The following is a 49,045-nucleotide window of genomic DNA, read 5'->3' on the forward strand; positions in this document are numbered from 1 at the left end:
GCTTTTTGGAGCTCGGTCGGGATAGAAATCGACTAGTACATCAAGACTATGCAAATTTCCCGCTAGAAAAGACATCTGGGGAGATTTACCAAAGCTATCAATCGGCGCTTCGTTTCGTGGAGTGGATTCCGGGTGCCTTAACAGAATATGCAGTTCCGGCTGAAACTCAGACTTGAAGCTATCAAACTAGATCTATTAAAAGATAGCGTCACCGCTATATGCTTTCCTGAGGCTGAGGTGTTACGGTTCTGTCATTTCCAATGAGCGAAGGACTGCTTAGGGCTGCGTGAGTCAAGCAGCTTCACGCTTCTACTCACTATGGAAGAACCCCGCCCTTTACCCAGCGCCGCCGTTCCCCACGGGTGATGTAATATAACTGTGTATAAACACAGTTGTAAAATCCCCTGCACACCACCTCCTCAAATCCCCTGGCGCTCCCCGATTACGCCGAGTTGCACTGCCTGTCCAACTTCAGCTTCCTGCGCGGCGCCTCGCACCCGGAGGAACTGGCGGCTCAGGCGGTGACGCAGGGCTACGCGGCGCTGGCGCTGACCGACGAGTGTTCGCTGGCTGGCGTCGTGCGCGTGCATCAGGCGTTTCGTGCACTGGAAAACCCCGCCGATTCTGCGGTCGACCGTGAAAACGGGGCAAAAACGCCGCGCCTGTTGATCGGTAGCGAGATGACTACGGTCGACGGCATGAAACTGGTCTTTTTGGCGCAAAACCGGGAAGGTTACGGGAATCTTTCGGCCTTGATCACGCTGGCTCGGCGGCGGGCGGAGAAGGGCGCTTATACCTTGCAGCGCCACGATTTCAATGCAGTTTCGCCGAGCGGCGCGGTGCCGGATTGTCTGGTGTTGTGGGTGCCGGGCGCGGTGCTGTCGGTTGAGGATGGGCGCTGGCTGGCTGGGTGTTTTCCCGGGCGCTTGTGGATCGCCGTTGAGCTGCACGCCGGGCCGGACGATGCGGCGCGGCTGGCGGAATTGCGGGCGCTCGGCGCCGCTTGCGGGTTGCCGCTGGTGGCGGCGGGCGACGTGCATATGCATGTGCGGGCGCGGCGGCCGGTGCAGGATGTGTTGACCGTGCTGCGCCTGAAAACTTCGGTGTTCGAGGCGGGGCATGCGCTGTTTCCGAATGGCGAGCGGCATTTGCGTTCGCGCTTGCGGCTTTCCCGGCTGTACCCGCCCGAGTTGCTGGCCGAAACCTTGCGCGTCGCGGCGTTGTGCACGTTTTCGCTCGACGAGTTGCGCTACGAGTACCCGGAGGAAATCGCGCCGGCCGGGCATACGCCGACGTCGTGGTTGCGTCACGAGACCGAGGCTGGGTTGCAGCGCCGTTATCCGCAGGGCGAGCCGGCGGCGGTGCGCGAGCGCATCGAGCATGAGTTGCGCCTGATCGCCGAGCTGCAATACGAAGCGTATTTCCTGACGGTCTACGACATCGTCTGTTTCGCCCGCAGCGTCGGCATCCTGTGCCAGGGACGCGGGTCGGCAGCGAATTCGACGGTGTGTTTCGCGCTCGGCGTCACCGAGGTCGATCCGGCGCGTTCGGCGATGCTGTTCGAGCGCTTCGTCTCGAAGGAACGTGGCGAGCCGCCGGACATCGACGTCGATTTCGAGCACGAGCGACGCGCCGAGGTTATCGCCTATATCTATGGAAAATATGGCCGCGAACGCACGGCGCTGGCCGCCGCCGTGATCACCTACCGGACCAAGGGCGCGCTGCGCGATGCGGGCAGGGCGCTCGGTTTCGATATTGCCCGTATCGACGCGTTGACCGCGTCACTGGCCTGGTGGGACAAGCGCGAGCAGATGCCGGAACGCTTTGCCGAGCAGGGGTTGGACCCGGCGTCGCCGCGCGTCGCCAAGTGGCTGTGGCTGGCCGAGCAACTGCGCGGCTTTCCCCGCCACCTGACCCAGCACGTCGGCGGCTTCGTCATGTCGCGCGGGCCGCTGGCCCGGTTGGTGCCGGTCGAGAACACGGCGATGGCTGAGCGCACGGTGATCCAGTGGGACAAGGACGACCTCGACGCGGTCGGCCTGATGAAGGTCGATGTGCTGGCGCTCGGCATGCTGTCGGCGCTGCGCCGGATGCTGGCAATTGTTTCGGATTCATGTGGTCGACCGCTGGATTTGAGCAAAATCCCCGAAGGCGATGCGGCAACTTACGACATGTTGTGCCGGGCCGACAGCATGGGCGTTTTCCAGGTCGAATCGCGGGCGCAGATGAGCATGCTGCCGCGTTTGCGGCCGCGCCAGTATTACGATCTGGTGGTTGAAGTGGCGCTGGTGCGGCCGGGGCCGATCCAGGGCGATATGGTGCATCCTTATCTGAAGCGCCGGCAGGGCCGGGAGCGGATCGAGAAAATCTCGCCGGCGGTTGATGCCGTGCTGGCCCGGACGTATGGCGTGCCGATTTTTCAGGAACAGGTCATGCAACTGGCCATCGTCGCCGCCGACTTCACGCCCGGCGAGGCCGATGAATTGCGGCGGGCGATGGCGGCCTGGCGGCGCAAGGGGAATCTGCAGCGCTACCAGGACAAGCTGCGCGCCGGCATGGCGAAGAATGGTCTGCCGGCGGCCTTTGCCGAGCGCATCGTGGCGCAGATTCAGGGCTTCGGCGAGTACGGTTTTCCCGAATCGCACGCTGCCAGTTTTGCCTTGCTGGTTTATGCCTCGGCCTGGCTGAAGCGGCATTACCCGGCGGCTTTCCTGTGCGGCCTGCTGAACAGCCAGCCGATGGGTTTTTATTCGCCGTCAATGCTGATTCAGGATGCGCGCCGGCACGGTGTTGTCGTGCACCAGCCGGACGTGACGGCCAGCGATTGGGATAGCCGCGTCGATGCCGATGGCTCGGTGCGCCTCGGCTTGCGTGAAATCAAGGGGCTGCGGCGTGAAATTGGGCTGAATATTGCGACCATAAAAACAACGGCTGGCCCCAGGGTCGACCGTAAAAATGGGACATTTTCCAGTGTCGCCGACCTGGCGGCACGCTGTCGCCTGACGCGTCGTGACCTCAATTGTCTGGCCGCTGCCGATGCGCTCGCCAGCCTGGCCGGCGAACGTCGTCAAGCCGCCTGGCAGGCCGCTGGTGCGGCGATCCAGGGCGATCTGTTCGCCGGTACGCCGCCGGCCGAGAGCCAGCCGCTGCTGCCGGCGATGAGCGAAGGCGAAAACCTGATCGCCGATTATCGCCATCTCGGCCACACGCTGCGCCGGCATCCGCTGTTGCTGCTGCGCGACCGGCTGGCGGCGCGGCGCTTCCTCTGTGCCAGAGAACTCGAACGCTGCGGCGACCGGGCGCCGGTCCGCGTTGCCGGCATCGTCACCGGGCGTCAGCGGCCGGGCACGGCGACCGGGGTGGTTTTCGTCACGCTGGAAGATGAAACCGGCTGGATCAACGTCATCGTCCAGCCGGCGCTGGTCGACACGCAGCGGCGCGAACTGCTCGGCGCGTCCTTGCTGGGGGTCTATGGCCAGTTGCAGTGTGCCGATGGTGTCGTGCATCTGCTCGCCCAGCGGCTGGTCGATTTGTCCGCCTGGCTGGGCCGCCTGGAAACCAGCAGTCGGGATTTCCACTGAACCTGACGGACGGTGGCCCGTTATTCAAAAATACATCCTTGTTTCATTAAAATATTTTTTATTTTACATAATACAAATTATGCGAAATATGATTGGCGATAAAAAAGACACCGGTGTGTCACTGATCTCCTGATGGATTTCATTGAGGGCCTCACAAATATCTCTTTTCCCTTTCTTTGAGATACAAAAATGTCCTCCGCGAGGCCCAACGCAAGATATTTTTGCAGCACAGGAACACGATGTCACCATGGATGGTCTGGCAGCCTTGACCCCTAAAATTTTTGCTGCAAAAGCACCTGGCGAAAATAGAAGAATAAGCGCAGCAAGTAACGAGCGCGGCATGTTCAATGCCCCTTTATCATCATTTGGCAAAGCTCAGCCGAAGCTCTTTCAACGAATTTCAATGTGAACCGATTTCCCTGATTTTCCACCGGCAGCACGTAGAAGTTCTCCGATATCGGTATTTTTGAATTTCAGCGCGATATCCAGTGCTGTTTCACCAGAGTCCATCTGCTTGTTGATATCTGCTTTATGGCGCAGCAGCGTACGTACAAGCTCCATGTATCCGCCTCGGGATGCGGCCATCAACGCGGTAGTTCCGTTCTCACTGGCGGCATTCAGATCAGCCCCTTTGCTGATCAGGTAAGCTGAAATATCGCCATGACCATTGAATGCGGCGTAAACCAGCGGTGGCCAACCGGGAACATCCAGTGCTGCGCCAGCCGAGACCAGCAACTCTACGACTCGCAGATGCCCACGCAACGCAGCCAAACCGAGTGCGGTATCGCCAGCGGCATTTCGAGCATTGAGTTTGGCCCGGTTGTTGGCCAGAAACTCAGTCAATTCGGCATGACCATCGCGAGCAGCCAGCATGAGCAGGGTGTTGCCGTCGATATCCGTGGTGTCCAGCGATGCCCCCTTGGCGGCCAAGGTACGGATTTCACGGGTATCGCCCATTTTTGCACCAGTGATCAAGTCATCATAGGTGCCGGCAATGGACTGAAAAGGGAAAGCCAGAGCGAATACGGCGGTCAACAGGGATTTTTTCATGATTCTCGGTTTTTCAGCTTGCTGGCTTTGAACAGCCGGATGAAATTTTCGGTACTCGCTTGAGCTACGGCAGAGAACGGAATCTCTCTCAGGAGCGCAATTTCTTCCGCAACGTAGCGCACGTACGAAGGTTCATTCGGTTTTCCCCTGAATGGCGTGGGTGCTAGATACGGTGCATCGGTTTCAACAAGAAGCCGGTCCAAGGGGCATTTTTTGGCAACATCCTTGACGATTGCGGCATTTTTGAAAGTCACAATGCCGGAAAACGACAGATAAAAACCAAGGTCGAGCGCTTGGCAGGCAATTTCCCAGTTTTCGGTAAAGCAATGCATCACACCGCCCACCTGCTCGGCCCCCTCTTCCCGCAAAACTTGCAGGGTGTCTGCTGCAGATTCCCGTGTATGGACGATTAGCGGCTTGCCACACTGACGAGCGGCACGGATATGCGTGCGAAAGCGCTGCCGTTGCCATTCCGGCTTATCCTTGTGCCAGTAATAATCGAGTCCGGTTTCGCCAATGCCAAGTACCTTGGGGTGATTCGCCAGACTGAGCAAGCGTGCTTCGTCCGGTTCTTCGACGTCCGTGTATTCCGGATGAACGCCCACGGTGGCATAGAGATTGTCTGCCTGTTCGGCGATGGCGAGCACCTGTGGAAAGTCTTCCAGATTGACGCCAATGCACAAGGCTGCGCCCACGTCGCGGGCCTGCATCGCCGCCAGCACATCAGGCAAGCGCTCGGCAAGCGCCGGAAAATCAAGATGGCAATGTGAGTCGACCAGCATGCTGTCGATCAGAGCGTGTGTGTCGGACGGGCGGATTGCAGGACGCCACCGAGCAGACCTTCGATCTTGCGCCGGGCTTCCTGGCCGCTTTCGTCATTATTGAAATGCACACCAATACCTTGTGCCCGTCCGTTCTGGGCGCCCGCAGGGGTAATCCAGATAACCGATGCGGCAATTGGCAACTTGGTGGGGTCGTCCATCAGGGATAGCAGCATGAACACTTCGTCGCCCAGCGAATAGCTGCGCGTTGTCGGTATGAAAATACCGCCGTGGCGCAAATGGGGCATAAAGGCTGCGTACAAGGCAGATTTCGAATTGATGTTCAGCGACAGGACACTGGGGCGCTGGGGGGCGGTTTTAGCTTCGCTCATCCTCAATCAACGACTAAACAGGGCTCGATAATCGAGAAAAACACCTTCCAGAAAGAGTCGCCCATTGAGCGGTTGTTCAGCTTCCTGGCGGCGCTGGTTCATGGTTCGATAGAGTTGAATCACTCGAACGGCTGAAATCATATCAGCCAGCGTCTGCATTTTGTTCTGTTGGGACAGAAAATATCTTATTGGCAAATTGTTCTGTAGCAGCGTCAAGTCGACCAACCATTTTTGCAGCACCTCAATCACCTGTTTGAGTTGCAAGCGCCCTTTGCTGTCCTTGACGATTTTTTCGAGTTCGCCGGCCACCCCAATTGGATCGATGTTCTTTCCGCTGGCCAAGCGGTTGGCCATCAAATCAAGCCAGCTACCCTGCCCGGATGTTGCCATTTCCGCCGCAAATCGTGGCGATCCGCCGCTCAAGGCCAGCCAGCGTTCAGCATCGTCAATGCCGGCTGCACGCAAAACCTGGATTGCAGCAGCTTGTGCGGGCACATCAATGGGCACAGCCTGGCAACGGCTGCGTATCGTTGGTAGTAATCGGGATGGTTCACTTGAAACCAACAAAAACAATATACTTGCGGGCGGTTCTTCAAGTATTTTAAGAATTGAATTTGCCGCATTTCGGTTCATGGCTTCGGCCGGATTGACCAGCACAATACTCAAGCCGCCCCGATGGCTGCCGACGCCAAGGAACTCATCGAGACTACGCACCTGGTCGATGGTGATCTGCTGGCTGGGCTTCTTCTTGCCCTCCTCGGCCTCTGCTTCTTCTCCCAGAGCATCCGGTTGCAGCAAGCGAAAATCCGGATGATTGCCCTGGCTGAACCAGTTGCAGGCCATGCACTGGCCGCAGGCATGGCCGTCGGCTGCGGCATTTTCACAGAGTAGTGAAGCCGCAAACTCGCGAGCCAAGGCATATTTACCCAAGCCTTTCTGGCCAATCAGCAGCAAGGCATGAGGCAACTGCTGACGCCTGGCCTGCAGGTTTTCCCAGTTTGTTTTATGCAATTCTAAAATGTTCATTAACAGATACTTGCAATAACAACTTCAAGTTGTTTGCGAATATTTTCCAAGGTATTGTCGGCGTCGATGATACGCATGCGCGACGGATGTGCATTGACGCGTTCAAGGTATGCCTGGCGTACCCGCTCATGAAAATCGGCACGTTCCTGTTCGAATTTGTCCAGTACTCGGTTGGCCAGCACGATGCGCTCACGCGCCACCTCGAGTGGCAGGTCAAACAGCAGGGTGAGATCGGGTTGCAGGTGTTCATGTACCCAGTGTTCCAAAGCCAGGAACTTGTTCTTGTCCAGCCCTCGCCCGCCACCCTGATACGCCCATGTCGCATCGCTGAAACGATCACAGATCACCCACTCGCCACGGGCCAGCGCCGGCTCGATCAGACGGGCCAGGTGTTCGCGGCGCCCGGCAAACATCAACAGGGTTTCTGTTTCGAGATGCATGGGTTCGTTGAGCAGCAATTCGCGCAATCTTTCGCCCAGTTCGGTACCGCCAGGCTCTCGGGTAACTTGCACGCTCAATCCCTTGCTGCGCAGCAATTCGGCCAGCCATTCGACGTGACTGCTCTTGCCGGCACCGTCGATGCCTTCGAAGGTAATGAACTTTCCCCTCATTTTCCGCCCCTTTGGTATCTGTTGACCGCACGATTATGGTCATCGAGCGTTCGTGAAAACTGACTTGTACCGTCGCCGCGCGCCACAAAATAGAGTGCGTCGCTGACGGCCGGTGCAAATGCGGTGCGCAATGCTGCCAGGCCCGGCATGGCAATTGGTGTTGGCGGCAAGCCCGTCCGCGTATAGGTATTGTACGGGGTGTCGGTCTGCAGATGGATCTTGCGCAGATTGCCATCGAAGCTTTCGCCCAGGCCATAAATCACCGTCGGGTCGGTTTGCAGGCGCATGCCGATGCGCAACCGGTTGATGAAGACTGCGGCGACATGCGTTCGATCTTCTTCCCGGCCGGTTTCCTTCTCGATGATCGACGCCATGACCAGCGCTTCGTCCGGCGAGCGGTAGGGCAAGCCGGGGGAACGCAGTTGCCAGGCTTCGTCGAGTCGGCGCTGCATGGCGTTGACGGCGCGGACCATCAACTCAAGGTCGCTGGATTCCTTGTCGAACAGGTAAGTATCGGGAAACAGTCGGCCTTCCAGACTATTCATGGATAAATTGAGACGACGGATGATTTCCGCCTCACTCAGCCCCCTGCTATCGTGTTTTAGTTCCGGATGCGCATCCAGGCGTGCCCGGAACTGGCGGAATGTCCAGCCCTCAACCAGCGTGATGCTGGCTTGGCTGACTTGCCCGGTGGCCAGTTTTTCCAACAGGCTGAGCGGGGTTTCACCGGCATTGGTGGCATAGGTGCCAGCCTTGATCGCACCGCTGTTACCTTGCCAACGGGCGAGCAATATGAATAACTCGGCCTGCACCGGAATCCCGGCTGCGTTGATCTGGCGAACTGCGGCGCGCAGGCTACTGCCTGGCGGCACGCGGAATTCAACATCCGTTCCCGGCAAAACGATGGCTTGCTGCGACCACCAGAAAAATCCGCCAACCAACAGGGCAACGGTAATCAGCAACAGGGAGAAAAGACGAAATATGAAACGCATGGGAACTCGTGGGCGACGGATGTATCTTGTCCGTCGAAAATCAGCGTTGAAGCAAGCGCGAAAATGTGTCGCAAATTGTGTGGCAAAACGGGCGATATAATAGCCCAAACCTCAAGGAGCCTTCATGAACCCCCATTGGCGCAGCTTTCTCGAATCGACCGAAGCAAGCTTTTCCGGCGATGCTTCAGACATCCTCAATTTTGGCGATGCACAAGGTGAATTGCTGGCAGCCAGCCAGCAAACCGTCCTCGTTCCGCTGGCCCATCTGGCGCTGATCGAAGCCACCGGCGAAGATGCCAAGACCTTCCTGCACAGCCAGTTCACCAATGACATCAATCATCTGGCCCAGGGCCAGGCGGAACATGCCGGCTGGTGCACCGCCAAGGGCCGCATGCAGGCGAGTTTCGTTGCCTGGCACGAGGGCGATGCCTACCGTTTGATGCTGGCTGCAGATTTGCTGGAAGCCACGCAAAAACGCCTGCAGATGTTCGTTTTGCGGGCAAAAGTGAAGTTGACCGCGCAAAACGATCAGATTTTGCTCGGTATCGCCGGCCCGCAAGCTGTCGAAGCGCTGGCCGACGCCGGTTTGACGGCACCGGGCGAGGTCATGCATTGCTCGACTGGCGATGGCGTGACGGTTATTCACCTCGACACGCAACGCTATGTGCTGGCCGCTGCCGAGAGCGCAGCCCCCGGCCTGTGGCAAAAACTCTCCGTCAAGGCGCGTCCGGCCGGTGTGCCGGTATGGCGCTGGCTTGATGTGCAGGCCGGTTTTCCGCTGGTTACGCTGGCGACCAAGGAAGAATTCGTCCCGCAGATGGCCGATTTCGAAAAAATCGGTGGCGTCAGTTTCCACAAGGGCTGCTATCCGGGTCAGGAAATCGTCGCCCGGACGCAATACCTGGGCAAGGTCAAACGCCATCTCTATCGCCTGACTGGCGATGCTGCCTTGCAGGCTGGCGACGAACTTTATTCGCCGGACAACCTGGAACAGGCCAGCGGCAAGGTCATGAGCGCGGCGCCCTCACCCACCGGCGGTTACGTGGCACTGGCAGTCGTGCAGTCCAACTTTGCCGAAAACCTGCGTCTGGCATCTCGTGAAGGGCCGGTGGTTACGGCGGCTGCGGTGAACCCGGCCTAAACGCGCCGCATAAGCACAGCCGAACAGCAAAATGTGCCTGATCGTCGTCGGCTGGCGGGTGCATCCGGATTACCCGCTGGTCGTTGCCGCCAACCGCGACGAATTCCATGCCCGGCCAACGGCGTCGGCCGCCTATTGGCCCGCCGCCGATGCGTTAACGCATTGCCCTGAGCCGCCAGCGCATGGCACTGACCAGGCCGCCATTTTCGGTGGCCGCGATCTGGAAGCCGGCGGCACCTGGCTGGGGGCCACGACGGATGGCCGCTTTGCGGCGGTGACCAACGTCCGCGAACCCGGTGCCATGAAGGGAAAACACTCGCGTGGTGCGTTGACCGCAGGATTTTTGCGGTCAACGCTGTCCGCCAGCGATTTTGCCGATGGCCTCATGGCCGACGACTATTCCGGTTTCAACCTGTTACTGGCCGACCGGGATTCGCTGGTCTATGCCTCCAATCGCGATACGCAGAGACAAGTGTTGGCGCCCGGTATTTACGGGCTGTCCAACCATCGTCTGGATAGCCCCTGGCCCAAGCTGCTCAAGGCGCGCGAGCGCTTTGCCGCAGCGCTGGCGCACTTGCCGGACGAGCAGGCTTTTTTCGACTTGCTGGCCGATCGCGAAATCGTACCCGATGAACGTTTGCCGGATACCGGTGTGCCGTTGCACTGGGAGCGTTTGTTGTCAGCGGTGTTCGTGCAATCGCCGGATTACGGCACGCGTGCCTCGACACTGTTGCTACGCGATCACGCCGGCCGGATCACCCTGCAGGAAAACAGCTTCGATGCCGAAGCCCGTGTCGTTCAATCCTCGCGGATGTCCACGGCCGCATAACAGGGCACGAGGTCGAACAATTCGATGATGTCGGCGTTCTTCATGCGCACGCAGCCATGCGAACCCGGTTTGCCCATTTCCGCCGTATCCGGCGAACCGTGGATATAGACGTAACGGCGCATCGTATCGACACAGCCCAGACGGTTATGCCCGGGCACGCAACCGGACAGCCACAGGATGCGCGTCAGGATCCAGTCGCGGCCGGGAAATTGTTCAGCCAAGGCCGGTGTCCAGATTTCGCCAGTCGGGCGGCGGCGGACAAACACCGTATTGGCTGGCTGTTCGGCACCGATTTTGGCCCGAATGATGTGCGGGCCGCGCGGTGTCTGGTAACTGCCGGAGATTTCGCCGACCCCGGCTTTTGCGGTCGACACCGGATACTGGCGCAAAACGCTGCCGGCTGGGTCAATGAGCTGCAACGTCTGGGCAGCAACCGAGACAATCAACTGCATTGGGTTTTCCGGCGCCGGCCGGCAAAGAAAGCCGACAGCATGCTGCTGCATTCATCGGCGAGGATACCGCCTTCGACCGTCGCATGATGATTCAGGCGCTCGACGCCGAACAAATCGACGACGCTGCCGTGCACGCCGGTTTTCGGATCGCGCGCACCGTAGATCACGCGGCTGATTCGGGCATGCATGATGGCGCCGGCACACATCGCGCAAGGCTCCAGCGTGACGAACAGCTCGCAACCCGGCAGCCGGTAGTTGCCCAGAGCACGGGCGGCATCGCGCAAGGCGGCGATTTCAGCATGCGCCGTCGGGTCGTGTTCGCCGATCGGCGAATTGAATCCGCGGCCGACAATTTCGCCATCGCGCACGACGATAGCGCCAACCGGCACTTCACCCAGACATTCGGCCGCACGGGCCAGTGAAATGGCTTCGCGCATGAAATATTCGTCGCTCAGGCCGGGCGGCAGGATGTCTACAGGTTTTTCCGAAGTCATTATTCGATCAGGGCAAGCTGGGCGGGGACGATAGTATACCGCAGCGTTTTGCTCTCCTTGGCCGATACCTCGGCCCCCGAGGTGCCCCGATCATTTTATGGTGTAAAAAAATCATGCTCGAACATGTTCTGATGTTTACCCTCGGGCTCGTTGCCCTGACCATCGGTGCCGAGTTGATGGTTCGTGGTGCGGCGCGTCTCGCCCTGACCTTTGGCATTTCCCCTCTGGTGGTCGGCCTGACCATCGTTGCCTTCGGCACCAGCGCGCCGGAAATGGCGGTTTCGGCTGGCGCAGCGCTCAGCGGCTCAGGCGATCTGGCGGTCGGCAATGTGGTCGGCAGCAACATTGCGAATGTCCTGCTGATTCTTGGTTTGTCGGCGCTGATTGTGCCGCTGGCGGTCAATGAACAGATCATTCGCCAGGAAATCCCGATCATGATCGGGGCCAGCCTGCTGTTTCTCGTGCTGGCACTGGATGGCAACATCAGTCGTGGCGAAGGCGTCCTGCTGTTTGCACTGGTGATCGTCTACACCGTTTTTCTCGTTACCCAGTCGCGCCGTGCCAGCAAGGCGGTCGAGGCCGAGTTCGCCGATGAAATGCCAGATACCGGCAGCCGCTGGGATGCCCACTGGAGCGTTCAGGGGCTGCTGGTGCTTGGCGGGCTTGCCTTGCTGATACTTGGTGCCGACTGGCTGGTCGATTCTGCTGTCGCCGTCGCCCGCGCTTTTGGCGTCAGCGATCTGGTCATCGGCCTGACGGTGGTTGCCGTCGGTACCTCGATGCCGGAAATTGCCACCTCGCTGGTCGCCGCCTTCCGCGGTCAACGCGATATCGCCGTGGGCAACGTGGTCGGCAGCAATATTTTCAACATCTTTGCCTGCATGGGCTTTGCCGGACTGATTGCCGACGGCGGCATCATGGTTTCCGAGACGGCACGCAATTTCGATCTGTGGGTCATGCTGGCTGTGGCTTTCGCCTGTCTGCCGATTGTCATTACGGGTCGGGAAATTGCCCGCTGGGAAGGTAGCGTCTTCCTCGCCTACTACGCCGCATACACGCTCTATCTGGTCCTGGCGGCAAGCCAGCATGAAAGCCTGCCGGCCTTCTCCACGGCGATGCTGGGTTATGTCCTGCCCTTGACGGTGATTACGCTGATCGTCAGTTTCGTGCGCGGAAACGCTAAGACGCCACCGACAACTCCATGATCCTGGCGGGGCTGCCAGTCAGCCCCGCCCCGAGAAAATCCATCAACACCCGCACCCGGTGCGGGACATGGCGGTTGCCTGGCAACATCGCGTAGATGCCGAGTTCCGGAACGGGAAAATCGCCAAGAATGATCTCAACCCGACCGGCCGCAAGCGCTTCGCTGATGATGAAATCAGGTTGCAGGGTAATTCCCATGCCCTGTATTGCGGCTTCGACCAACACATCACCATTGTTCGCATGCGTCCGGCTGCGCACTGGAAAAGCACGCAATTGCCCGTCGGCCATGAACTGCCACTGCTGCGGGGTATTACCCGCTGTATAGCCGAGGCATTCGTGATGGAGCAATTCTGCCGGATGCTGCGGACGACCGTGACGCGCCAGATATTCCGGTGCGGCAACGACGTGCAGGCGGCTGCTGCCGATGCGCCGTGCCACGTCGCCACCGGCCAGCTTGCGCGTGATGCGCACCGACAAATCAATCCCTTCGTCGATCAATTTCACCTGGCGGTCACTGAAATCCATGTCGAGAGCGACTTCCGGATAGCGCCTGGCGAACTCGAGCAACAAAGGGGCCAGACGTTTCAGACCGAAACTCAGTGGCACGCTGAGGCGAATATTGCCCCGTGGCGTAAGACGCTCTTCGGCGACATCGGTTTCTGCCGCTTCGACCAGATTCAGGATGACCCGGCATTTCTCCAGGTAGGCCGTGCCGGCCGAGGTCAGCGTCAGGCTGCGCGTGCTGCGAGCCATCAATTTGACCCCGAGATGGGCTTCCAGTCCGGCGATCTGCCGCGTTACCACGGAACGGTCGATACCGATTTGCTGCGCAGCGGCGGCAAAGCTGCCCAGTTCGGCCACCCGGACAAACAGGTGCATGGCTTCAAGTCGATCCATTGTTGCAATTCCAGCAATAATGATTTGCGTATTGTCGGCTATTTCGACCACGAGAAGATGATTAAAGTGAGCCCATCGCAGCAGAACTTGCCAACAGACCGGCTTATCGAGACTGACCAAAATGACCTCCAGCTTAACGCCACTATTTGTTCCGCACGGCGCACCGACATTTGCCTTGCAGCCCGGTGCAGCCGGTGCGGCATTACGCCGGATCGCCGCATCCTTGCCCACCCCGCGAGCCATCGTCGTGCTCAGCCCGCACTGGGATACCGCCATCCCGACAGTGGGCAGCGCCGATCGACTCGAAACCATTCACGATTTTTACGGCTTTCCGGCTGAACTTTATGCCTTGCGTTATCCAGCCAGCGGTTGCCGTGAGGCGGCGGCCGAAGTTATCGCAGCGCTGGAAGCCGCCCACCTGCCCGTGGCCGAAGACAGGGTGCGCGGTCTGGATCATGGCGCCTGGGTGCCCTTGCGCATGATGTTTCCGGACGCTGACGTACCGGTCATCCCCGTATCGATTCAGCCGCACGGTGGCGTCGCGCAGGCTTTCCGGCTGGGTCAGGCATTGGCCCCGCTGGTCGAGCGCGGCTTTCTGATCGTCGCCTCCGGCAATGTCACGCACAACCTGCGCGATTTTCAACGGGCCCAGGCCAATGCCGGCCAGACGCCGGCTTACGTCCGCACATTCTCCGACTGGCTGGCGGCGCGACTGGCCGAGCACGATATCACGGCGTTGCTCGACTACCGCCAGCTGGCACCGGGCGCCGTACAAGCCCATCCGAGCGATGAACATTTGCTGCCGCTTTTTGTCGCATTGGGTGCGGCAGGCGATTTTGCCAAGGCGGAACGTTTCCATGTCGGCATCGACCACTACGTCATCGCCATGGATGCCTATTCATTTTTGCCCCAATAAGGAGGTCGACCGTGAAATCCGCTCGAAATACGACTTACACCACAACCGCCAAATCCTTGCATTGGTTGATGGCAGTTTTGCTGATCGGCCTGCTTGCCCTCGGCTTCTACATGCAGGGGCTGCGACTGTCGCCAGAAAAACTGCAGCTTTACGCCTGGCACAAATGGGCCGGCGTCACCGCCTTCCTGCTGCTTCTATTTCGTCTAGCCTGGCGTGTCACGCACATCCCGCCTGCCCTGCCGGCCAGCATGCCGAAGCTGATGCAGTTTGCTGCCCACGCCGGACATCTGGCGCTGTACGGCTTGATGCTAGCCATCCCGCTATCCGGCTGGCTGATGAGTTCGGCCAAGGGCTTCCAGACGGTGTGGTTCGGCGTCTTGCCGATTCCCGACTTGCTGGACAAGAACAAGGAACTCGGCGACTTGCTGCAGACCGTGCATATGAGCCTCAACCTGTTATTCGTTGTCACCATCGCCGGTCACGTCGGCGCCGCCCTGAAGCATCACCTGATCGACAAGGACGACATCCTGACCCGCATGTTGCCCGCCCATACCAAGGAGCACTGAAATGAAACGCATCGCCCTCGCCACCAGCTTTTCCCTGCTCGCCCTGAGCGCCAGCCTTGCCGTCCATGCAGTCGAATACAAACAAGTCCAGACGGCCAAAAGCAGCATCCATTTCACCTATAAACAGATGGGGGTTGCGGTCGACGGAAAATTCAAGCGCTTTTCCAGCCAGCTCAGTTTCGACCCAACCAGGCCAACAGCCGCCAAGGCGAGCTTCGACGTCGAACTGGCCAGCGTCGACACCGGCGCACCGGAAGGCGATGAAGAAGTCGCCGGCAAGCCGTGGTTCAACACCAAGGCATTCCCGACCGCACGTTTCGTTTCCAGCAGCGTCAAAGCGCTGGGCGGCAACCGTTACGAAGTGGCCGGACAGTTGAGCATCAAAGGCAAAACACAGGAAGTGCTTGTTCCCGCCACCTTCACGGCGCAAGGCAACAGCGCCGTATTCGACGGCAGCTTCACCATCCGTCGCGCCGATTTTTCAATTGGCGAAGGCAGTTGGGCCAAGTTCGACATCGTCGCCAACGACGTCCTGATCAAGTTCCGCATTACCGCAGCAAGCCAGTAAATCCCGAATCCATATACCCCAAACCGGAGAATCACCATGCAAAAACTCAACAAACTCGCAACCGCCCTCGTTCTTGCCGCAGCAGTTTCCGCACCGGCGCTGGCCGCACCGGAAACCTACGTCCTGGATAGCACGCACACCTTTCCGCGTTTCTCGTACAGCCATTTCGGTTTCTCCACCCAACTCAGCCGCTTCGACAAAACCAGCGGTACCGTAACTTTCGACAAGGCCACCAAGACTGCTGCGGTCGACATCGTGATCGACACGAAATCCGTCAATACCGGCTACACCACCTTCAATGAACATATTCAGGGCGAGGACTTTCTCGATACCGCCAAGTATCCGACTGCCACCTTCAAATCGACCAAGGTGGTTTTCCAGGGTGACAATCCGGTCAGCATCGACGGCAACCTGACGCTCAAGGGCGTGACCAAGCCTGTCACCCTGACGGTTACTTCGTTCAAGGCCATGCCACATCCGATGCTGAAGAAGGCGGCTATCGGGGCAAACGCCTGGACGGTGATCAAGCGTTCCGAATTCAACGCCGGCAAGTACGCCCCCAATGTCGGCGACGAGGTACGCATCGACATCGCCATCGAAGCGATCAAGGAATAAGCTGCGTACAAAACTGCTACCAGCAGTTGCAAACCGTTACTTGAATTGCGCCGGATACGCCCGTATCTTGGACACATGCGCTGACCGACATCAGCCTGACGGCCAGGTCCCCTCCCCCTGAAGTGGCCGTCCCGAAAGCCTCGCTCCCTCCCCCGGTGCGAGGCTTTCACCATTTCAGCCACGGCAAAATGCATCTTGTGTCTTATCCGGCAGGATAACGGGCCGGACGGTTTGGTACCATCAAAAAACTGCAGTCACCCAGGGAACGTCAGGCGTGTTTGATTTCAATTGGCTTCGTAAATATTTTTCCAGGAAAAACCTGCCCACAGATGTTTTCCTGGCGAGAAAGTTGATTTCAGCGATAGATCGGGGCGGTATTCCACTCAATCCCGCCAAGGTCAATGCCATCGCTCGCGATCTGGGTCTGGAGGTTTCAACGCGTGCCCCGGTAGAAGAAACCATCGCGCGAATTCGGGCATATTTGCAGCGGATGTAAGGTCTCAATGCGCCAAACCCTTTTTGCGCCCGCGCATAGCGAGCTGCTGATCAAGAAAAGCCGTTTCATCGGCTGCGTGCAACCGATGACGGATCGCTCTGACGCCCAGCAAGTCGTTGCAGAATTGCGTGCCCAGCATGCCGGTGCAGCACACATTTGCTGGGCTCTGCTGGCGGGTGGGCAGTCAGCGGCAGTCGATGACGGCGTGCCGAGTGGAACCGCTGGCCGACCGATGTTTGAAGTGCTACGCCAACAAAGTCTCGAAGGCGTGCTGGCCACCGTGGTTCGCTACTATGGTGGCGTCAAGCTGGGAGCCGGTGGTTTGGTCCGTGCCTACACCGATAGCGTCGCACAGGCGTTACTGACGGCGCAAAAGATCGCTATCGTCAAACAATGCCCGCTGCGCTGCCTTGTTCCCTACGATATGGAGGGACGTGTGCGACGTGAGCTTGAAATCGCCGGGGCAAAACTGGATCACGTTTTGCACGATGCATTGGTCGATTTTGTTTTTTCTTTGCCTGATGAAGCAGCCCCTGCGCTGATGGCTCGTCTGAACGATGCGGGATCAGGCCGCATTGCTTGGGTGAAGGACTGAAGCATCGGCAAGTTTATGGGTAAGCCAGACCAGAAAAAACCCCTCCGGCACAATGCCAGGAAGGGCTTCGGAAATCGGTTCGGCTTGATTCTGCGCCTAGAGGAGCAGACGGATCATTCCCACTCGATCGTCGCCGGCGGCTTGCCGCTGACGTCGTACACCACCCGGTTCAACCCACGGACTTCGTTGATGATGCGGTTCGACACCCGGCCAAGCAGTTCGTACGGCAGGTGCGCCCAGTGCGCGGTCATGAAGTCACTGGTGACGACGGCACGCAGCGCGACGACGTTTTCGTAGGTGCGGCCGTCGCCCATGACGCCGACGCTCTTGACCGGCAGGAAGACGGCGAAGGCCTGGCTGGTCAGGTCATACCAGGTCTTGCCGATATCGGCCTCGGTGCATGCACCGGCGGCGACATCGCGCTCGGTTGCTACGGTCGACCGCAATTCATCGATGAAAATGGCGTCGGCGCGTTGCAGCAGGTGTGCCGCCTTCAGCGTCACTTCGCCAAGGATGCGCACGCCCAGGCCCGGTCCGGGGAACGGATGGCGATAGACCATCTCGCGCGGCAGGCCCAGGGCAACGCCGAGTTCGCGGACTTCGTCCTTGAACAGTTCGCGCAGCGGTTCGAGCAGCTTGAGGTGCATGTCTTCCGGCAGACCGCCGACGTTGTGGTGGCTCTTGATGGTATGAGCGCCCTTCTTGCCCTTGCCGGCCGACTCGATCACGTCCGGGTAGATCGTGCCCTGGGCCAGCCATTTGGCCGACACCAGCTTCTTCGATTCGGCCTGGAAGACCTCGACGAATTCCTTGCCGATGATCTTGCGCTTCTGTTCCGGGTCGGAAACCCCGGCCAGCTTGCCCATGAAGTCGTCGACAGCATCGACGCGGATGACCTTGACGCCGAGATTGCGCGCGAACATGTCCATGACCATGTCGCCTTCATTCAGGCGCAGCAGGCCGTGATCGACGAAGACGCAGGTCAGCTGGTCGCCGATGGCGCGATGGATCAGTGCCGCCGCAACGCTCGAATCGACACCGCCGGACAGGCCGAGGATGACGTCATCGCTGCCCACCTGGGCGCGGATCGAGGCCACCGCTTCGGCGATGTAGTCGCCCATGATCCAGTCAGTGCCACAGCCGCAGATGCCGTGCACGAAGCGTTCGAGGATGGCCCGACCCTGCAGCGTATGGGTGACTTCAGGGTGGAACTGGACCGCGTAGAACTTGCGCGCCTCGTCAGCCATCGCCGCGATCGGGCAGGACGGCGTCGACGCCATGGTCTTGAAACCGGGCGGCAGTTCCATCACCGAATCACCGTGACTCATCCACACCTTGAGCATGCCGTGACCTTCGGCCGTGGTGAAATCGGCGATGTCCTTCAACAGCGCCGTATGGCCGTGCGCCCGAACTTCCGAATAACCGAATTCGCGTGCCTTGCCGGCCGCTTCGGCGGTCATTACCTGGCCGCCGAGCTGCTGCGCCATCGTCTGCATGCCGTAGCAGATGCCCAGCACCGGGACGCCCAGTTCAAAGACGACCTTCGGTGCGCGCGGCGTGTCGCCTTCGGTCACCGAGTTCGGACCGCCGGACAGGATGATGCCCTGCGCGCCATAGCTGCGGATGAACTCGTCGGAAACGTCGTACGGATGGATTTCGCAGAATACCTTGGCTTCACGTACGCGACGGGCGATCAGTTGGGTGACCTGGGAACCGAAATCGAGGATGAGGATTTTCTGATGGGACATTTTCAAAACCTTGAATGAAAAAGGCGGCTGAATTAGCCGCCCTTCTGGACACAGGAACGATCAGTCGAGGTGATAGTTCGGCGCTTCCTTGGTGATCTGCACGTCGTGGACGTGGGATTCGCGGATGCCGGCCGAGGTAATTTCGACGAAACATGCATTTGCATGCATGTCGGCGATGCTCGGCGTACCGAGGTAACCCATCGACGAACGCAGGCCACCCATTAACTGATGAATCACGGCGAGCACCGAGCCCTTGTACGGCACACGGCCTTCGATGCCTTCAGGGACAAACTTGTCGACATTGGCGGTGGCTTCCTGGAAGTAGCGGTCAGAAGAACCGGCCTGCATTGCCCCCAGCGAACCCATGCCGCGGTAAGACTTGTAGGAACGGCCCTGGAACAGTTCGACCTCGCCAGGCGCTTCCTCCGTGCCGGCGAACAGGCCGCCCAGCATGACCGTATCAGCCCCGGCAGCAATCGCCTTGGCGATGTCGCCGGAGTAGCGGATACCGCCATCGGCAATCATCGGCACGCCGGTGCCCTTGAGCGCTTCGGAAACATTCTGGATGGCGGTGATCTGTGGCACCCCAACACCGGCAACGATGCGCGTGGTGCAGATCGAGCCAGGACCGATACCGACCTTGACACCGTCGGCCCCCATGTCGAGCAGGGCACGCGCCGCATCGGCCGTAGCGATGTTGCCACCAATGACTTCAATCTGCGGGTAGTTGCGCTTGACCCACTTGACACGATCAAGCACGCCCTGCGAGTGACCGTGTGCCGTGTCGACGACAACCACATCCACACCGGCTTCGGCCAGCAGCTCAACGCGCTCTTCGGTGCCAGCACCGACACCGACCGCCGCACCGGCACGCAAACGCCCGGTGGCATCCTTGTTGGCCAGCGGATGTTCGGTAGACTTCAGAATATCCTTGACGGTGATCAGGCCGCGCAGATGGAATTCAGCATCAACGACCAGCACACGCTCCAGTCGATGAAGGCGGATCAGTTCCTTGGCATCCTCGACGCTGGCTTCTTCGTTGACCGTCACCAGTCGCTTGCGCGGCGTCATGATCGATTTGACTGGCTGGTCGAGATTGGTCTCGAAACGCAGGTCGCGATTGGTCACGATACCGACCACCTTGCCCGACTTGTCGATCACCGGCAGACCGGAAATGCGGTGCTGGCGGGTGATCTCGATGACATCGCGAACGGTCATGTTCGGCGTTACCGTGAACGGATCGCGCAGGATGCCGGACTCGAAACGTTTGACCTTGGCCACTTCGGCGGCCTGGGCACGAGCGGAGAGATTCTTGTGGATGATGCCGATACCCCCCTCTTGCGCCAGCGCGATGGCCAGACGACCTTCCGTCACGGTATCCATGGCGGCAGACAGCAGGGGCAGGTTCAGGGTAATGTTTCTGGTCAGTCGCGTGGCGAGGCTGACGTCGCGGGGAAGAACTTCCGAATGCGCGGGGACGAGCAGTACGTCGTCGAATGTCAGGGCTTTTTGCAAAAGTCGCATTGCCTTTGATCCAAAGTCACAAAATCGTATTATACAGAAATCCTTCGCAAAGCCCGATGACCATGAACAAAGCCCTGATTTTTGCTATTGCAGCCGTGTTGACCGCAACCGTCATGCCGGCCCATGCCCAAACCTATCGCTGGAAGGATGCCAGCGGAAAAATCGTGATTTCCGACAAACCGCCACCGGCAAGCATGAAAGACGCGCGCTCGATTGGGGTGCGCCAACCCAGTGTGGTCGTTGGAAAATCGGACGAAACGACAACGGACAAGGCTGCCGATGCGCCCAAAGCGGCGGATGCACCAAAAACAATGGCTGAAAAAGAAGCCGATTTCAAAAAGCGGCAACAGGAGGCGCGGGACAAGGCCAGCAAGGAAGCTCAAGATGCCTCGTTCGCCAAAGAGCGCAAAGATGCTTGTGAACAGGCCAAGCGCAATCTGAACGCCATTGAATCCAACCAGCCTATTGCCCAGTTCAACGACAAGGGAGAGCGCCAGCTGCTGGACGACAACCAACGGCAACAGGAACGGGAACGCATGCTCCGCATCATGCAGGAAGCCTGCAAATAGGAATCCCCGGATTCAGCCTTCGACGGCGTCGGTATCACCGGCGCCTTTTTTCATGACCTTGCCCTCGGCCGCACGCTGTTTGCGGACCTCCTTCGGATCGGCAATCAGCGGCCGATAAATCTCGACGCGGTCGAAGTCTCGCAGCACGGCATCCGGTTTCGACAACTTGTTCCAGATGCCGAACTTGTTTTTCTTGAGATCGATTTCCGGGTATTTCGTCAGCAAACCTGACGTTTCCAGTGCCTGCTGAAGGGAACTGCCTGCAGGCAACTGGATCCGGATTTGTTCCTGCTTGTCCGGCAAGGGGTAACAGACTTCAACGGCAATCAAATCATCCGCCATGGCTGGCTCCATAAACCTGTGCGGCCCGGCGCACAAAGGCATCGACGAAGGTGTTGGCAATATGGCTGAACACCGGACCGATCACCTTCTCAAACAACTTGCTGGAAAACTCGTAATGCAGGCGAAATTCGATCTTGCAGGCATTTTCTGCCAGCGGGCGAAAGTGCCATGAACCTTCGAGACGACGAAAAGGCCCATCGACCAGGCGAATGTTCATCAGCGTCGGAAACTGTTTGTCGTTTTCCGTCGTGAAGCTGGATTTCACCGCGTGATAATTGATATGCAGCGTGGCGACAGTTTTAGCCGCATCACGAAACTTCAGTTCGGTACGGTTACACCAAGGCAGGAAAGCCGGGTAATCCTCGCAGCGATCCACCAATTCAAACATCTGCGTCGCAGAATGCTCAATCAAGACTGTTTTTTCGACCAGAGCCATGCCGCGGCAGCATTCCTGTAATCCTGTAGAATTGCCAATTTTAATGGATCAAGCGGCAGCATGAGCATTACGGTCAACAAAAAAGCCTTTCATGACTACTTCGTTGAAGAGAAGTTCGAGGCCGGCATTGTCCTTGAAGGTTGGGAGGTCAAGGCGATTCGTGCTGCCCGGATGAACATCAAGGAATCCTACGTCATCATCCGCAGTGGCGAACTGTTCCTGATCGGCATGCACATTTCCCCCCTGCCGATGGCCTCGACCCATAACCACCATGACCCGGTGCGCACCCGCAAACTGTTGTTGAACGCCCGGGAAATCAGCAAGCTGATCGGCAAGGTCGAACGGGCTGGTTACGCGCTCGTGCCAATTGACCTGCACTTCGTACGCGGCCGGATCAAGCTGGAAATTGGCCTCGCCAAGGGGAAGAAACAGCATGACAAGCGCGCCGACCAGCAGGAAAAAGAAGGCAAACGCGAAGCCCAGCGGGCGATGAAGGACCGGTTGCGCTGAATTGAGCATGGACGCCCTGCTCTACTGGGTCGGCATGGCTGCCGTTGCCGTCAGTGCGCTGACCGGTGTTCTCGATTCCGGGCGCAAGCAAATGGATCTGATTGGCGCCTTGCTGGTAGCCGTAGCAACGGCCTTGGGCGGCGGTACGGTGCGCGATCTTTTGCTCGATCGCAACGTTTTCTGGGTGGTCGACCAAACCTACTTGATGGCTGCGCTAGGCACCGGACTGCTGACATTTTTTGTCGTGCGCAGCATTGATCTTCCCCCAAAACTCTTCCTGATCCCGGATGCAGTGGGGCTAGCGCTATTTACCGTCATCGGTACCCAGGTTGCCTTGCAATGGCACACCCCCTGGCTGGCTGCCAGTCTGATGGGGGTTATTACCGGTGTTTTCGGCGGTGTATTGCGTGACATCCTGTGCAATGACGTGCCCAGTGTTTTTCTGAAGGGAGAACTGTATGCCACCGCTGCCTGGCTCGGCGCGCTATCGCTGATCGGTTTGCAGGAACTCGGCACCAGCCCGGTAAATGCAGCCTGGGCGGCGATGGGCATCATTCTCGTGCTGCGCTTGCTGGCCCTGCGTTTTGGCTTGACCCTGCCCACCCTGGGGCAAACCCGTTAAACCAATGATTGGCTGGCCGCACGCAATACCCGGCGGGCAAACAGCAAATCCTCCCAAGCCTTTGCCTTGTCCGGCAGATTACGCAGCAGATACGCCGGGTGGTAGGTCACCACAACCGGGATGCCGGCATATTCGAGACGTTGGCCACGCAAGCTGCCCAGCGCCTTGTCTTCCTTGAGCACGGCATGTACGGCGGCACGCCCCAGCAGAACGATGATTTTCGGTTTGAGCAGCGCAATCTGGCGCTCGAGCCACGGGCGGCAAGCGGCCATTTCCGCAGCCTCCGGGGTACGGTTACCGGGGGGGCGACACTTCACTGCGTTGGCGATGTAAACCTTGTTGCCACGCGCCATATCGAGCGAATCAAGCATGGCATCGAGCAGCTTGCCCGCCTGGCCGACAAACGGTTCGCCGCGCACATCTTCTTCCGCACCCGGCCCTTCACCAATGAACAACCAGTCCGGATTCAGGTCGCCGACACCCGGCACCGCCTGTTTGCGTTGCTCGCAAAGCTGGCAGGCTCTGCACTCAAGAATGGCGCGTTGCAATGCCGGCCAATCAAGCGAGTTGACCGCAGAAATATCCGCTGCGATAGACGACGTAGAGACCGGCGACGTTGAGACCGCAGACAGGTCGAGCCCAGCCGGCTGATGCGCTGCTTCTGCCGGCAAAAGCTTGGCGGGCAGTGGTTCCGATGCCGCCGGGACGTGCCCAGGTGCCTCATGTGCTGTTTCCAGCGGCTCATCACGCAGTACCCAGAGAGGCGTAATGCCCATTTCAACCAGCATTTGCTCGCGGCTCAGACTCATCCGAGTTCCTTCTCGAAGACCAGCGCGTCTTCACGCCCGACAACCGCCGGATAATAAGCTTTGCGCAGACCGATCTGACGAAAGCCGAAATGCTGATACAGCTCGACCGCCCGTGCGTTACCCGGCCTTACCTCAAGAAACATCCGGCAGGCACCGGCCAGGTGCGCGCATTCCATTGCATTACGCAGCAAGCGGGCGCCGTAGCCCTTGCCTTGATATCGCTCAGCCACGCCGATGTTGAGCAGATGCGCTTCATCCAGGACGCGCATCACAACCGAAAAACCGATGAGTTCCCCACCGATACGGACAACCCATACGCTGTAACCCGACAGGAGGGAGTCAGCGAAATTACCGCGCGACCAGGGGAAAGTCTGCAACCCTGCCTCAAGGACAGCGACAGCGTCGAGGTCGCGTTCCCCCATCGGGAAAAACTCCACCGCCAACGGCAGTTGCACGCCTGGGGTACTCATGCCTTGCCACCTTCGCTCAGACGTTCAGCTACCGTCTTGGCCACCTTGTCACGAATGTAAAGCGGGACCGCCTGGGCCGGGTCCATGCCTTCTCCGCGAGCCAGGCGCGGTGCGGCAAGCCGGGCTACCCAACTGGCATCAGGCAAAATATCCGGCAATACGACCAGCCCGGCCAGCGCAGCCCGCTCGGCAAGCACCGGATAAGCCTTGAGTGCATTGCCGCAGGCCAGCCAGTCAGCGGTTTTTGCCGAAAAATCGATGTCGACCGGCGTACCGACGCGAATTTCGCCCTGCACCACCCAGCCGACCTCGCTTGCCACATAGGCGGCCGAATAAACTTCACCCATGCGCGCATCGAGCAATGCCAGAACCTGCTTGCCGCCACTGGCCGCAGCCATGGCCTCCAGGCTGGTAATCGGGATCAAAGGCAAATCGGCGCTAACGGCCAAGCCTTGTGCTGCACCGCAAGCCACACGCAAACCGGTAAATGCACCAGGCCCGACACCAAAGGCAATGGCATCGAGTTGGCTGATCGTCAGCGCCCCCTCAGCGAGCAATTCACGCACCAGCGGCAACAAGGTTTCCGAATGCGACCGGCCAGCAGGACAAGAGCGTTCGATCAATTCGCCGTCGCGCCACAAGGCGCAGGAACCGGCTTCCGTGGAGGTTTCAAGGGCGAGAATCTGCATGGCCGCTATTCTACCGGAGCAGCCTCGCCAGCGCTTCTGCCCATGCTGTCACTCATCGCGCCTGTGTCTTCTGTTGCGCCGCTCATCCTGACCATACGGTTCGCGCCCTTGCTGCTCACGCATTTCTTCGCGCAAACGGCGGCGCTCATCCGGCGACAGATCCCTCCGGTGCGGTGAATTGTCACTATTGTACAAACGCTGCGGGCCGGTGTTTTCCCGTTGCCAATGTTCACGCATTTGCTGGCGCATTTCGCGCCGCTCCTCGGGGGCCAATTCGCGCCAGCGCTCATCCGACCACGCGCTGCCCGCTGACAAAGACAGCATGAGCAAAAGCAGCGAGGACGAAGTTCGGATATTCATGGTGTGAGGTATTTTATCCGGATTGATGGCCTGACCATTCTCCGGTGGCGTCGGCAAGTTGTGGCGCCATAGTTGTAATCGAATGTTTCCTGGAACCGCGCCGAGATCATTTGTTACGATTGGGCGCAATTCTTCTCCTGACAAGCAGCTATCCTTGCCGCATGAACGATACCAACCAGCACATTCTTGTCGTCGATGACGACGCCCGCCTGCGTGACCTGTTGAGCCGCTACCTCGGCGAACAAGGGTTTGCCGTCAAGGCCGTCGGAGATGCCATGCAAATGGACAAAGTACGCAGCCGCGAACACTATCACCTGATCGTGCTCGACCTGATGCTGCCGGGCGAAGACGGTTTGTCGATCTGTCGCCGTCTGCGCGGCCAGGGCGACCGCACACCGGTGATCATGCTGACCGCCAAGGGAGACGAGGTAGATCGCATTGTCGGATTGGAAATGGGCGCTGACGATTACCTCCCGAAGCCGTTCAATCCGCGCGAGTTGCTGGCCCGCATCCACGCCGTGCTGCGCCGCCAGGGCAACACGCCACCGGGCACGCCGGAAGACCTCCCGGAAAACACGCGTTTCGGCAGCATCGAAGTCGATTTTTCGGCCCGAACCCTGAAACGCGGCGACGAAACACTCCCGTTGACCACCGGTGAGTTTGCCGTACTCAAGGTGCTGCTCCAGCACCCGCGCCAGCCCTTGTCGCGCGACAAGCTGATGACCTTGGCCCGTGGCCGCGAACAGGGGCCGTTCGACCGCGCCATCGACGTCCAGGTTTCCCGGCTACGCAAGCTGATCGAAGCCGACCCGTCCCAGCCGCGCTACCTGCAAACGGTCTGGGGCTTTGGCTACGTCTTCATGCCCGATGGTACGCCGCGGGAAAACTGATGCCGCGTTCGCTGCTGGCTCGCACCTTCCTGCTGCTTGCCTTGCTGGTGCTGCTCAGTACGGCAGGCTGGCTCAGCTTGCTGCGCCACATCGATATCGAGCCACGCGCCCGCGAATCGGCCAACATGGCAACTTCTGCGGTCAACCTGATCCGGGCCTCGCTTTTTGCTGCCGCACCGGACAAGCGCCCGGGCTTGTTTGCCGAGTTTTCCTCACGCGAAGGCATACGCCTGCTCCCCGCCGAACCCCAGGACGAGATCCTGGCCATGCCGGACTCCCGCTTTCAAGCCTTGCTGAGCGAGGCTATCGTCGCCCAGTTGGGCCCGGCTACCCGCATCGCCATAGAGGTCAATGGCGAGCCCGGATTCTGGGTCAGTTTCCGCCTCAATGAACGCGACGACGACGAATTCTGGCTTGTTCTGCCGAGAGAAAAGGTCAAGCGCAGTCTGGCTTCGCGCTGGTTAAGCTGGGCTGCATTGGCCGTTGGGCTGGCTTTGCTGGTTGCCTGGTTGATTGCCTCGATGATCAGCCGGCCGCTCAAGGCCATGGCCGGCTCAGCACAGGCGGTCGGCCGCGGGCAGATACCGGAGCCGCTACCCGAGGACGGCGCCGAAGAAATCCGGGCGCTGGCCAGCGCCTTCAACGCCATGGCCAGTGACCTGGCCCGCCACGAGCAGGATCGCTCGGAAGTCCTGGCCGGTATTTCGCACGATTTGCGCACACCACTCACCCGTTTGCGCCTGGAAGCCGAAATGAGCGTTTCCGACGAAGCGGCCCGTCAGAGCATCGTCGCCGACATCGAGCAGATGGAAGCGGTCATTTCCCAATTCATGGATTATGCCCGGACCGAATCCGGAGAAATGCCGGTGCCCACCGATCTGGCGGCCCTGCTGTCCACGATAGGAGAACGCCAACTGGCCATCGGCCGGCCGCTGGAAATTGATCTCGACGGCGTGTCGACCGCAATATTGCGCCCCAAGGCGATCAGCCGCGCCGTCGGCAACCTGCTCGACAACGCCTGGAAATACGGCGGTGGCGCCGTTCTGCTGCGCGCGCTTGCGGTCGACCACGAAATCCACATCGAAATTGTCGATCACGGCCCCGGCATTCCGGCGCATGAAACGGAAAGCATGAAGCGCCCGTTTACCCGTCTGGAATCGGCCCGCACCAACGCCACCGGAACCGGTCTCGGGCTGGCCATCGTTGACCGTATCGCCCGTTTGCACAACGGCCGGCTTGAACTGCTGGTAAACCAGCCCACTGGGTTACTCGCCCGACTGATAATCGAGTCGGGCTGAGCCTTACCGAGGCGGCATGATGCAGCGTCGTCTCAGCCGATAAATTGGCTGATATCGACTTCGTCGATCTGCTCAGGCTTCAGGTAACGCGCGGCATATTCCCGATAAACCCCGGAGGTCAGGAACAGATCGAAAAGAACGGGATCGATGTGCCGATCCTTTTTGAAGAAAGACAAGATCTTGATCGACTCGGACAAGGTCTTCATCGGTTTATATGGCCGGTCGGAAGCGGTCAATGCTTCGAAAATATCGGCAATTGCCATGATCCGTGACGGAATCGACAAATCCTCAGCCCGCAGCTTGCGTGGATAACCAGTCCCGATCATCGTCTCGTGATGCGTACCGGCATATTCCGGGACGCGGCGCAGTTGCTTGGGCAAAGGCAGGCGTTCGAGCATCAGGATGCTCTGGATGATGTGCTCATTGATCTTGAAACGCTCTTCTTCGGTCAACGTTCCCTTGGCAATGATCAGGTTATATACCTCACCAAAGTTGTACAGGTCTTTCGGCACGCTGACTTTCCAGCCGTTTTCGGAGGCGTAGGCCTGACTGCTGCCTTCGCGTGCCACGACATGCCAAGGCTTGTCCGTCAGTAAATTCTCCTGCACCGGCAAGGTTTCTTCCAGCTCACCGGAACGTCGGCGAAGTTCATCCTGCGACAGCCCTAAGCGATCGTCGAAGTGACGCAGCCAGGTTTCTTCAGCAATGCGTCGCACACGGGCGATCCGTTCCGGTGCCATGAATTCGCCACCCATGTTGGATTCAGCAAGAAATGCAAAATCGTCCAGCAGGTGAGCCTTGCGCTCGGCAAACCGGGCATCGGCCGCTGCATGCGCCTCTCCCCGCTCGTGAATAGCGCGCAATCGATCGATTTCGGCATCGCGCAATAAAACCTCGAAACGCATCCGCACTTCGTGGATACGGTTGTAAATGGTTTCCAGTTTGGTTGCCTTGTCTACGACATATTCAGGCGTCGTGACCTTGCCGCAATCATGCAGCCAGGCACCGATACGAAACTCCCGCCATTCATCCTCAGTGGAAAAATTAAAATCCGCGAGCGGGCCATGATCCTGCGCATCCGCTTCGCGGAGCAGCATCATTGCCAATTCAGGCACGCGCTCGCAATGTCCGCCGGTATAGGCACTTTTTGCATCGATGGCACCTGCAACCAGCTTGATCAGCGCATCCATCAGCACCTTTTGCGCCTCAAGCAGGTTCTGGTTCTCCAGTGCAATCGCGGACTGCGCCGCCAAAGCTTCAATGAAACCAAGAATATCCGGGGGAAAAGGAATGATCTCGCCGGTATGCGGATCCTGTGCATTGAGCAACTGGATCAGTCCAATCACCTCCCCCTCACGCGGGCTGAGTGGTACGGTCAACAACGAAATCGTACGAAATCCACTTTCTTCGCTGAAGCGCTTGGTGCCGGAAAGATCAAAGCGGGTTTCGGCGTAGACATCGTCAATGACCACCGTTTCATTCCGCAAGGCGGCGTGGCAAACGACGTATTTGTCGTTTTCGGAACCATCTGCCTGATACAACGGAATTTCAAATGCGGGCAGTTCGTCGTCATGGGTCCGATGAGCAAAAGCCAGCGTATCGCGTTCTGTTTTCAGGAACAGCGTGGCAGCGGCGCAATGGGCAATGTGCTTTGCCCCAACCAGAATATGCTTCAACAAGGCAGTGCGGTCTTGCTCACGCGACAGGGAAATACCGTACTCAACAAGACTGGCCAGTTTTTCCTGCGCAATCGCCAACTCCCCTGTTCGCTGTTCAATGGCTGTCTGCATTACCCCCTGAGCTTCGCCAAGCGCATTGATTTCGTACAAAAACGTTTGCGGCGCCTGCGATTTGACTGAGAAATCCAGATGTTTCAGGCGTTCCGAATCCTTGGCCAGCGATGTCAGCGCCAGTACGACCCGACGTGATCCGATGTAAGCCAAAGGAATCAGGAAGAGCAACAGGATCAAGGTAATCTGGATGACGTTGCTTTTTGCCTCGGCAAATGCCCCCAGAAAATCACTGAGCGGCGCCAGCACCACCACACTGAAGCGCGTTCCCCCGATGGCTTGGGAAACCATGCGGGTCAGGACGACTTTCTCCAGCCCTGTCCCGCTGTTCAACTCAACGATCCGCGACGCCTCATCGGAAATTGTTTGCCGCAAGGGTTGCAAATTCGGATTGTCGATGCGCTCGGCCGGTGTCAGTGGCGCCAGCTTCACCCCTGCATAACGGCCTCCATGGCCGTGAAATGCCAGTATCTGCCCGGCGCTGTCCTGCACCGCAATTGCCCCGTTTTCGGAAATTGGCAAACCTTCAACAAAAGTCTGCAAGGACGCCAGGCTGATGTCGCTTGCCACAACACCGGCGCCGGCTGGCAAGGGGGCCGCCACCGTTATCCCGAGTTCATCATTGGAGGAAAACAGATAAGGCGTGGTAACCATCAGCCCCTGCCGCTCGGTCGCCCCGGCAAACCAGGGACGACTGGTCGGCACAAAGCGCGCAGCCTGCTCGCGCTGCCCCAACACGGCACGCCTGGCATCGAGAAATTGCCATGACTCACGGCGTACACCGTCAGCACCTTGAACGATCCGGCGCACGGCAAATACCGTTTCGGCCGGCGCCTCCAGGGCTGCGATTACCTTGGGATTGGCGCGTACCGCGATGACTTGCAGAAACTCATCGTTCGCCAGGCCGAAGAAATGCGAATAAATTTGTGGGTTGGCTTCCAGCGACCCGACAAAGGTCGACACCATGTCGCGTTGATTGATTCGTCCGGCGACCACAAACTGCTCGGCTTCCGCCCCTGCCTGTGCCATGACGAAACGGCTGCTCTGCTGGATGATTGAATCCAGTTCGGACCGGGCCTGGCTGGCAATCAGCGAAAATCGCCCCGACGCCCCCGTTTCAGCCATGTCGCGAAAAGTCTGGAAAACCGTCAGCAAGACTGCCGCCGAAAGCAGCGAGACTAGCAAAAAGGTTGAACCCAGAGCCCAATGCTGAAAACGGATATTCAATTTGACTGGCATGACACGCCCTCCTGCAGGAGGTTTCAGGCGGGGAAAATCCCCGTTAAACCATCAGCGCAACGAAATCTCGACCCGCCGGTTACGAGGTTCCGGTGTCTCGTCCGGCGTCTGGATCAAAAGATTACGTTCGCCATGCGATTCAACGATCAGGGCATGTGCCTTCAGCCCCTGTTGTTGCATCAATTCGGCAACTGACTGCGCCCGTTTCAATGCCAGGGCACTGTTCTGCTCGGCATTCCCGCTGGTATCGGTGTGGCCGATGATGGATACGTCGACTGCAGGACGACTTGCCGCATTGCGAATGATTTGTGCCAGCAATGCCTGTGACTCTGCCGTCAGGGTTGCCCCGCCCAGTTCAAAATACAGCAGGAAGCGCTCGGGCAATTGCGGACGCGCCGCCATGGCTGCGCCAAAATCCTGGCGAATCCGGCTTTCTTCGATGGCCGCCGGTTGCTGAGATCCATCGAGCGCTGCGCCATGCATGGACTTGTCAATCAGCTGCTCGCCCTTCTCGCCGCGTACGACAATCTTGCCGGTCGAACCATCCGGATTGTCGAGCAACACCACATAGGATTTGCTGGCGCAACCGGTGAGCAGCATGCCGAGAAACCCCACCATCAACGCCTTGCGGATCATGCTCATGGCTCACTCCTCAACCTTGACCAGAAAATTCGTGCCGCGCACACCAATCGTGCCGGTCGGTGTCTTGACCGAAACCGCATCGGGTTGCAGTTTGGCAATCACGCCGGACACGTAATTCATGCTGCCTTTGCTCAACTTGCTGCCCAGCTTCAACTTGCCCTGGCCGGGGGCATAAAGGTATTCATCAACCGTCAGTTCGGTATTCGGGCCGAAGGACATCACCGTTTCGTCACGGAAGGTCACCCCCATGCTGCCGCCCGAGCCGGTCTTCAGTATGGAGCCGGTAAAGATCGGCGTGCCGACATCGGCCTTTGCCACGTTTCCAGCACTTGAAACCGATGCCTCACCGGCCACATTCTTGACGAAACCGATGGCTTGGGATTCAGCCTGCACCCCCAGCGGCAGCAACAGCGCCAAGGCAAATAGTGTGCGATTCATTGTCATCATGTCCTCCTGTTTTTGTTTGAGATGAATCTGGACATCGTGTGATCAGCGACGAAGCTATCATATGCCGGACTGCGCCAATAATATCCTCCCTACATTCGTCAGCACATTGATCGCATGAAAAAAAACGCTCGCTGGACCTTGCTGCTACCCCCACTGGTCATCGCGCTGATCGTACTTTTCCAGCTCCTTGCCGAACAGCCGAGGACGATGCTGCGCAATGCCGTGTTCGATCAATTTCAACGCTGGCAGCCCAGGACTTACACAGAAACGCCGGTCCGCATCATCGACATTGACGAAACCAGTCTGACCCGCCTTGGTCAATGGCCGTGGCCGAGAAATCGCCTGGCCGAACTGGTCGACCGCCTGACAGCCGCAAATGTCGCGGCCATCGGCTTCGACGTAATGTTTGCCGAAGCCGACCGGACCTCACCGGCTCACATGGCTGATCTGTGGCAACTCGACAGCGCGCTGCGCCAGCAGATTCTGGCCTTGCCAGACCATGATCAGCATTTTGCCGACCGCCTGCGCAAAGCAGATGCCGTGGTCGGCTTCGCCCTGGAGCGTGGCGAGACATCCGGGCAAAAACGCCCGGCCGGCAAAGCCAGTTTCGTCAATCTCGGCGAAGCACAAAATCGCTGGCTGCATGCATTCACTGGCGCGATCACCTCGCTGCCGGTGCTGGAATCGGTGGCCAAGGGCAACGGTGCATTGAGCTTCGTTCCCGATAGTGATGGCGTTATCCGGCGCATTCCGCTGCTCTTTCAGATGCCGGACGGCCCGGTACCGACGCTGGTCAGCGAAACGCTGCGGGTGGCACAGGGCGTGCCGGTTGTCATGCTGCGCAGTGCCGGTCACTTGCAGCACCTTACCGGGGAAAAAGACAACGCCGGCCTCGGTGAGATTCGGATTGGCGACTTTACGATTCCAACCACCCCGCAGGGGGAACTGTGGATTCATTACACCCCGCCTCGCCCCGAACGCAGCCTGCCCGCCTGGCAAGTATTTTCCGACGAAGCGGCGCTGGCTGGCCTGGCCGGCCATATTGTGCTCGTCGGCAGTTCCGCCCAGGGACTGATGGATCTGCGCTTTAGTCCCTTCGGGCTGATGCCGGGGGTTCAAGCCCATGCCCAGGCATTGGAGCAGATACTGAGCGGTCATTTCCTTGAGCGACCAAGCTGGGCGATTGGCAGCGAATTCACGGCACTCGTCGTTGGTAGCCTGATTGTCGGCTTCATCGCCTTGCACACCGGTGCGCTGGCAGCTGCCGCAGCCTGTATCGCACTGGTCGCCGTGACGGCGGGCGGTTCATGGCTGGCGTTCACCCACAGCCGGTTGCTCATCGACCCGAGTCTGCCGGCCATCGGCATCCTGCTCACCTTCCTGATCTGCAGCCTGACCCATCACTTCATGGCCGAACGCGAACAACGCTGGATCAAAGGCGCCTTCGCCCGTTACGTCTCGCCCAACCGGGTCGCCCACCTGATCGAGCACAACGACGACATGGCACTGGGCGGCAAACGGCAGCAATGCAGTTTCATCTTTACCGACCTGGCCAGCTTTACCAGCCTGATGGAAGGCATTGATCCCGCCGCAGCCGTGGCGTTGCTCAACGACTATCTCGACGAAATGATCGCCATCGCCTTCCGCCACGAAGGCACGCTCGACCGGATTGTTGGCGATGCCGTGGCAATCATGTTCTCGGCCCCCGTGCCGCAGCCCGATCACTGCGCCCGCGCGCTGGCCTGCGCGCTGGAAATGGACGCTTTCGCCAGCGCCTATTCGCGCAAACTGATTGCCCAAGGCATTCCATTCGGGGCCACACGCATCGGCGTCCATGCGGGTGAAGTCATCGTCGGCAACTTTGGCGGCAAGACCATGTTCGACTACCGCGCGCTGGGTGATCCGGTCAACACGGCGGCACGGCTGGAATCCGCCAACAAGCACCTGGGCACGCAAATTTGCATTTCGGAAGCGATCCTGGCCGAAGCCCCAACCAGCAACGTTCGCCCGGTGGGCAAGATCATCTTCAAGGGAAAAACCCGGCCACTGGCAATTTTTGAAGCCCTTGGCCAAGGTGAGCTGGACGGACGCGCGCCACTTGACGCTTATCTGCCCGCCTATCAGTCACTGGAAAATGACCCAGCCAACGCCGGCTCCCTGTTTGCCGACCTGCATGCCCGCTACCCGGATGACCGCCTCGTCGCGATGCATCACGCTCGCTTGCAGGATGGGCAAACCGGCGATTTGATCGTCCTGTCGAACAAGTAGCGCCGACCTGGCCGGCGTACTTCTCTTGCGTTTTCCTGCACCGTTTCACCGTCCGGTAGTTTCGTCGCCAGAGCGCTTCGCTGTCCTTAAGCCAGCGCCGGATTTGGCCGGGTTGAACGCTGCACCAGCCTTGAAGCAAAAACTGCCGGAAACGAACGTCGACCGCAGGATTGCGAATTCAATCCCCGTTCCGGGCAACGAGCACGACGGCCTGCGCCTCGATGGCTTCCTCGCGACCCAGATAGCCCAGTTTTTCGTTGGTCTTGCCCTTGAGATTGACGCAATCTTCGGCAATACCGAGGTCGACCGCAATATTGGCGACCATCGCCGCGGCGTAGGGCGCGAGCTTGGGTTTCTGGGCGATCAGCGTGGCATCGACATTGACCACCTGCCAGCCCTTCTCCGCCAGCAACGCGACGGCAGCCCGCAACAATACGCGGCTGTCGGCCCCGGCATAGCGCGGATCGGTATCGGGAAAATGCCGGCCGATATCGCCCAGTGCGACGGCGCCGAGCAGTGCATCGGTAATCGCATGCAGCAGCGCATCTGCGTCGGAATGACCGAGCAGACCGGTCGTGTGCGGAATCTCGACGCCGCCGAGAATCAGTTTGCGCCCGGCGACCAGTTGATGCACGTCGTAGCCCTGGCCGACCCGGAGGTTGATTGGCGCATTCATTGGCTTGCTCATTTACGTCCTCTAAGAATCATTGCCGCCAGCGCCAGATCGGCCGGAAAAGTGACTTTCAGGTTGGTCGAATCGCCGCGCACCAGTTTGGGTTGCAGCCCCAGCGCCTCGATGGCGCCGGCTTCATCGGTCACGGCGCGACATTTTTCCAGCGCTTCGACCAGGCTACCGTAGCGGAACATCTGCGGCGTCTGCGCCTGCCACAAGCCATCGCGCGATTCAGTCGCGGCGACGCGCTGTTCGGCATCGGCGCGTTTCAGCGTATCGGCGACCGGCACGGCGAGAATGCCGCCGACCGGATCGTCAGCCAGTTCGTCGAACAGTTCGTCCAGCATGCTTTGGCTGATGCAGGGTCGAGCCGCGTCATGGACCAGCACCCAATCGTCGTCGGCTGCCGACATGGCGGCAGCACGCAAGGCATTGGTCACGCTGTCGGCGCGCGTCGCGCCGCCACAACGCACGGTTTCCAGCTTTGGCCCCAGTGCCGACCAGTCGTAATCCGGCCAGAACGGATCATCCGGCGCCAGCACGACCCACACCCGGTCGATGGCCGGATGCGCGGTCAACGCCGCCAAAGTATGAAAAATCAGCGGCCGACCGAGCAGGTCGAGATACTGTTTGGGCTTCTCCGCGCCGAAGCGGGAACCGCTGCCGGCAGCGGGAACGATTGCGTAATAGCGTGGCATGCCTTAATTTTAACGAAGAACACCAAAAAGAGAGGAATCCCATGACCTTCGTCGCCCCGGAACTGGCCGCACCTGTCGAGGCATTTTCGACCGCGCTGGGTATTGGTCTGCTCATCGGCATGGAGCGCGAACGGCGCCCGGACGCCGCTGCCGGCCTGCGTACCTTCTCTCTCGTGTCGATGCTCGGCTGCCTGTTTGCGATGCTCAGTGAAAGAACCGGCGAACCGTGGTTGCTGGCGGTTGGCCTGATGGTGCTGGCCGCGTCGATGGTGGCGTCCAATTTTTCCTCGAAACAAGAAGAACAGTTTCGCGGTTTTACCTCCGAGGCGGCAATCATCGTCACCTACGGGCTGGGTGCCGCCGTCTGGCTGGGCTACGCCACGCTGGCCGTCATGCTGGCCATCGCCACGACGGTGCTGCTCTATTTCAAGGCCGAACTGAAACAATTCAGCGAGCGCATGACGCCCAAGGACATCAATTCGATGTTGCAATTCGGCGTGCTGTCGCTGGTCATCCTGCCCATTTTGCCCAATGAGGATTTCGGCCCTTACGGCGCAATCAATCCGCGCCAGATTTGGTGGATGGTGGTACTGATTTCCGGGCTGGCACTGGCTGGCTACCTCGCACTGCGCATCGTCGGTGCCCGGCACGGTGCGGCGCTGCTCGGCATTTTTGGCGGTTTGGCCTCGTCGACCGCAACCACCATGATGTTTTCCCGCCATGCCGCCGAACACGGCCATCTGGTGCGCATGTCGTCCATCGTCATCCTGATCGCCAACGTGATGGTGATGATCCGCCTCGGGCTGATCGCCAGCGTCGTTTCGCCCAGCCTGCTGCAGCCCATCGCCATCGTCTTTGCCTGCGGCATCGTGCCGGGGGTGGTCATGGCGCTGTACGGCTGGAAAATACTCAGCGCGGCCGGCGAATTGCCGATGCCCGAAGTGAAGAACCCGACCGAACTGAAAACCGCCGTCTCCTTCGGCCTGCTTTACGCCATTGTGCTGCTGGCGGCGGCCTGGTTACAGGATATCGCCGGCAGTAGCGGTCTCTATATCGTCGCCCTGGTCTCCGGCCTGACCGACGCTGACGCCAGCGTGCTGTCCACGCTGCGCATCTTCAACCTGGACAAAGTACTCGCCACCGACGCCGTCGTCGCCGTCACGCTGGCACTGGTCGCCAACCTGATCTTCAAGATCGGACTGGTCATCAGCATCGGCGGCAAAGCGCTGGCCCGGCACGCCCTGCCCGGTTTGATCGCGATTGGCAGCGGCATGGGAATCGGGCTGCTGCTGGTTTAAGAGATCACCATGAACACCATTCGCCCACCCGCCGTTGCCGGCCTGTTTTACCCGGCCGAAGCCGCCTTGCTGCAATCGACGGTCGACCAGCTTCTGGGCGATGCACTCGTACAAACCGCAAAGTCCACGCATCCCGCGCAGCAACCCAAAGCCTTGATCGTGCCGCATGCCGGCTACATTTATTCCGGATCGACCGCAGCCCGGGCCTATGCCGAACTGGCCCCGTGGCGGCACAGCATCCACCGCGTCATCCTGCTCGGCCCGACACATCGGGTGGCGGTGAACGGTCTGGCCCTGCCTGAAACCGACACCTTCGCCACGCCCCTCGGCAAGATTCCTGTCGATCCGGCAGCCAGGGCCGCCATCATCGACTTGCCGCAGATTTGCAGCAGCGACCGGGTGCATGCCCAGGAACACTCGCTGGAAGTGCACCTGCCCTTCCTGCAGCGCGGACTCGACGATTTCACCCTGCTCCCCCTGGCCGTAGGCGAAGCCTCGCCGGAAGACGTGGCCGAGGTCATTGATCGGCTGTGGGGTGGCCCGGAAACGCTGTTCGTGATCAGTTCCGACCTGTCGCACTTCCTGCCTTATGCCACCGCCCAAGCCGTCGACCGCAAAAGTTGCGGGAAAATCCTCGCCTTGGATACAACGCTGCACCCCGAACAAGCCTGCGGCGCCTTTCCGATCAACGGGTTGTTGCTGGCGGCACGGCAACGTGGCCTGCAACCACGGCAGCTTGCCTTGTGTAATTCCGGCGACACCGCCGGTGAGCGCAGCCGGGTCGTCGGCTATGCGTCTTTTGCCCTTTATGAGCCGAACGAAAGCCATCATGGATGAATTGGGTAACACCCTGCTGCGTCTTGCCCGTAACGCGATCGGCGAAAAATTCGGCCTGACACCCAAACCTGCGGTCGACCTGCCGACGCTGCACGAAAACGCTGCCACCTTTGTCACGCTGACCCAGCAAGGCGCCTTGCGCGGCTGCATCGGCAGCCTCGAAGCCTGGCGGCCCTTGCTCGAAGATGTACAAGCCAACGCCCGCAACGCAGCCTTTCACGACCCGCGTTTCATGCCCTTGAGCGCCTGCGAATTTTCCTACACGCATGTCGAAGTTTCCCTGCTCACGCCGGCCGAAGCCATGCAATTCAAGGATGAAGCCGATGCCCTGAGCCAGTTTCGCCCATTGATCGATGGCGTAATCCTGTCGAAAGGCGGCAAACGCGCCACCTTTTTGCCGCAGGTCTGGGAGCAATTGCCCGAGCCCGAGGTCTTCCTCGCCCATTTGAAGGAAAAAGCCGGCCTGCCGGCCAATTACTGGGGCCAGGACTTGTGCCTGTTGCGTTACACGGTCAAAAAATGGAAAGACGGGTAATGCCGCACGCCGAAACTGCGCATCACCATCCAGCCCGCTGGTGGCACGCACTACCCGAGCAACGCATCCAGTGCGACCTCTGCCCGCGCGACTGCCAATTGCACGAAGGCCAGCGCGGCGCCTGCTTCGTCCGCCAGATGCACGATGGCGAAATGGTGCTGACGACCTACGGCCGTTCATCCGGCTTCTGCATCGACCCCATTGAAAAGAAGCCGCTCAACCATTTCTACCCCGGCAGCAGCATCCTGTCTTTCGGCACCGCCGGCTGCAACCTGACCTGCAAATTCTGTCAGAACTGGGATATTTCCAAGTCGAAAGACATGGACAGACTGATGGATGCCGCCAGCCCGCAAGCCATTGCCGAAGCCGCATTGCGCCACGAGGCCGACGCCGTGGCCTACACCTACAACGATCCGGTGGTCTTCGCCGAATACGCCATCGACACTGCGCAGGCCTGCCGCGAACGGGGCATCCGCAACGTTGCAGTGACCGCCGGCTACATTCACCCGGCGCCGGCCCGCGAATTCTTCGCTGTCATGGACGCCACCAATGTCGACCTCAAAGCCTTCACCGACGACTTCTACCGCAAACTGTGCGGTGCCCGCCTGCAACCGGTGCTCGACACCCTGGCCTATATTCACCACGAAACCGACTGCTGGCTCGAAATCACCACCCTGCTGATCCCTGACCAGAACGACAGCCCGGCGGAAATCAACGCGTTGGCCAACTGGATCGCCGGCGAACTCGGCCCCGATGTACCCCTGCATTTCACCGCCTTCCACCCGGACTGGAAAATGGGCCAGACGCCGCCCACCCCGCCCGCCACGCTCACCCAGGCCCGCCGCATCGCGCTTGATGCCGGCTTGCACCACGTTTTCACCGGCAACGTCCACGACTGCGAAGGTGGCACGACCTTCTGCCCGAATTGCCACGCCGCCTTGATCGTGCGCGACTGGTACGCCATTCGGCGTTACGAAATCCAGCCCGACGACAACACACCGCAAGGCCGCTGCCCGCATTGCCAGACGGCCATTGCCGGATGCTTCGGAAAAGCACTCGGCCGCAACGGCCAAGCCTTTGGTCCCAAGCGCATACCGATTCGCATCGCACCATGAACGACACCCCACAATGCATCACCGCATGCGGCTTGACCATCCATACAGCAAACGGCCACCTGCACGGCCAACTGCGCCTGGCCACCACACCACGGGCCAGCCTGCTTGTGGTCCACACGCCGAATTCTGCGGTCGACCGCCTGGCCACGGACAATCTCGCCGCATACGGCTACAACATCCTGAGCATGGACCTGCTCACCGTTCAGGAAGCCAAATTTGCCGATGCGGCAGAAAACATCCCGCGCCTCACCCAACGTGTGATCGATCTGCTCGATTTCGCCCGGCGCGACGCCAATCTGGCGCAGCGACCGCTGGGCATCCTGGCCACCGGCAATGCCTGCCCCGCCGCCCTGCGCGCCACCGCCCGGCGCGACACCCAGCTTCTTGCTCTGGCCTGCCATAACGGACTGATCGACCGAGCCGGCAAAGAATCCCTCGAACTCCTGACCGCCCCCCTGCTCACGCTATGCGACACCGACGACAGCCCGGTCAAAGCCTCCTACGACCGCGCCCGCCCACACCTCACCGCCCCGCACGAATTCCACCAGATCAGCCCAGCCGAAAACCCGGCACAGCGCGTAGCTTCATGGTTTTCTGTCTATTTGGGGAGTTGACCGCAAAAATGCACGCGCCCCATGGCTGAATATCGCCTGACCTGTCCCTCACCAAACAGGACTGACATCGTGCCCCACTTTCCGGATTCCTCCATGGGCGCCCCGCCACACGTTGCGCGGCTCAAGCGGCTTGTTGCCGAATCAAATTGGCTGATGCAAGCGCTGCGCACGGTACAAGCGATCGGCCTAAAATCATGGTGCATCGGTGCGGAAGCCATTCGAGGCTTGGTTTGGGATCACTGCATGGGTTCGAGATTCACACGAAGACTCCTGATGTCGACATGGTGTTTTTCGACTCACAAAACTGTTCGTCGAGCCATGAACAAAACCTGAAGAACCGGCTAGACAACGCACTCCCAGCTCTATCGCGAACGCATTGCACAGAAGCCCTTCCCAGAACGTTGGCCTTTGGTCAAGGTTCAGCTGGAGGAGAACACGCTAACCCCGCGTAAGCATTTTCCGGATGATCCCCCGCAGCCGTACCACTACCCGGCACCCAGGGCTTGCCCCCCCGGTGAAGCGGCTATAATGCTCGCCCCACCATGCTGCTTCACCCCGCGCCCACGTGTCTGCTCCCCAACCGCTGCTTCCCCTCGCCGCCCTGCCCAAGCCCGGCGCCCGTATCGATCTGCCGCCGCTGACCGGCTCTGCCGATGCGCTGGCGCTGGCCGAAATTGCCCGCCACAGCAAGGCGCGCATGCTGGTGGTGGTTACCGCCAGCGCGGCTGATGCACAGCGTCTGCTGGAGGAAATCCCGTGGTTTGCGCCGGCTTTGAAAGTACGTTTGCTGCCGGACTGGGAAACGCTGCCTTACGATCACTTTTCGCCGCATCAGGATCTGGTTTCCGAGCGCCTGGCGACCTTGTGGTCAGCTTTGCAGGGTGAGGTGGAAATCCTGCTGGTGCCGGCGTCGACCGCAATAAACCGGCTGGCGCCGCCGGAATTCATGGCCGCTTACACCTTCGAGTTCAAGAAGGGCCAGACGCTCGATGCCGAGAAGTTCCGCAGCCAGGTCACGCTGGCCGGCTACGCGCACGTCACGCAGGTGGTTTCGCCCGGTGAATACTCGATTCGCGGCGGCTTGATCGATCTCTTCCCGATGGGTTCGCAACTGCCTTACCGGCTCGACCTGTTCGACGACGAGATCGAAAGCATCAAGACCTTCGACGTCGATACCCAGCGCACCGTTTATCCGGTGCCGGAAGTGCGCCTCTTGCCGGCGCGCGAATTCCCCATGGACGACAAGGGCCGCACGCATTTCCGCCAGGCCTTCCGCGAGCGCTTCGACGGCGACCCGGCCAAGTCCGGCATCTACAAGGACATTTCGACCGGCATCGCCAGCGCCGGCATCGAGTATTACCTGCCCCTGTTCTTCGACAGCACGGCGACCATTTTCGATTACCTGCCGAAAGACGCGGTTTTCGTCACGCATGGCGACACGCCGGCCGCCATCGCCGCTTTCTGGAACGACACCCGCTCGCGCTACAACCTGCTGCAGGGCGACAAGGCGCGGCCCTTGATGGCGCCGGATGAGTTGTTCCTGACTGACGAAGCCTTCTTCATCGCGGCCAAATCCTACGGTCGACTGGCCCTGGATGCCAAAAACCCGCAGGCCGCCGGAAAACTACCGAATGTTGCCGTTGACCGCAGAAGCGACGATCCGCTGGGCGCGCTGAAAAATCATCTCGCCAGCTTCCCGGGCCGGGTTTTGCTGGTCGCGGAAACCGCCGGCCGGCGCGAAACGCTGGCCGCGATGTTCGCCGAACACGGCCTGAAACCGGATGCCTGCACCGACTTCGCCAGCTTCATCGGTGGCAAGGCTCGTCTGGCCCTCGGTGTCGGCCCGCTGCAAGCCGGCTTTGCGCTCGACGCCGTAGCCTTCATTACCGAAACCGAGTTGTTCGCCGGCACGCCACGGCGCACCCGGCGCGAAGCGGCCAAGAAAGCAACGTTCGACAACTGGCTGAAAGACCTGACCGAACTCAAGGTCGGCGATCCGGTCGTGCATGAAAGCCACGGCATCGGCCGCTATCAGGGCCTGGTGCGCATGGACCTGGGGCTGGGCGAACAGGAATTCCTCGAACTGCATTACGCCAACGACGCCAAGCTGTTCGTCCCGGTGGCCCAGTTGCACGTGATTTCCCGTTACTCTGGCGCCGATCCGGAAAGCGCCCCGCTGCATACGCTGGGTTCCGGCCAATGGGACAAGGCCAAGCGCAAGGCAGCCGAGCAGGCGCGCGACACCGCCGCCGAACTGCTCGCACTGTACGCCGCCCGCGCCGCCCGCCAGGGCCATGCCTTCGACTTCCAGGAAAACGATTACGAAGTTTTCGCCGATGGTTTCGGTTTTGAGGAAACCCACGATCAGGCGCAGGCCATCGCAGCCGTCATCGAAGACATGCGCTCGGGCAAGCCGATGGACCGGCTGGTTTGCGGCGACGTCGGTTTCGGCAAGACCGAAGTCGCCCTGCGCGCTGCCTTCTGCGCGGTAGCCGGCGGCAAGCAGGTCGCCGTGCTGTGCCCGACCACGCTGCTCTGCGAACAGCATTACCAGACCTTCGCCGACCGCTTCGCCGACTGGCCGGTCAAGATTGCCGAAATCTCGCGCTTCAAGACCGCCAAGGAAACGACGCAGGCCTTGCAGGAACTGGCCGAAGGCAAGATCGACATCATCATCGGCACGCACAAGCTGATCGGCAAGGACGTCAAATTCAACCGTCTGGGCCTCGTCATCATCGACGAAGAACACCGTTTCGGCGTGCGCCAGAAGGAAACCTTGAAGTCGATGCGCGCCGAGGTCGATGTGCTGACGCTGACCGCAACGCCGATTCCGCGCACGCTGGCGCTGTCAATGGAAGGTCTGCGCGATTTCTCGGTGATCGCCACCGCGCCGCAGAAGCGGCTGGCCATCAAGACCTTCGTCTCGAAATTCTCCGACGGCATCATCCGCGAAGCAGTGCTGCGCGAACTCAAGCGCGGCGGCCAGGTGTATTTCCTGCACAACGAAGTCGACACCATCAACAACATGCAGGAAAAGCTGGAAAAGCTGGTGCCGGAAGCGCGCATCGTCATCGGCCACGGCCAGATGAACGAACGCGAACTGGAGCGCGTGATGCGCGACTTCACCGGCCAGCGCGCCAACGTGCTGCTGTGCACGACGATCATCGAAACCGGCATCGACAATCCGCACGCCAACACCATCCTGATCAACCGCTCGGAAAAATTCGGCCTCGCCCAGTTGCACCAGTTGCGCGGCCGGGTCGGTCGCTCGCATCACCAGGCTTACGCCTACCTGCTGGTGCAGGACGAAAAGGCGCTGACCAAGCAGGCCAAGATGCGCCTCGAAGCCATTCAGGCGATGGAAGAACTCGGCTCCGGTTTCTACCTGGCGATGCACGATCTGGAAATCCGCGGCGCCGGCGAGGTGCTGGGCGACAACCAATCGGGCGAAATGCAGGAAGTCGGTTTCACCATGTTTGCCGACATGCTCAACCGTGCCGTCGCTCACCTGAAACAGGGCAAGCTGATGGACTCGCTGGACCTGACCCAGCCGATCGGCGTCAGCGGCGAGATCAACCTGCGCACGCCGGCCCTGCTGCCCGATGGCTACTGCCCCGACGTGCACGAACGCCTGACGCTGTACAAGCGCCTGGCCAACTGCGACACCAGCGAGGAAATCGACGCACTGCAGGAAGAATTGATCGACCGTTTCGGCGAACTGCCGCTGCAGGCGCAATCGCTGCTCGCCACGCACCGCCTGCGTCTCTTGGTCAAACCGCTTCTGATAGCCAAGCTCGACGCGACCAACGACCAGATCACCATCCAGTTCAGCCCGGAATTCACCAAGAATCCGCCTATCGAGCCGATCAAGATCATCAATTTGATTCAGAAAAACCGCAGCTATAAGCTAGCCGGACAGGATAAAATTTCCCTCTTACGCCACTGCCCGACCCTGAACGACAAAGTCGCCGCAGTGAAAGACATGATTCGCGAGCTGACTAAATGACCACCAAAATTGAAAACGTAAACGTATCCGCCTTCGACACCATGCCGACGCCGGCCGAAATCCATGCAAAATTGCCGTTGACCGCAAAAGCGGAAACTACGGTCGGCGAAGGTCGCGAATTGCTGCGCAACATCCTCGACCGCAAGGATCACCGCCTGTTCGTCGTCGTCGGCCCCTGCTCGATTCACGACCCGGTCGCCGGCCTGGATTACGCCCGCCGCCTGAAAGCACTGGCCGATGACGTCGGCGACGTGCTGCAGATCATCATGCGCGTCTATTTCGAAAAGCCGCGCACCACGGTCGGCTGGAAGGGTTACATCAACGACCCGTTCATGGACGATTCCTTCCAGGTCAATGTCGGCATGGAAAAGGCCCGCGAATTCCTGCTCGCCGTCAATGAACTCGGCCTGCCCGCCGGCACCGAAGCGCTCGACCCGTACGGCCCGCAGTACTACGGTGATCTGATCACCTGGACCGCCATCGGCGCCCGCACCACCGAATCGCAAACGCACCGCGAAATGTCGTCCGGGCTATCCACGCCGGTCGGCTTCAAGAACGCGACCAGCGGCGACCTGAGCGTAGCCACCAACGCCATCCTGTCGGCCTCCAACCCGCACTCCTTCCTCGGCCTGAACAACGACGGCCGCGTCGCGATTGTGCGCACCACCGGCAACGCCTACGGCCACGTCGTGCTGCGCGGCGGCGACGGCAAGCCGAACTACGACACCGTGTCGGTCACCGTGGCCGAACAGGCACTGGCCAAGGCCAAACTGCCGGCCAACATCGTCGTCGATTGCTCACACGCCAACAGCTCGAAAAAGCCCGAACTACAACCGCTGGTCATGGCCGACGTGGTCAACCAGATCCGCAACGGCAACAAGTCGCTGCTCGGCGTGATGATCGAATCGAACATCGAAGCCGGCAACCAGCCGATCCCGGCCGACCTGTCGCAACTGAAATACGGCTGCTCGGTGACCGACGGCTGCGTCGGCTGGGAAACCACCGAACAGATGATCCGCGACGCAGCAGTCCTGTTGCGCGACGTGTTGCCGGAACGGCTTGCCTGAGTCGAAAGACGATGCCGACTATCAGCCAACCCCAGCCTAACCCGCTGGGGTTTTTTCATACCTGCAGGTGTTGACCGCAACATTGCCGCTCGACAAGGTCGAACACAAGTTCAGACGTGCGACAATTCACCGATCAAGTCGGTAAAAATGCCCAGCCCTGAAGATCGGAGATATTCCATGGCACTGGTTCAATTTCGTGACAGCGTATCCGTTGCTGACTATCTGGCCGACGAAGAAGCAGCCACTGAAAAACATGAATATCTGGCCGGCGAAGTCCATGCCATGAGCGGTGCCAGCGCGCGGCATAACCTGATTTGCGGCAACCTCTTTGCCGCCTTGCACCGGCATCTGGCGGGCGGCCCGTGCCGGGTTTTCATGGCTGACCTGAAAGTTCGCCTGTCGGTCAATGACGAGGACTATTTTTACTATCCGGACATCATGGTTGCCTGCAATCCGGCGGATCAGGCCAGCCACTTTCGCACGCAACCGTCGGTGCTGGTCGAAATCATGTCACCCAGCACCGAGCGTATTGACCGCCGGGAAAAACTTTTTGCCTACCGCACGCTCGATTCCCTACGCGAATATGTCTTGATCGAACAAGACGCGCCGGTCGCCTTGGCCTATGTCCGCACCGAAGACCGTTGGACCACGCAACGCCCGGAACCCACCGGCGTGCTCACCCTCCCCAGCCTGAATTTCTCCATCCCGGTGGCAGAGTTGTATCGGGGAACGGAAGGTTTGTAGTCCAGCATCGTCATCCAATAAAGATTCAGATGCGAGTGATCCATCAATGATAGTCGCTCTCGCGCTGATGGCGCACCGCCAGTATCGTCACCGTCTCGGCATCGTCGATTTCAAAAAGCGCGACATAACCCGCTGCGCCGAACGGAATCACCAACTCACGCAAAAACGGCGAATCGGTCGTAGCCTTGCGGCAAGTGAACGGCATTTGCTCCAGCGTGACCATGCCCGCGCGTATCGCCTCCAGCGCTCGCTCAGCCAGCGTCCAGTCTGCGGCATCCCGCTCAAGAATGAACTCATAAAGCCTGACCAGATCGGCCTCGGCCTCCTGGGTAAAACGAACCCGAAACGTCATGCCTGGGATTTGCCAGCCTTGGCTTTATCAAGCATTCCCTGGAGTCGATCAAGCACAGCAGAAGCCTCGACATAGTGTCCGGTCTGTCTGGCCTGATCGCGCGCCACCAAACCGCGTACGACAAACTCCTTTTCAGCCTGACGATAGGCGATGGTCTTACGGATCGCATGCTCGACAAAGCCCGACAAGCTTTCCCCCTCATGCAAGACGCTTTCTGCGGAACGACGCAGTTCCGGATCAACCCGCAAGGAAGGAATCGTGGCAGTTTTCATTGAGGCACCCAATGCGTTGTATTTGCGATGCATTGTGCCGATATATCGTGGAGTGGGCAAGTCAAGGCTATCGCCCGTGCCAAAGGCGTCTTACAGGCCGCCCGCGATGCCGCGTCCTTATCGGGCCTGTCGATCAGATAAAAGCGAAGATAGCACTATTCCCCCTCGGAAATCGCCGACCTGACAGGAAAACGCTCACCAACGATCTTTCTGGAGATCCTGATTCGCTGGCAGCCGATTCTGGACAAGCTGAAACTGGATGCAGCAGCCCCCGGGGAAATGCTAAATAAATATTGCCACCCAAAAAACCAAGCCACACCTTGTGTCTTAGCATCCATTCTGGGTAATATTCCTGCCATCCCTTGCATGAACCTGCTATGCGGATTTCTTCGGCTGAAGCATTGCCACGGATGAATGGCAGTTTTCCAGAATACATGCAGGATATGCTGCCAACTATAAAGTTTCGAAAATCGAGCCTAGTCCCTTTTTTTATAGAAATAGAATTGAAATGAGGCCTCCCCAATTTTTTAACGGTATTTATATTTTTATATCACATTATTAAAATTAAAGAAGAAAATATGAACTCAAAAAATGCACTGCTTTTTATTGCTGGTTTGATCGCGACATTGGTAACGAGCCCCGCTGCGGCACAATCATCAGAGTCATTAAGGTGCAACAACGATCTGGTCTATGCCGGTGACAGTAAAGCGGTCGTGTTGTTGAAATGCGGAGCCCCGACTGTCAAGGACTCGTTTTGCAAACCAGATACTAGGGGTAGGGTTTGCGAAACAGTCGATGAATGGACATACAATTTGGGTGCTGGACAATTCATCCGAACACTTCGGTTTGAATCGGGCAAGCTTATTTCAATATCATTCGGGGATTACGGAAAGTAATCACGGGCCAAGGCAATCAAAGGGGCCGGAGCCGAATTAAATTTCGGCCATTTTTTCAGTTGACCGTGAAAGCCTCTGCAAACCGATCCTGATCGGCTAATTATTGTGAAACATATATTAATTTCCGCTTTATTTTTACTGAGCAACCCGGTCGCTGCTCAGTACCGCTGCCTTGTCAACAAAAAAGTGATTTTTCAGGATGCCCCATGTTTCAACCATCCTCAATACATTGAAGAAAAAACCAACGCAATTCAACAAAACCAATATTCATTGCCTAACAGAAATATCCAACATATTGGGCCAATTGAGGCTGGAATGCAGCTTTGCGCAAGTGATGCTGTAAAATTTGTAGCATGGAAAGACCCAGGAAGCCTACAGATCGGAAAAATTCACGGTGGGAAGATGGATACATTCCGGATTTCCGGGACACTGCATGGAGGACGAATATACTTCATACCTGTTAATGCAAAAAACGGCTTTGGCGGTTACAATGGCTTCAAACCAATTATTTGCATCACCAGCGAAGATGGGCTTCGCATAGTACAAATCAACTCGGATGCACACCGCTAATGATTATCTGAATAAGTCCAGATTCTTGCTTCAGGTGAGTAGAAAATCTTTGATTTTCTTGTGTGGAAATTTTGGGCTACCTGCTTGCTCAGATAATCCCCAAAAAAAACTAACAAAATCATTTATTAAAAACAAGTTGCACACAGTTTATTTGCACGATCTGGTGCAAATTTTGTTACAAAAATTTATTTTCACAAACCCACAAAGAAAAATAATATCTTGACATTTGAAATTATAAAAACACAAGCACCAAAAACCCACCGTGCACGCCTTTTTTCGCATTAACTAATTTCTGCATTGGTGCTGACGTAGTGGTTTTTTGATATATAAACCATCATAAACGAAACGAAAATTTTATAAATAAATAAAAAATTTCAGCCATCTCGCGCCAAAGAAAAACCCATTAGAACCCCAATCAACAATACAGGCAACCTCATGAGTATACGAGACAAAAAGATAAACTATATTGCTTACACAATAATATTATTTTTGGCTTTTATTCACAATCCATTCTCCGGATACTGGGATACAACAAGCAACCCATGGCTTAATGGAAAATTGATTACCGAATGCGCAACAAAAGGAACTAGCTATTACTGTGAAACATATAAACTGCCATTTTGGGGCTGGAGATCAACTGGGGCACTCATAGATTGGTTTTCAACAATTCAGAATTTTCTTTTATCCATAGCAATAGTTATAGGCACTGCGGGAGCAGTTCGCGGATATTTAAATATAAAAGAAGACTGAAAATTAAATTTCATAAAATTAACAACCGAAAAACTTACGACTTTCCTTGCACATAGAAACAAAACACAACTCCGTTAATTCAAATTTAGTCTAACCCATTTTTATTAATCAACGGACACCCCCCAAGACAGAATGGGCCGTCTGCCTCACAGAGTTCGTAGCATGGTCCCGCCAGAACAACCCGACCACCATTTCACTCGAGGACAGACCACTTGACGGACGAAACAACCGTGATCCGTCCCCTGTTTTCTGAAAGGCTGCTTGAAAACATGACTGCTCCGACACCCGACAAAACCAAAGTATTTGCCGAGGCATCGCGCCTAGTTACGTTTCACAATTTTGACTTACCGAAAGCAGGTCAGTATCTGGAGACGATTCACCGCTATCACGGACCAGATAGCGAAGTTCGAGAAAAACTTGAAGCCTTCGGAAGAGAGTTTCGAAACAGCGAAGTGCTGTATAACAAGCTGGTCGGCTATGTTCTGGAGTGTTATGCACATTATTTCTACTCAAAAGAATGTGCATTCGATCAAAACCGCAAGCACCCCGATTTCGAAGAATACTTTCAGCATTGGTTTTACTCCCAAGCGGATTACGTAGAAAAATCGGCACGTAGCTATTTCCAGCAACGAATCAAACAGCCGACCAATCTGAAAATTCAAACTGGTAAGACCATCTGGCACTTTCGACGACAGAACCCACGATAAGCGGCCTTGGCTCATTGTTCGTCCCATTTTTCACACCTTCGCGGCCTACTCCTTCACGCCAACACCACACGAC

General features: G+C 58.7%; 54 protein-coding genes (1 of these 54 cut by a window edge). 30 read left to right on the plus strand and 24 right to left on the minus strand.

Translation table 11 applies throughout. The annotated features are described in order from the left end of the window. The 3 genes from RCI20_RS05205 to RCI20_RS05215 all read left to right on the plus strand — a co-directional run. Positions 1 to 176: the end of a HEPN domain-containing protein gene (locus RCI20_RS05205; RefSeq protein ID WP_306603503.1), read on the plus strand. Its footprint begins 373 nt before the window's first position; only the last 176 of its 549 coding nucleotides appear in the window; its start codon lies beyond the left edge, outside the window; its stop codon occupies positions 174 to 176. Between the two features lie 252 nt (positions 177 to 428). Next, on the plus strand, positions 429 to 3,581 hold the full coding sequence (locus tag RCI20_RS05210; protein WP_306603555.1) for an error-prone DNA polymerase: 3,153 nt from the start codon (positions 429 to 431) through the stop codon (positions 3,579 to 3,581). A 247-nt stretch (positions 3,582 to 3,828) separates the two neighbouring features. Continuing rightward, positions 3,829 to 3,990 (plus strand): hypothetical protein, encoded by a 162-nt coding sequence (locus RCI20_RS05215; protein ID WP_306603504.1) that lies wholly within the window; start codon positions 3,829 to 3,831, stop codon positions 3,988 to 3,990. Here RCI20_RS05215 and RCI20_RS05220 read toward each other — a convergent pair. From RCI20_RS05220 to mltG, 6 genes are read right to left on the minus strand one after another with little or no spacing between them, the layout of a single operon-like run. Beyond that, positions 3,972 to 4,631 carry an ankyrin repeat domain-containing protein gene (locus tag RCI20_RS05220; protein ID WP_306603505.1) on the minus strand — a complete coding sequence of 220 codons (660 nt, stop codon included), beginning with the start codon at positions 4,629 to 4,631 and terminating at the stop codon, positions 3,972 to 3,974. The two genes, RCI20_RS05215 and RCI20_RS05220, sit on opposite strands and share 19 nt — an antisense overlap. Beyond that, positions 4,628 to 5,413, minus strand: coding sequence for a TatD family hydrolase (locus RCI20_RS05225; RefSeq protein ID WP_306603506.1), 786 nt, complete (start codon positions 5,411 to 5,413; stop codon positions 4,628 to 4,630). Before RCI20_RS05225 ends, RCI20_RS05220 begins: the two co-directional genes overlap by 4 nt. Before the next feature lie 8 nt (positions 5,414 to 5,421). After that, complete coding sequence (locus tag RCI20_RS05230) at positions 5,422 to 5,784, minus strand: PilZ domain-containing protein (RefSeq protein ID WP_306603507.1); 363 nt, start codon at positions 5,782 to 5,784, stop codon at positions 5,422 to 5,424. A 6-nt stretch (positions 5,785 to 5,790) separates the two neighbouring features. After that, entirely contained in the window at positions 5,791 to 6,810 is a 1,020-nt protein-coding gene (gene holB, locus RCI20_RS05235) for a DNA polymerase III subunit delta' (RefSeq protein ID WP_306603508.1), read from the minus strand. Continuing rightward, a complete protein-coding gene (gene tmk, locus RCI20_RS05240) occupies positions 6,810 to 7,421 on the minus strand; it encodes a dTMP kinase (protein WP_306603509.1) in 612 nt (203 codons plus the stop codon). Before tmk ends, holB begins: the two co-directional genes overlap by 1 nt. Beyond that, the gene (mltG, locus tag RCI20_RS05245; RefSeq protein WP_306603510.1) at positions 7,418 to 8,413 is read right to left on the minus strand and encodes an endolytic transglycosylase MltG; all 996 of its coding nucleotides are present in this window, start codon (positions 8,411 to 8,413) and stop codon (positions 7,418 to 7,420) included. The genes tmk and mltG overlap by 4 nt, the downstream gene beginning before the upstream one ends. Before the next feature lie 124 nt (positions 8,414 to 8,537). Here mltG and RCI20_RS05250 point away from each other — a divergent pair, with 124 nt between their 5' ends. After that, positions 8,538 to 9,554 carry a folate-binding protein YgfZ gene (locus tag RCI20_RS05250; protein WP_306603511.1) on the plus strand — a complete coding sequence of 339 codons (1,017 nt, stop codon included), beginning with the start codon at positions 8,538 to 8,540 and terminating at the stop codon, positions 9,552 to 9,554. Positions 9,555 to 9,585: 31 nt separating this feature from the next. Then, complete coding sequence (locus tag RCI20_RS05255; RefSeq protein WP_306603512.1) at positions 9,586 to 10,383, plus strand: NRDE family protein; 798 nt, start codon at positions 9,586 to 9,588, stop codon at positions 10,381 to 10,383. Here the strand turns inward: RCI20_RS05255 and RCI20_RS05260 are convergent. Next, the gene (locus tag RCI20_RS05260; RefSeq protein ID WP_306603513.1) at positions 10,353 to 10,835 is read right to left on the minus strand and encodes a L,D-transpeptidase; all 483 of its coding nucleotides are present in this window, start codon (positions 10,833 to 10,835) and stop codon (positions 10,353 to 10,355) included. The two genes, RCI20_RS05255 and RCI20_RS05260, sit on opposite strands and share 31 nt — an antisense overlap. After that, complete coding sequence (tadA, locus tag RCI20_RS05265) at positions 10,826 to 11,329, minus strand: tRNA adenosine(34) deaminase TadA (RefSeq protein WP_306603514.1); 504 nt, start codon at positions 11,327 to 11,329, stop codon at positions 10,826 to 10,828. Before tadA ends, RCI20_RS05260 begins: the two co-directional genes overlap by 10 nt. A gap of 113 nt (positions 11,330 to 11,442) precedes the next feature. Between tadA and RCI20_RS05270 the strand changes: the two genes are divergently transcribed. Then, positions 11,443 to 12,534 (plus strand): calcium/sodium antiporter, encoded by a 1,092-nt coding sequence (locus RCI20_RS05270; protein ID WP_306603515.1) that lies wholly within the window; start codon positions 11,443 to 11,445, stop codon positions 12,532 to 12,534. On the opposite strand, the gene RCI20_RS05275 is transcribed toward RCI20_RS05270, so the two are convergent. Beyond that, complete coding sequence (locus tag RCI20_RS05275) at positions 12,509 to 13,429, minus strand: LysR family transcriptional regulator (RefSeq protein ID WP_306603516.1); 921 nt, start codon at positions 13,427 to 13,429, stop codon at positions 12,509 to 12,511. The genes RCI20_RS05270 and RCI20_RS05275 overlap by 26 nt on opposite strands. 121 nt (positions 13,430 to 13,550) lie before the next feature. On the opposite strand from RCI20_RS05275, the gene RCI20_RS05280 reads away from it, so the two are divergent. From RCI20_RS05280 to RCI20_RS05305, 6 genes are all read left to right on the plus strand, one after another. Further along, positions 13,551 to 14,345 (plus strand): class III extradiol ring-cleavage dioxygenase, encoded by a 795-nt coding sequence (locus RCI20_RS05280; RefSeq protein WP_306603517.1) that lies wholly within the window; start codon positions 13,551 to 13,553, stop codon positions 14,343 to 14,345. An 11-nt stretch (positions 14,346 to 14,356) separates the two neighbouring features. Then, positions 14,357 to 14,911, plus strand: a complete 555-nt coding sequence (locus RCI20_RS05285; protein WP_306603518.1) for a cytochrome b — start codon at positions 14,357 to 14,359, stop codon at positions 14,909 to 14,911. Position 14,912: 1 nt separating this feature from the next. Further along, positions 14,913 to 15,479 carry a YceI family protein gene (locus tag RCI20_RS05290; RefSeq protein WP_306603519.1) on the plus strand — a complete coding sequence of 189 codons (567 nt, stop codon included), beginning with the start codon at positions 14,913 to 14,915 and terminating at the stop codon, positions 15,477 to 15,479. A 36-nt stretch (positions 15,480 to 15,515) separates the two neighbouring features. After that, entirely contained in the window at positions 15,516 to 16,094 is a 579-nt protein-coding gene (locus tag RCI20_RS05295) for a YceI family protein (RefSeq protein WP_306603520.1), read from the plus strand. Positions 16,095 to 16,368: 274 nt separating this feature from the next. Next, a complete protein-coding gene (locus tag RCI20_RS05300; protein WP_306603521.1) occupies positions 16,369 to 16,590 on the plus strand; it encodes a hypothetical protein in 222 nt (73 codons plus the stop codon). A gap of 7 nt (positions 16,591 to 16,597) precedes the next feature. Then, positions 16,598 to 17,185 (plus strand): YigZ family protein, encoded by a 588-nt coding sequence (locus RCI20_RS05305; protein WP_306603522.1) that lies wholly within the window; start codon positions 16,598 to 16,600, stop codon positions 17,183 to 17,185. Positions 17,186 to 17,298: 113 nt separating this feature from the next. On the opposite strand, the gene guaA is transcribed toward RCI20_RS05305, so the two are convergent. Both guaA and guaB read right to left on the minus strand, forming a co-directional pair. Next, positions 17,299 to 18,933: a glutamine-hydrolyzing GMP synthase gene (guaA, locus tag RCI20_RS05310; protein ID WP_306603523.1), complete on the minus strand. Its 1,635-nt coding sequence runs from the start codon at positions 18,931 to 18,933 to the stop codon at positions 17,299 to 17,301. Between the two features lie 60 nt (positions 18,934 to 18,993). Beyond that, positions 18,994 to 20,457, minus strand: coding sequence for an IMP dehydrogenase (gene guaB / locus RCI20_RS05315; RefSeq protein ID WP_306603524.1), 1,464 nt, complete (start codon positions 20,455 to 20,457; stop codon positions 18,994 to 18,996). 56 nt (positions 20,458 to 20,513) lie between these two features. On the opposite strand from guaB, the gene RCI20_RS05320 reads away from it, so the two are divergent. Next, positions 20,514 to 21,026 (plus strand): DUF4124 domain-containing protein, encoded by a 513-nt coding sequence (locus tag RCI20_RS05320; RefSeq protein WP_306603525.1) that lies wholly within the window; start codon positions 20,514 to 20,516, stop codon positions 21,024 to 21,026. Between the two features lie 12 nt (positions 21,027 to 21,038). Here RCI20_RS05320 and RCI20_RS05325 read toward each other — a convergent pair whose 3' ends face one another. Together RCI20_RS05325 and RCI20_RS05330 are read right to left on the minus strand one after the other, a co-directional pair. Continuing rightward, positions 21,039 to 21,368, minus strand: a complete 330-nt coding sequence (locus RCI20_RS05325) for an RnfH family protein (RefSeq protein WP_306603526.1) — start codon at positions 21,366 to 21,368, stop codon at positions 21,039 to 21,041. After that, the gene (locus RCI20_RS05330; protein ID WP_306603527.1) at positions 21,358 to 21,804 is read right to left on the minus strand and encodes a type II toxin-antitoxin system RatA family toxin; all 447 of its coding nucleotides are present in this window, start codon (positions 21,802 to 21,804) and stop codon (positions 21,358 to 21,360) included. Before RCI20_RS05330 ends, RCI20_RS05325 begins: the two co-directional genes overlap by 11 nt. Positions 21,805 to 21,864: 60 nt before the next feature. Between RCI20_RS05330 and smpB the strand changes: the two genes are divergently transcribed. Together smpB and RCI20_RS05340 are read left to right on the plus strand one after the other, a co-directional pair. After that, positions 21,865 to 22,314: an SsrA-binding protein SmpB gene (gene smpB / locus RCI20_RS05335; protein ID WP_306603528.1), complete on the plus strand. Its 450-nt coding sequence runs from the start codon at positions 21,865 to 21,867 to the stop codon at positions 22,312 to 22,314. A 7-nt stretch (positions 22,315 to 22,321) separates the two neighbouring features. Next, a complete protein-coding gene (locus RCI20_RS05340) occupies positions 22,322 to 22,936 on the plus strand; it encodes a trimeric intracellular cation channel family protein (RefSeq protein ID WP_306603529.1) in 615 nt (204 codons plus the stop codon). Here the strand turns inward: RCI20_RS05340 and RCI20_RS05345 are convergent. From RCI20_RS05345 to RCI20_RS05360, 4 genes are read right to left on the minus strand one after another with little or no spacing between them, the layout of a single operon-like run. Next, positions 22,933 to 23,745 carry a uracil-DNA glycosylase family protein gene (locus RCI20_RS05345; RefSeq protein ID WP_306603530.1) on the minus strand — a complete coding sequence of 271 codons (813 nt, stop codon included), beginning with the start codon at positions 23,743 to 23,745 and terminating at the stop codon, positions 22,933 to 22,935. The genes RCI20_RS05340 and RCI20_RS05345 overlap by 4 nt on opposite strands. Next, positions 23,742 to 24,215: a ribosomal protein S18-alanine N-acetyltransferase gene (gene rimI / locus RCI20_RS05350; protein WP_306603531.1), complete on the minus strand. Its 474-nt coding sequence runs from the start codon at positions 24,213 to 24,215 to the stop codon at positions 23,742 to 23,744. Before rimI ends, RCI20_RS05345 begins: the two co-directional genes overlap by 4 nt. Continuing rightward, positions 24,212 to 24,904, minus strand: coding sequence for a tRNA (adenosine(37)-N6)-threonylcarbamoyltransferase complex dimerization subunit type 1 TsaB (gene tsaB, locus RCI20_RS05355; protein ID WP_306603532.1), 693 nt, complete (start codon positions 24,902 to 24,904; stop codon positions 24,212 to 24,214). The genes rimI and tsaB overlap by 4 nt, the downstream gene beginning before the upstream one ends. A gap of 48 nt (positions 24,905 to 24,952) precedes the next feature. Continuing rightward, positions 24,953 to 25,408: a hypothetical protein gene (locus tag RCI20_RS05360; RefSeq protein ID WP_306603533.1), complete on the minus strand. Its 456-nt coding sequence runs from the start codon at positions 25,406 to 25,408 to the stop codon at positions 24,953 to 24,955. 17 nt (positions 25,409 to 25,425) lie between these two features. On the opposite strand from RCI20_RS05360, the gene ompR reads away from it, so the two are divergent. Both ompR and RCI20_RS05370 read left to right on the plus strand, forming a co-directional pair. Then, complete coding sequence (gene ompR / locus RCI20_RS05365) at positions 25,426 to 26,154, plus strand: two-component system response regulator OmpR (protein ID WP_306603534.1); 729 nt, start codon at positions 25,426 to 25,428, stop codon at positions 26,152 to 26,154. Continuing rightward, positions 26,154 to 27,452 (plus strand): ATP-binding protein, encoded by a 1,299-nt coding sequence (locus RCI20_RS05370; protein ID WP_306603535.1) that lies wholly within the window; start codon positions 26,154 to 26,156, stop codon positions 27,450 to 27,452. The genes ompR and RCI20_RS05370 overlap by 1 nt, the downstream gene beginning before the upstream one ends. A gap of 32 nt (positions 27,453 to 27,484) precedes the next feature. On the opposite strand, the gene RCI20_RS05375 is transcribed toward RCI20_RS05370, so the two are convergent. Genes RCI20_RS05375 through RCI20_RS05385 form a run of 3 tightly spaced genes read right to left on the minus strand, consistent with a single transcriptional unit; the run spans position 27,485 to position 31,570 of the window. After that, the gene (locus tag RCI20_RS05375; protein WP_306603536.1) at positions 27,485 to 30,481 is read right to left on the minus strand and encodes an HD domain-containing phosphohydrolase; all 2,997 of its coding nucleotides are present in this window, start codon (positions 30,479 to 30,481) and stop codon (positions 27,485 to 27,487) included. A 51-nt stretch (positions 30,482 to 30,532) separates the two neighbouring features. After that, complete coding sequence (locus RCI20_RS05380) at positions 30,533 to 31,123, minus strand: OmpA family protein (protein ID WP_306603537.1); 591 nt, start codon at positions 31,121 to 31,123, stop codon at positions 30,533 to 30,535. A 3-nt stretch (positions 31,124 to 31,126) separates the two neighbouring features. Next, positions 31,127 to 31,570 (minus strand): FecR family protein, encoded by a 444-nt coding sequence (locus RCI20_RS05385; RefSeq protein ID WP_306603538.1) that lies wholly within the window; start codon positions 31,568 to 31,570, stop codon positions 31,127 to 31,129. Between the two features lie 114 nt (positions 31,571 to 31,684). Here RCI20_RS05385 and RCI20_RS05390 point away from each other — a divergent pair, with 114 nt between their 5' ends. Beyond that, on the plus strand, positions 31,685 to 33,838 hold the full coding sequence (locus RCI20_RS05390; RefSeq protein WP_306603539.1) for a CHASE2 domain-containing protein: 2,154 nt from the start codon (positions 31,685 to 31,687) through the stop codon (positions 33,836 to 33,838). A gap of 178 nt (positions 33,839 to 34,016) precedes the next feature. Here the strand turns inward: RCI20_RS05390 and ispF are convergent, their stop codons facing one another. Next, positions 34,017 to 34,526 carry a 2-C-methyl-D-erythritol 2,4-cyclodiphosphate synthase gene (gene ispF / locus RCI20_RS05395; protein ID WP_373691479.1) on the minus strand — a complete coding sequence of 170 codons (510 nt, stop codon included), beginning with the start codon at positions 34,524 to 34,526 and terminating at the stop codon, positions 34,017 to 34,019. Next, on the minus strand, positions 34,523 to 35,209 hold the full coding sequence (ispD, locus tag RCI20_RS05400; RefSeq protein ID WP_306603540.1) for a 2-C-methyl-D-erythritol 4-phosphate cytidylyltransferase: 687 nt from the start codon (positions 35,207 to 35,209) through the stop codon (positions 34,523 to 34,525). Before ispD ends, ispF begins: the two co-directional genes overlap by 4 nt. 41 nt (positions 35,210 to 35,250) lie before the next feature. Here ispD and RCI20_RS05405 point away from each other — a divergent pair, with 41 nt between their 5' ends. The 8 genes from RCI20_RS05405 to RCI20_RS05440 all read left to right on the plus strand — a co-directional run bounded on the left by RCI20_RS05405 (position 35,251) and on the right by RCI20_RS05440 (position 45,425). Next, positions 35,251 to 36,507: an MgtC/SapB family protein gene (locus RCI20_RS05405; RefSeq protein WP_306603541.1), complete on the plus strand. Its 1,257-nt coding sequence runs from the start codon at positions 35,251 to 35,253 to the stop codon at positions 36,505 to 36,507. A gap of 9 nt (positions 36,508 to 36,516) precedes the next feature. Then, entirely contained in the window at positions 36,517 to 37,344 is an 828-nt protein-coding gene (gene amrB / locus RCI20_RS05410; protein WP_373691480.1) for an AmmeMemoRadiSam system protein B, read from the plus strand. Then, positions 37,337 to 37,879 carry an AmmeMemoRadiSam system protein A gene (amrA, locus tag RCI20_RS05415; protein ID WP_306603542.1) on the plus strand — a complete coding sequence of 181 codons (543 nt, stop codon included), beginning with the start codon at positions 37,337 to 37,339 and terminating at the stop codon, positions 37,877 to 37,879. The genes amrB and amrA overlap by 8 nt, the downstream gene beginning before the upstream one ends. Further along, positions 37,879 to 38,994, plus strand: a complete 1,116-nt coding sequence (gene amrS / locus RCI20_RS05420; protein ID WP_306603543.1) for an AmmeMemoRadiSam system radical SAM enzyme — start codon at positions 37,879 to 37,881, stop codon at positions 38,992 to 38,994. The genes amrA and amrS overlap by 1 nt, the downstream gene beginning before the upstream one ends. Continuing rightward, positions 38,991 to 39,608 carry a hypothetical protein gene (locus RCI20_RS05425; protein ID WP_306603544.1) on the plus strand — a complete coding sequence of 206 codons (618 nt, stop codon included), beginning with the start codon at positions 38,991 to 38,993 and terminating at the stop codon, positions 39,606 to 39,608. Before amrS ends, RCI20_RS05425 begins: the two co-directional genes overlap by 4 nt. A 565-nt stretch (positions 39,609 to 40,173) precedes the next feature. Next, positions 40,174 to 43,614 carry a transcription-repair coupling factor gene (gene mfd / locus RCI20_RS05430; protein ID WP_306603545.1) on the plus strand — a complete coding sequence of 1,147 codons (3,441 nt, stop codon included), beginning with the start codon at positions 40,174 to 40,176 and terminating at the stop codon, positions 43,612 to 43,614. Then, entirely contained in the window at positions 43,611 to 44,681 is a 1,071-nt protein-coding gene (locus tag RCI20_RS05435; RefSeq protein WP_306603546.1) for a 3-deoxy-7-phosphoheptulonate synthase, read from the plus strand. Before mfd ends, RCI20_RS05435 begins: the two co-directional genes overlap by 4 nt. A gap of 177 nt (positions 44,682 to 44,858) precedes the next feature. Further along, positions 44,859 to 45,425, plus strand: coding sequence for a Uma2 family endonuclease (locus RCI20_RS05440; RefSeq protein ID WP_306603547.1), 567 nt, complete (start codon positions 44,859 to 44,861; stop codon positions 45,423 to 45,425). 43 nt (positions 45,426 to 45,468) lie between these two features. On the opposite strand, the gene RCI20_RS05445 is transcribed toward RCI20_RS05440, so the two are convergent. Beyond that, positions 45,469 to 45,777 (minus strand): type II toxin-antitoxin system RelE/ParE family toxin, encoded by a 309-nt coding sequence (locus RCI20_RS05445; RefSeq protein ID WP_306603548.1) that lies wholly within the window; start codon positions 45,775 to 45,777, stop codon positions 45,469 to 45,471. Further along, positions 45,774 to 46,049, minus strand: coding sequence for a YlcI/YnfO family protein (locus RCI20_RS05450; protein ID WP_306603549.1), 276 nt, complete (start codon positions 46,047 to 46,049; stop codon positions 45,774 to 45,776). Before RCI20_RS05450 ends, RCI20_RS05445 begins: the two co-directional genes overlap by 4 nt. A gap of 578 nt (positions 46,050 to 46,627) precedes the next feature. On the opposite strand from RCI20_RS05450, the gene RCI20_RS17730 reads away from it, so the two are divergent. From RCI20_RS17730 to RCI20_RS05465, 4 genes are all read left to right on the plus strand, one after another. Further along, positions 46,628 to 46,945: a DUF2845 domain-containing protein gene (locus tag RCI20_RS17730; RefSeq protein ID WP_373691481.1), complete on the plus strand. Its 318-nt coding sequence runs from the start codon at positions 46,628 to 46,630 to the stop codon at positions 46,943 to 46,945. 105 nt (positions 46,946 to 47,050) lie between these two features. Further along, positions 47,051 to 47,515 (plus strand): hypothetical protein, encoded by a 465-nt coding sequence (locus RCI20_RS05455; protein WP_306603550.1) that lies wholly within the window; start codon positions 47,051 to 47,053, stop codon positions 47,513 to 47,515. A 435-nt stretch (positions 47,516 to 47,950) separates the two neighbouring features. Continuing rightward, positions 47,951 to 48,265: a hypothetical protein gene (locus tag RCI20_RS05460; RefSeq protein WP_306603551.1), complete on the plus strand. Its 315-nt coding sequence runs from the start codon at positions 47,951 to 47,953 to the stop codon at positions 48,263 to 48,265. Between the two features lie 212 nt (positions 48,266 to 48,477). Next, the gene (locus tag RCI20_RS05465) at positions 48,478 to 48,972 is read left to right on the plus strand and encodes a hypothetical protein (RefSeq protein ID WP_306603552.1); all 495 of its coding nucleotides are present in this window, start codon (positions 48,478 to 48,480) and stop codon (positions 48,970 to 48,972) included. The last annotated feature ends 73 nt before the right edge of the window (positions 48,973 to 49,045 follow it).

The sequence above is a fragment of the Azonexus sp. genome, from assembly GCF_030824335.1.
GTDB lineage: Bacteria > Pseudomonadota > Gammaproteobacteria > Burkholderiales > Rhodocyclaceae > Azonexus.

What these genes read in the sequence shown, in the direction of transcription:
- RCI20_RS05425 (WP_306603544.1), top strand. Translation starts at nt 38,991, where the DNA reads ATGAACGACACCCCACAATGCATCACCGCATGCGGCTTGACCATCCAT.
- RCI20_RS05305 (WP_306603522.1), top strand. Translation starts at nt 16,598, where the DNA reads ATGCGCCAAACCCTTTTTGCGCCCGCGCATAGCGAGCTGCTGATCAAG.
- RCI20_RS05325 (WP_306603526.1), bottom strand. Translation starts at nt 21,368, where the DNA reads ATGGCGGATGATTTGATTGCCGTTGAAGTCTGTTACCCCTTGCCGGAC.
- rimI (WP_306603531.1), bottom strand. Translation starts at nt 24,215, where the DNA reads ATGAGTACCCCAGGCGTGCAACTGCCGTTGGCGGTGGAGTTTTTCCCG.
- RCI20_RS05385 (WP_306603538.1), bottom strand. Translation starts at nt 31,570, where the DNA reads ATGATGACAATGAATCGCACACTATTTGCCTTGGCGCTGTTGCTGCCG.
- RCI20_RS05330 (WP_306603527.1), bottom strand. Translation starts at nt 21,804, where the DNA reads ATGGCTCTGGTCGAAAAAACAGTCTTGATTGAGCATTCTGCGACGCAG.
- RCI20_RS05255 (WP_306603512.1), top strand. Translation starts at nt 9,586, where the DNA reads ATGTGCCTGATCGTCGTCGGCTGGCGGGTGCATCCGGATTACCCGCTG.
- RCI20_RS05390 (WP_306603539.1), top strand. Translation starts at nt 31,685, where the DNA reads ATGAAAAAAAACGCTCGCTGGACCTTGCTGCTACCCCCACTGGTCATC.
- RCI20_RS05250 (WP_306603511.1), top strand. Translation starts at nt 8,538, where the DNA reads ATGAACCCCCATTGGCGCAGCTTTCTCGAATCGACCGAAGCAAGCTTT.
- RCI20_RS05290 (WP_306603519.1), top strand. Translation starts at nt 14,913, where the DNA reads ATGAAACGCATCGCCCTCGCCACCAGCTTTTCCCTGCTCGCCCTGAGC.
- RCI20_RS05345 (WP_306603530.1), bottom strand. Translation starts at nt 23,745, where the DNA reads ATGAGTCTGAGCCGCGAGCAAATGCTGGTTGAAATGGGCATTACGCCT.
- RCI20_RS05270 (WP_306603515.1), top strand. Translation starts at nt 11,443, where the DNA reads ATGCTCGAACATGTTCTGATGTTTACCCTCGGGCTCGTTGCCCTGACC.
- RCI20_RS05445 (WP_306603548.1), bottom strand. Translation starts at nt 45,777, where the DNA reads ATGACGTTTCGGGTTCGTTTTACCCAGGAGGCCGAGGCCGATCTGGTC.
- ompR (WP_306603534.1), top strand. Translation starts at nt 25,426, where the DNA reads ATGAACGATACCAACCAGCACATTCTTGTCGTCGATGACGACGCCCGC.
- RCI20_RS17730 (WP_373691481.1), top strand. Translation starts at nt 46,628, where the DNA reads ATGAACTCAAAAAATGCACTGCTTTTTATTGCTGGTTTGATCGCGACA.
- guaB (WP_306603524.1), bottom strand. Translation starts at nt 20,457, where the DNA reads ATGCGACTTTTGCAAAAAGCCCTGACATTCGACGACGTACTGCTCGTC.
- RCI20_RS05375 (WP_306603536.1), bottom strand. Translation starts at nt 30,481, where the DNA reads ATGCCAGTCAAATTGAATATCCGTTTTCAGCATTGGGCTCTGGGTTCA.
- RCI20_RS05220 (WP_306603505.1), bottom strand. Translation starts at nt 4,631, where the DNA reads ATGAAAAAATCCCTGTTGACCGCCGTATTCGCTCTGGCTTTCCCTTTT.
- ispF (WP_373691479.1), bottom strand. Translation starts at nt 34,526, where the DNA reads ATGAGCAAGCCAATGAATGCGCCAATCAACCTCCGGGTCGGCCAGGGC.
- amrS (WP_306603543.1), top strand. Translation starts at nt 37,879, where the DNA reads ATGCCGCACGCCGAAACTGCGCATCACCATCCAGCCCGCTGGTGGCAC.
- smpB (WP_306603528.1), top strand. Translation starts at nt 21,865, where the DNA reads ATGAGCATTACGGTCAACAAAAAAGCCTTTCATGACTACTTCGTTGAA.
- guaA (WP_306603523.1), bottom strand. Translation starts at nt 18,933, where the DNA reads ATGTCCCATCAGAAAATCCTCATCCTCGATTTCGGTTCCCAGGTCACC.
- RCI20_RS05405 (WP_306603541.1), top strand. Translation starts at nt 35,251, where the DNA reads ATGACCTTCGTCGCCCCGGAACTGGCCGCACCTGTCGAGGCATTTTCG.
- holB (WP_306603508.1), bottom strand. Translation starts at nt 6,810, where the DNA reads ATGAACATTTTAGAATTGCATAAAACAAACTGGGAAAACCTGCAGGCC.
- mltG (WP_306603510.1), bottom strand. Translation starts at nt 8,413, where the DNA reads ATGCGTTTCATATTTCGTCTTTTCTCCCTGTTGCTGATTACCGTTGCC.
- RCI20_RS05295 (WP_306603520.1), top strand. Translation starts at nt 15,516, where the DNA reads ATGCAAAAACTCAACAAACTCGCAACCGCCCTCGTTCTTGCCGCAGCA.
- RCI20_RS05440 (WP_306603547.1), top strand. Translation starts at nt 44,859, where the DNA reads ATGGCACTGGTTCAATTTCGTGACAGCGTATCCGTTGCTGACTATCTG.
- RCI20_RS05450 (WP_306603549.1), bottom strand. Translation starts at nt 46,049, where the DNA reads ATGAAAACTGCCACGATTCCTTCCTTGCGGGTTGATCCGGAACTGCGT.
- RCI20_RS05435 (WP_306603546.1), top strand. Translation starts at nt 43,611, where the DNA reads ATGACCACCAAAATTGAAAACGTAAACGTATCCGCCTTCGACACCATG.
- RCI20_RS05370 (WP_306603535.1), top strand. Translation starts at nt 26,154, where the DNA reads ATGCCGCGTTCGCTGCTGGCTCGCACCTTCCTGCTGCTTGCCTTGCTG.
- RCI20_RS05340 (WP_306603529.1), top strand. Translation starts at nt 22,322, where the DNA reads ATGGACGCCCTGCTCTACTGGGTCGGCATGGCTGCCGTTGCCGTCAGT.
- RCI20_RS05230 (WP_306603507.1), bottom strand. Translation starts at nt 5,784, where the DNA reads ATGAGCGAAGCTAAAACCGCCCCCCAGCGCCCCAGTGTCCTGTCGCTG.
- amrA (WP_306603542.1), top strand. Translation starts at nt 37,337, where the DNA reads ATGGATGAATTGGGTAACACCCTGCTGCGTCTTGCCCGTAACGCGATC.
- RCI20_RS05320 (WP_306603525.1), top strand. Translation starts at nt 20,514, where the DNA reads ATGACCATGAACAAAGCCCTGATTTTTGCTATTGCAGCCGTGTTGACC.
- RCI20_RS05275 (WP_306603516.1), bottom strand. Translation starts at nt 13,429, where the DNA reads ATGGATCGACTTGAAGCCATGCACCTGTTTGTCCGGGTGGCCGAACTG.
- RCI20_RS05215 (WP_306603504.1), top strand. Translation starts at nt 3,829, where the DNA reads ATGGATGGTCTGGCAGCCTTGACCCCTAAAATTTTTGCTGCAAAAGCA.
- tadA (WP_306603514.1), bottom strand. Translation starts at nt 11,329, where the DNA reads ATGACTTCGGAAAAACCTGTAGACATCCTGCCGCCCGGCCTGAGCGAC.
- tmk (WP_306603509.1), bottom strand. Translation starts at nt 7,421, where the DNA reads ATGAGGGGAAAGTTCATTACCTTCGAAGGCATCGACGGTGCCGGCAAG.
- ispD (WP_306603540.1), bottom strand. Translation starts at nt 35,209, where the DNA reads ATGCCACGCTATTACGCAATCGTTCCCGCTGCCGGCAGCGGTTCCCGC.
- RCI20_RS05225 (WP_306603506.1), bottom strand. Translation starts at nt 5,413, where the DNA reads ATGCTGGTCGACTCACATTGCCATCTTGATTTTCCGGCGCTTGCCGAG.
- RCI20_RS05260 (WP_306603513.1), bottom strand. Translation starts at nt 10,835, where the DNA reads ATGCAGTTGATTGTCTCGGTTGCTGCCCAGACGTTGCAGCTCATTGAC.
- RCI20_RS05380 (WP_306603537.1), bottom strand. Translation starts at nt 31,123, where the DNA reads ATGAGCATGATCCGCAAGGCGTTGATGGTGGGGTTTCTCGGCATGCTG.
- RCI20_RS05460 (WP_306603551.1), top strand. Translation starts at nt 47,951, where the DNA reads ATGAGTATACGAGACAAAAAGATAAACTATATTGCTTACACAATAATA.
- RCI20_RS05280 (WP_306603517.1), top strand. Translation starts at nt 13,551, where the DNA reads ATGACCTCCAGCTTAACGCCACTATTTGTTCCGCACGGCGCACCGACA.
- tsaB (WP_306603532.1), bottom strand. Translation starts at nt 24,904, where the DNA reads ATGCAGATTCTCGCCCTTGAAACCTCCACGGAAGCCGGTTCCTGCGCC.
- amrB (WP_373691480.1), top strand. Translation starts at nt 36,517, where the DNA reads ATGAACACCATTCGCCCACCCGCCGTTGCCGGCCTGTTTTACCCGGCC.